This is a genomic window from Rhodoferax sp. GW822-FHT02D07, assembly GCF_058802405.1.
The window spans coordinates 110,238-166,763 of the sequence record NZ_JBXAOD010000001.1; the positions used below are offsets into that span (position 1 = coordinate 110,238).

Here is a 56,526-nt window from a genome sequence, read left to right on the forward strand (position 1 = left end):
AGGGCCAGCGCAATGGCGCCGCTGCCGGTGCCCAGGTCGATCACGTGGCCGCCGGGCTGCGGTGCCAGCACCTCCAGCGCCCAGTCCACCAGGGTTTCGGTGTCGGGGCGCGGTACCAGGACGCGGGCGTCCACCTGCAGGTCCAGCCCGTAAAACTCCTGGCGCCCCGTCAGGTAGGCCACGGGCTCACCGTTCAGGCGGCGGCTTGCCAGCAACTCCAGCGCGGCGTGCACCTTATCCGGCAGCGGGTCCGCATCGTGGGCCAGCAGCCAGGCCCGCGCGGTGCGCGGCTGGCCCAAGGCGTGCAGCAGCAGCAGCCTGGCGTCCGTCAGGTCCAGGCCCCGCTGCTGCAGGGCGTTCAGGGTGTGTGCGATGGTAGCCATGGGTTGCTATGAAATGAGGAGCTGCTTGCGCACGATGGATGCGGGTCAAGCCGGATTTTCTTGCGATTTCCTGATTTTTTGTGCGGCGCCGTCGGGTAAATGCAGTACAGTCATTTCGCATAACAGTACAGGTTGTCCAAAACCGGAATTGGCGTTGGCGGGGCGCCCTCTTTGCAAAGAGGTGGTTACATGGGTGTTGCATTGTCCTCTGGTTCCAAGGCGTCCGGCGGCTGGCTGGGCCGGCTCTCGCTCAATACCAAGATTTGCCTGGCTGCGACGGTGCTGGTGGTCCTCAGCCTGGGCATTACCGCCACGGTGATTGGTGTGGAAAGCAGTGCCACTGCGCAAAGCGCCACAATGGACCTGGCCCGCACCTCGGCCCGCGAGGCGGCCAGTGCAGTCCAGACGCGCATACGCACCAATCTGTCCTCCGTCATGGCGCTGGCTGCGGCCATGCGCAGCACCAAGGAGGCCCAACTGCCTTTGCAGCGCCCGCAGGTGGACGAGATGAGCAAGGCCACGCTGACCAGTTCGCCCGATTTCGTGGGCGCGGCGGTCACCTGGGAGCCCAATGCGCTCGATGGCAAGGACGCCGAATTCGCCGGCAAGGCCCCGCTCTACGACGATACCGGCCGGCATATGCCCTACTGGACGCGCCAGCCCAATGGGGGCTTCCATGTGGAACCCATCGTCTTCGACCCCAAGCCGGGCGCAAACGACTGGTACGACATTCCCAAGAAGTCGCTGAAGGTCTACTTCACCGAACCCTATATCTACCCCATTGAGGGCAAGGACGTGCTGATGGCCTCGCTGGTCGCTCCCATTCTGGTGGGTGGCAGCTTCCAGGGCGTGGGCAGCGCGGACTTCACGCTGACGCAGTTGGGCAAGATCCTGGCAGATGTGCGCGTTATGGACGGTGGCAGTCTGGTGTTGCTGTCCAACACCGGCCTGTACGCCACCCACCCGGACGCGGCCATGGTGAACAAGAAGGCCGAAGATATTCCGGCCGCCGGGCTGGAGGCGATCCAGAAAGGCCAGCCTTACGAGTACACCGACGCCAGCAAGGTGGTGCACCTGCTGCAGCCGGTGGTGATCCACCCGGACACGGCGCCCTGGGCGGTGCGCCTGAGTTTTCCGGAGCGCGTGGCCACGGCTTCCGCGCGCAAGCTCACGCTTTACACCCTGGGCGTGGCTCTGGCATGCGCGGTGGCCACGGCGCTGATTCTGGTGACGGTGGTCTCGCGCCTGATGAAGCCGCTGCGCGCCCTGAGCGCAGCCATGACCGAGGTGTCCAGCGGCGATGCGGACTTGCGCACCAAGTTGGAAGTGCACGGCCAGGACGAGCTGGCCACCATCGGTAACGGCTTCAACCGCTTCGTGGCGCAGATCCATGGCGTGCTGGGCCAGGTGCGCAGCAGCGCCGACAGCGTGGCCACCGCCAGCGCCGAGATTGCCCAAGGCAACCATGACCTGAGTGCGCGCACCGAGCACCAGGCCAGCGCGCTCGAAGAAACCGCCGCCAGCATGGAAGAACTCAATGCCACTGTGAAGCAGAACGCCGACAACGCCCGCCAGGCCAACCAGTTGGCCATGAGTGCATCCACGGTGGCGGTGCAGGGGGGCGAGGTGGTGGGGCAGGTGGTGCACACCATGAAGGGGATCAACGAGGCCTCGCGCAAGATCAGCGACATCATCAGTGTCATCGACGGCATTGCCTTCCAGACCAACATCCTCGCTCTCAATGCGGCGGTGGAGGCCGCCCGCGCGGGCGAGCAGGGGCGCGGCTTTGCGGTAGTGGCGTCGGAAGTGCGCAGCTTGGCCGGGCGCAGTGCCGAGGCGGCCAAAGAGATCAAGCAGCTCATCAGCACCAGTGTGGAACGCGTGGAGCAGGGCACCGCCTTGGTGGACAAGGCGGGCGAGACCATGACCGAGGTGGTCAGCAGCATCCGCCGTGTGACCGACATCATGGGCGAGATCAGCGCCGCCAGTAGCGAGCAGAGCGCCGGCGTCGCCCAGGTGGGCGAGGCTGTGACCTCCATGGACCAGGCGACGCAGCAGAACGCCGCGCTGGTAGAGCAGATGGCCGCGGCGGCAAGCAGCCTCAAGAGTCAGGCCAACGAGCTGGTCGAGGTGGTGGGCGTCTTCAAGCTCTGATCTGTCGCGCTTCCCCGTGCGACGCCCCGCAGGCACTTGTGGGGCGTTTTGATTGGAGCGCGTGGGAGTCTGCGTTGCCCGGACGCTTAACTCAGGCCTTTTTCCAGCGCAGCGAGCTGTTCGGCAGCCTCGTAGGCCTGCAGCGCCTCCATCACATCGCCCAGGTCGCCTTCCATGGCGCGGTCCAGCTTGTACAGCGTGAGGTTGATGCGGTGGTCGGTCAGGCGGCCCTGGGGGAAGTTGTAGGTCCGAATCCGGTCGCTTCTATCTCCACTTCCGACCAGACTCTTGCGTTCGGCGGCGTCCTTGGCGGCGCGCTCGCTGCGTTCCTTTTCGTGGATACGGGCGGTCAGCACCTTCAGCGCCTGGGCCTTGTTGCTGTGCTGGCTGCGGCCGTCCTGGCACTCGGCGACGATGCCGGTCGGGATGTGCGTGATGCGCACGGCCGAGTCGGTCTTGTTGATGTGCTGACCGCCGGCGCCGCTGGCGCGGTAGGTGTCGATGCGCAGGTCGGACGGGTTGATCTTGGCGGCTTCCACTTCGTCCTGCTCGGCCAGCACGGCAATCGTGCAGGCGCTGGTGTGGATGCGGCCCTGGGTTTCAGTGGCGGGCACGCGCTGCACGCGGTGGCCGCCGCTTTCGAATTTCAGCATGCCATAGGCGCCACAGGAGCCAGAGTGGGTGGTCGTGCTGCCCTCGATGCGCAGCACCACTTCCTTGTAGCCGCCCAGTTCGCTCTGCGATTCGCTCATGATCTCGGTCTTGAGGCCGATACTGTCGCAGTAACGCGTGTACATGCGCGCCAGGTCGGCGGCAAACAGGGCGGATTCATCGCCGCCCGTACCGGCGCGGATTTCGACAAACGCAGGGCGCGCGTCGTCGGGGTCCTTGGGCAGCAGCATGCGCTGCAACTCTGTCTCCAACTGGGCCATCTCTGCGGTGGCGCTGGCAATTTCCTCCTCGGCCATCTCCGCCATGTCGGGATCGGATTTCATCTCCTCCGCACCCGCCAGGTCGGCCTCACGCTGCTGGAACCGCACCCAGCGGCTCGCCACGGCAGCCACATCAGTGTGCTCGCGCGAGAGCTTGAGGAACTGGTCCATGTCTTTCATGATGTCTTCGCGCGAAAGCAAAAACTCCAGCTCCCCCTGGCGGTCGACATAACGGGCAAGTTGTTGGCGAAGAAACGGTTTCATAGGTAGAAGGTGAACATCGCAACGCCGGTAAGGCCCAGGCCGAAGCGAAAAAACAAAATGTGGCTGTTAAAGCTCCCCTCTCGCCCGCAGGGGGAGAGGGGCTGGGGGAGAGTGGGCCCAGCGCAGCTAACGGCTATTGCGCAAGAAGAAGTGCTGGATCGCCGAACTCGCACGGTCCCGTGCCGCAGCGTCCCCCGCATGCAACTCGGCCATCGCGCCGTGCAACATCTTCTGCGTGAGGCCACGCGAGAGGGCTTCGAGTACCGCATCCACGTTCTCACCCTTGGCCAGCAGTTTGCGCGCGCGCGCCAATTCGGCTGTGCGCCATTCATCGGCCTGGGCATTGAGCTGCTGGATCAAGGGCACCGCACTGCGCTGGTCCACCCAGTGCATAAAGCTCTGCACGCCGGCGTCCACAATCGCCTCCGCCTGGGCCACGGCGGCCTGGCGGCTGGCCTGGGCGGTCTGCACCACGCTGGCCAGATCGTCCACGGTGTAGAGGTAGACGTCACCCAAGGCCTTCACCTCGGGTTCAATGTCGCGCGGGACGGCAAGGTCCACCATGAACATGGGGCGGTGGCGGCGCTTCTTGAGCGCGCGTTCCACGGCGCCCAAGCCAATGATGGGCAGGGTACTGGCCGTGCAGCTGATGACGGCGTCGAACTCGTGCAGGCGCTCGGGCAGGTCGGCCAAGCGCATCACCTCGCCGCCAAAGCGGCTGGCCAGCTTCTCGCCACGTTCCAGTGTGCGGTTGGCAATGGCAATGCTCTTGGGATTCTTGGCCGCGAAGTGCGTGGCGCAGAGCTCGATCATTTCGCCTGCGCCCACAAACAGCACCTTCATCTGGGCCAGATCCTCAAACAGGTTGCCGGCCAAGCGCACGGCAGCGGCGGCCATGCTGATGCTGTGCGCGCCGATCTCGGTGGAGGTGCGCACTTCCTTGGCCACAGCAAAGGAGCGCTGGAACATCTGCGAGAGTGTGGTGCCCAGCGCACCGGCTTCGTCAGCCACGCGCACGGCGTCCTTCAACTGGCCCAGGATCTGCGGCTCGCCCAGCACCATGCTGTCCAGTCCACTGGCCACGCGGAAGGCGTGGCGCGCGGCCTGGCTGTCTTCCAGCCGGTAGGTGTGGGCGCGCAGCTCGTTGGCCGACACACCGCCGCTGCGGGCCAGCCAGGCCAGCGTGTGGTCCAGCGCGACTTCATCGCCCGCGCAGTAAATCTCGGTACGGTTGCAGGTGGAGACGATGGCGGCCTCGGGCGGGCGCACCATGCTTTGGCGCAGGCCGTGCAACTGGGGTGCGAGCTGGTCGATGGCGAACGCAAACCGGCCCCGCATGTCCAGCGGTGCGGTCGTGTGGTTGATGCCTAATGCCCAGACTGCCATATATGTAGACCCCGATTATAAAATCGAGACCCTTTCACCGCTGACAGGCCTGCTTTGGCCTTTGTGCCACCGCCATGGGCCCCTTGGACCTGCTCAACCACCTGCTGAACTTTGCTGCGCCGGCCTTGCTGGTGGCCGGCGTGCTGGCCTTTCTGGCTCCCGCCTTGATGCGAAACAAGGCTCCAGCCCGCACCCGATTTGCGCAAATAGCTATCAATTTTGTAGTGGGCCTGCTGGCGCTGCTGGTCGGCCTGGTGTTCTTTGGCCGCGACGGCAAGATGCTGAGCTACGCCGCGCTGGTGCTGGCCTGCGCCACCAGCCAGTGGTGGGCGCTGCGCCGTTGATGGGCCGTTTCATCAAATATTGACCTATGTCAACCCGCTTCCAGGCTGTACTTTTTGACCACGATGGCACTTTGGTCGAGTCCGAGGGTCAACATTTCGCCCTTTGGAACCAGGTGCTGGCGCCCTATGGCTTTGCGCTGACGCTGGCGCAGTACAAGGGTTTTTACGCCGGCGTCCCCACCGATGCCAACGCCGTTGATCTGGTGGAGCGCTTTGGCGTAAAAGAGCAGCCCCAGGTCTTGGCCCGGCTGAAGAACGAGAGCTCCCAAACCTACCTGCGGGACAACGCCTTCCCGCTGATGCCGGGTGTGCGGGAGTCCATCGCCCGGCTGCAGGCCGCCAGCTTGCGCCTGGGCGTGGTGACTGGCGCCCGCGCTTATGCCATCGACGCCACACTGCGCTCCCACGCCCTGACGCCGGTGTTTGAAACCGTGGTGTCGGCCGACGACGTGGTGCACAGCAAGCCGGCACCGGATTGCTACCTGCTGGCCCTGCAGCGCATGGGCCTGGCCGCACAGGACGTGGTGGCTTTTGAGGACACGGAGCACGGCGTGGCCGCCGCCATTGCCGCGGGCATGGCCTGCGTGGCCATTCCGACCGAGATGTCGGCTGGGCACGATTTCAGCGCGGCCACCGTGACTCTGCCCAGCATGCAGGATGCCGTGCGTTGGGTGCTCACGCAGAAATAGAGCGAAAGGACCGTTAGCCCTTGTGCTATCTGCGCAAGCAGCTATGGTTTGTGTAGCAGTCAGACAGGGCTGAAGAGGTCGACCCGGTCGGTGATGATGCCGTCCGTGCCCAGATCCATCAGGCGTTGCGCGGCCCAGTCGTCGTTGACGGTGTAGCTCAGGGTGCGTAAACCCGCGCTCTGCGCTTGGGTAACCGTGCTGCGGTCCCACAGCGCGTGGTTGCAGACGATGGCCTGGCAGCCCAGGCGTAGCGCGGTTTCCAGCCACCCGCTCCACAGCGTGTCCAGCAGCAGGCCACGTGGCAGGCCGGGCGCCGTGGCCTGGGCGCCTTCCAGCGCCTCGGGGTCGAAGGAGGTGAGCAGGGGCGGCACCGCCTGGCCTTGCCAGAGGCGGGCGGCGTGGGTGGCCACCACCTCGCCTGTGTGGCGCTCGGTGCCCGGGGTGGGCTTGATCTCGATATTGAGGAAGTGGCCGTTGCGCAGGCAGTAGGCCGCGATGGCGTCCAGCGTGGCCAGCGGTTCGCCCGCGTAGCTGCGGCTGTGCCAGCTGCCGGCGTCCAACTGCGCCAGCGAACCCCAGGCGTGGTCGCCCCCGGTGGGGCTGGCGCCGGTGGGCAGGGCGTTGCGGGCATTGGTGGTGCGCGCCAGCGTGGCGTCGTGCATGAGGAAGGGCACACCATCGGCACTGAGCTTCACATCGCATTCGAACATGCGGTAGCCGTATTGCGCGCCCAGGCGGAAGGCGGCCAAGGTGTTCTCTGGTGCCAGTTTGCCGGCGCCGCGGTGGGCCACCCAGCGCGGGTAGGGCCAGTGGGGTTGTGTCATAGGCGTTTGCCGCTGGCGGCATCGAAGTGGTGAATACGGTCAGCGCGGGGAATCACGTGCAGCACGCTGCCCAAGGCCGGCACGGGCTGAGATTCCTCGATGCGGACGATCATGCTCTCTTCCGAATCCATATGGTTCCAGCGGCCATAGACCAGGCGTTCGGCGCCCAGCATTTCCACGGCCTCCACGCGAATGGCCCAGCCGCTGTCGCTCACGTCCAGATGCTCGGGGCGCACGCCGGTGACGGTGCTGGGTTCGGTGCCGGGCGCGTTCTTGAGCAGGTTCATGGGCGGCGAGCCGATGAAGCTGGCCACAAAGGTGCTGGCCGGGCGGGTGTAGACCTCTTCGGGGGTGCCGAACTGTTCCATCACGCCGCCGTTCATGACGATCATGCGCTGGGCCAGGGTCATGGCTTCCACCTGGTCATGGGTGACAAACAGGCTGGTGATACCCAGCTCGCGGTGCAGTTTCTGGATTTCCAGGCGCGTCTGGGCGCGCAACTTGGCGTCCAGGTTGGAGAGCGGTTCGTCAAACAAAAAGACCTGAGGCTGGCGCACGATGGCGCGGCCCATGGCCACACGCTGGCGCTGCCCGCCAGACAGGGCCTTGGGTTTCCGCTCCAAATACTGGCCCAGTTCCAGGATCTTGGCCGCCTTGTCCACGCGCGCCTTGATCTCGTCCATGGGCACGTTGGCGATCTTGAGGCCGTAGGCCATGTTCTCGAACACGCTCATGTGCGGGTAGAGCGCGTAGTTCTGGAACACCATGGCGATGTCGCGGTCGGAGGGCTCCAGGTCGTTGACCACGCGCCCGCCAATGGAGATCTGGCCCTCGCTGATTTCTTCGAGGCCGGCCACCATGCGCAGGAGTGTGGACTTGCCGCAGCCGCTGGGGCCAACGATCACGATGAATTCGCCATCAGCGATCTGTGCGTTGACGCCGTGGATGACCTGGTTGGCGGTCTTGCCGCTACCGTAGCGCTTGATGACGTTGTTGAGTTCGATGGAAGCCATAAATCAGTCAGTTCTGGGTTGTAGGGGGTTGTCGTCGTGGGTGGGGCCGTGCTTATTTTTCGGTATCCACCAAGCCTTTGACAAACCACTTTTGCATCAAGATCACCACCAGCGCCGGCGGAAGCATGGCCAGCATGGCAGTGGCCATGACGATGTTCCATTCGGTCTGCGCATCGCCACCAGAAATCATCTGCTTGATGCCGATAACCACTGGGTACATGCTCTCTTCGGTGGTGACCAGCAGCGGCCACAGATACTGGTTCCAGCCATAGATGAACTGGATCACAAACAGGGCCGCAATGCTGGTACGCGACAGGGGAACCAGGATGTCCTTGAAGAAGCGCAGCGGCCCAGCGCCATCCACACGCGCAGCTTCCACCAGTTCATCGGGCACGGTCAAGAAGAACTGGCGGAACAGGAAGGTGGCTGTGGCCGATGCAATCAGCGGCACGGTCAGGCCCGCATAGCTGTTGAGCAGGCCCAGATCCGCTACCACTTGGTAGGTTGGCCCAATGCGCACTTCCACCGGCAGCATCAGCGTCACGAAGATGGCCCAAAAGAAGAACATGCGCAGGGGAAAGCGGAAGTACACGATGGCAAAGGCGGAGAGCAGCGAGATGGCGATCTTGCCAATCGCGATCACCATGGCGGTGATCAGGCTCACCAGCATCATGTGGCCGACCGATGCGTGCGAGCCGGTGCCGGTGCGCTCGCCGGAGAGGGCGGTGGCGTAGTTGTCCAGCAGGTGCGAGCCCGGCAGCATGGGCATGGGGACTTGCACCACAGCCTCGGTGGTGTGGGTGGAGGCTACAAAGGTCATGTAGATGGGAAATGCCACGATAAGCACGCCCAGCACCAGGATGACATGGGCCAGAATGCCCAGGGTGAGCCGTCGTTCGACCATATCAGTAGCTCACTTTCTTTTCGACAAAACGGAACTGCACGACGGTGAGTGCAACGACGATGAACATCAGCACCACGCTCTGTGCGGCCGAGCCGCCCAGGTCCATGGCCTTGAAGCCGTCAAAGTACACCTTGTAGACCAGGATGGCAGTGTCCTTGCCAGGGCCGCCCTTGGTGGCTGCATCGACGATGGCGAAGGTGTCGAAGAAGGCATAGATGATGTTGATCACCAGCAGGAAGAAGGTGGTCGGCGAGAGCAGGGGGAACTGGATGGTCCAGAAGCGCTTCCAGGGGCGCGCACCGTCCATGGCAGCCGCCTCGATGAGCGATTTGGGGATGCTTTGCAAACCGGCAAGGAAGAACAAGAAGTTGTAGGAGATCTGCTTCCACACGGCGGCCATGACGATCAGGGCCATGGCGTGGTTGCTGTTGAGCAGCGGGTCCCAGCCAATGCCAGCTTCGCGAAGCCAGTAGGACAGGATGCCGATGCTGGGCGAGAACATGAACAGCCACAGCACGCCCGCCACGGCGGGAGCCACTGCGTAGGGCCAGATCAGGAAGGTGCGGTAGACGCCCGAGCCGCGCACCACCCGGTCCGCAAAGATGGCCAGCGTGAGTGATAGCGCCAAGCCCAGCACCGCTACCAGGGCCGAGAACACGGCCGTGGTCTGGAAGGAGGCGAGGTAGGAGGCATCGTTCCAGAGGTTGCGGAAGTTCTCCATGCCCACAAAGCTGACCGAGGTCCCGAAGGCATCACTTTGCTGCACCGACTGCAGCAGGGCCTGCGCTGCCGGCCAGAAGAAGAACACGGCAATGATGAAGACCTGCGGTGCCAGAAGCACCCAGGGCAGCCACGCCGACTTGAAAACCACTCTTTTTTCGACCGCCATAGGCTTGATTCCGCTCCGTCCAGAAATGCAAAGTGGCGGCCCATGCCGCCACTTCGAAGATGCTAACTCAGCCGCTTATTTGTTTGCTTTTTCGAAGCGCTCCAGCAGCTCGTCGCCACGCTTGACGATGCTGTCCAGGGCTTCCTTGGCCGTCTTCTTGCTAGCCCAGACCTGTTCGAGCTCTTCGTCCTCGATTGTGCGGATCTGCACATAGTTGCCCAAGCGGATGCCTCGCGACTTGTCGGTCACCTTGCGGATCATCTGCGTCACAGCCACGTCGGTGCCGGGGTTTTCCTTGTAGAAGCCGGATTTGTCGGTGAGCTGGTAGGCTGCAGTGGTAACGGGCAGGTAGCCGGTGCGCTTGTGGCTGGCGGACTGCACTTCGGGCTGGGAGATGAAGTCAAAGAACTTGGCGATGCCCTTGTATTCCTCTGGCTTCTTGCCGGCCATGACCCAGAGGCTGGCGCCACCGATGACGGTGTTCTGCGGTGCACCGGGCACGTCCTGGTAGTAGGGCAGGGGCGCCAGGCCAAAGCCGAACTTGGCGTTCTTCTTGACGTTGCCGTAGAAGCCGCTGGAGGTCGTGATCATGGCGCACTCGCCCGAGACGAAGCTGGCTTCGGGCGCATTGCCACGGCCACGGTAAACGAACAGGCCCTGCTTGGCCATGTTGGCCAGGTTCTCGATGTGGCGCACGTGCAGGGGCGAGTTGATCTTCAGGCGAGCATCCATGCCGGCCAGGCCGTTTTGCTTGGTGGCGAACTCGACGTTGTGCCAGGCGGAGAAGCTCTCCAGCTGGGTCCAACCTTGCCAGGCCAGGGTGATGGGGCACTTGTGGCCGCTGGCCTTGAGCTTGGCGGCAGCAAGGGCGACTTCACCCCAGGTGGCGGGTGCTTTTTCAGCGTCCAGACCGGCGGCCTTGAAGGCGTCCTTGTTGTAATAGAAGACCGTGGTGGAGCTGTTGAAGGGGAAGCTCAGCATCTGGCCGTTGGGGGCGGTGTAGTAACCGGCTACGGCGGGGATGTAGGCCTTGGGGTCGAACTTCTGACCGGCGTCGGCCATGACTTTGCCCACGGGCACGATGGCGCCCTTGCTGGCCATCATGGTGGCGGTGCCCACTTCAAACACCTGGAGGATGTGCGGCGCGTTGCCGGCGCGAAAAGCGGCTACGGCAGCGGTCATGGACTCGTCGTAGGTGCCCTTGAAGGTGGGCACGATGCGGTATTCCTTCTGGCTGGCGTTGAATTCCTTGGCCAGATCGTTCACCCACTCACCGTTCACGGCGGTCATGGAGTGCCACCATTGAATGTCGGTTTGTGCCTGTGCAGGCAGGGCCACCGAGAAGGCGGCCGCAGAAACAGCGGCGATGGCCAGTGCCCGGCGGGTGAGGGTGCTGTGGGTCATGGGGAAGGCTCCTGAAAAAGAATGGCGCGATGCTAGGGGCGCGGCGTGTCAAATTTGTGTCAATTCGATTAAACGCCAGCTCTTCTGACCGTTTGGTCAGGGGTTTCCACTAGAAAAGCCCGTGAATGGACGGTGCGGTACCATCTAAGACCTACCAAAAAAGGCCTGTTGGGGGCCCTTGGCAGCAACTACAGATCCTGATGAACGCACCCACCTCGCTCAATCACCTTCTCAGCGCCGCCCACCCGGACGGGCACGCGCAGGAACGCATCCGCGAAATCCCCTACAACTACACCTCGTTTTCCGACCGCGAGATCGTGATCCGCCTGCTGGGTTCCCAATGCTGGGAGTTGCTGAACCAATTGCGTGGAGAGCGCCAGACCGGCCGTTCCGCCCGCATGCTCTATGAAGTGCTGGGCGATGTTTGGGTGGTGCAGCGTAACCCTTACCTGCAAGACGACCTGCTGGACAACCCCAAGCGTCGCGGACAGCTGGTGGACGCGCTGAACCACCGCCTGTCTGAAGTGGAAAAGCGCCGTACCCCGCAGACCGACCCTGAGCGCGATGCCATGGTCGGCCAGTTGCTGGTGGCGGCCCGCGCGGCAGTCAAAACTTTTGACGCAGCCTTTGTCGAAGTTGGCGCCCTGCGCAAGAAGACGCAGAAGCTGCTCTACAAGCTCACCGCCAAGGACAACGTCAAGTTCGACGGCCTGAGCCGCGTGAGCCATGTGACCGACGCGACCGATTGGCGCGTGGAATATCCCTTTGTGGTGCTGTGCCCGGACTCGGAAGAGGAAATGGCGGGTCTGGTGAAGGGCTGTATCGACCTGGGGCTGACCATCATCCCGCGTGGGGGCGGCACTGGGTACACGGGCGGCGCCATTCCGCTGACTTGGAAGAGCGCGGTCATCAACACCGAAAAGCTCGAAGCCATGACCGAGGTGGAGATGAAGCGCCTGCCCGGTATGGACCGGGATGTTGCGACGGTGTGGAGCGAGGCCGGCGTGGTGACGCAGCGTGTGGCCGATGCGGCCGAACGCGCTGGCTACGTGTTTGCCGTGGACCCGACCTCGGCCGAGGCCTCGTGCATTGGCGGCAACATCGCGATGAACGCGGGTGGCAAGAAGGCTGTGCTCTGGGGCACGGCGCTGGACAATCTGGCCAGCTGGCGCATGGTGACGCCGCAGGCCGAGTGGCTGGAGGTAACCCGTATCAACCACAACATGGGCAAGATCCATGATGTGGACGTGGCCAGCTTCGAGCTGCAGTACTACAAGGCCGACGGCAAGACGCCGATCCGCAAGGAGCGCCTGGACATCCCCGGCGCCACCTTCCGCAAGGAAGGCCTGGGCAAGGACGTGACGGACAAGTTCCTCAGTGGCCTGCCCGGTATCCAGAAAGAGGGGACCGACGGCCTCATCACCAGCGGGCGCTGGGTGGTGCACAAGATGCCGACCCATACGCGCACGGTGTGCCTGGAGTTCTTTGGCAATGCTAAGGACGCCGTGCCCAGCATCGTGGACATCAAGGACTTCATGTTTGCCGAGCAAAAGCGCAGTGGCGTGCTGCTGGCGGGCTTGGAGCATCTGGACGACCGCTACCTCAAGGCTGTGGGCTATGCCACCAAGAGCAAGCGCGGCGGCCTGCCCAAGATGGTGCTGGTGGGCGACATTGCCGGTGACAACGCCGACGACGTGGCCCGTGTGACCAGCGAAGTGGTGCGTCTGGCCAACAGCCGCAGTGGCGAAGGCTTTGTGGCCGTGAGCGCCGAGGCACGCAAGAAATTCTGGCTGGACCGCAAGCGCACCGCCGCCATCAGCAAGCACACCAACGCCTTCAAGATCAACGAAGACGTGGTGATCCCGCTGCCGCGCATGGCCGAGTACACCGATGGAATTGAGCGCATCAACATCGAGCTCAGCCTGCAGAACAAGCTGGCCCTGTGCGACGCGCTGACTGAGTTCTTCGAGCGCAGCGATCTACCCTTGGGCAAGACGGACGACGCCAACGACATCCCCAGTGCCGAGTTGCTCGAAGACCGCGTGGCCCAGGCTCTGGAGCTGGTGGCGCAGGTGCGCGGCCAGTGGCGGGGCTGGCTGGATGGCGTGGAGACGCTGTTCCCCCAACTGCAGGACCACAGCCTGCGCGCCAGTTGGAAGACCCAGTTGCGCACGCCGCTGCAAGCCATCTTCACCGGTGTTGCGTTCGACGCCATCCTGGCCGAGTGCACGGCCATCCACAAGCGCGTGCTCAAGGGCCGCGTCTGGGTCGCGTTGCACATGCATGCGGGTGACGGCAATGTGCACACCAATATTCCGGTCAACAGCGACGACTACGAGATGTTGCAGTCCGCCCATGGCGCTGTGAAACGCATCATGGCGCTGGCGCGCAGCCTGGATGGTGTGATCTCTGGCGAGCACGGCATTGGCATCACCAAGCTGGAGTTTTTGAGCGAAGCCGAGCTGGCTCCGTTCATTGCCTACAAGGCCAAGGTGGACCCCGAAGGGCGCTTCAACAAGGGAAAACTGCTACGTAATCAGGAGCAGTCAGCGCAGGACGGACAAGGGTTTGCGCCGCATTTGACTGCAGATGGCTCGACCATCTACGCCGACCTGACGAATGCCTACACGCCGTCTTTCGGCCTCATGGGCCACGAGTCGTTGATCATGCAGCAGAGCGACATTGGCGCGATTGCCGATTCGGTGAAGGACTGCCTGCGTTGCGGCAAGTGCAAGCCGGTATGCAGCACCCACGTGCCGCGTGCCAACCTGCTCTACAGCCCGCGCAACAAGATTTTGGCCACCTCGCTGTTGGTGGAGGCCTTCCTCTACGAAGAGCAGACGCGCCGCGGTATCAGCGTGAAGCACTGGGAGGAGTTTGAGGACGTGGCGGACCACTGCACGGTCTGCCACAAGTGTGAATCGCCCTGTCCGGTGAAGATCGACTTTGGCGACGTGACCATGAACATGCGCAACCTGTTGCGCAAGATGGGGCAAAAGAGCTTCCGGCCGGGCAACGCGGCCGCCATGTTCTTCCTGAACGCCACCAATCCTGAGACTATCAAGCTGATGCGCTCGGCCATGGTGGGCGTGGGCTTCAAGGCCCAGCGCCTGGCCAACCAGGTCTTGCGCCTGGCTGCGCGCAAGCAGACCAACAAGCCGCCAGCCACGGTAGGCACTGCGCCCATCAAGGAGCAGGTGATCCACTTCATCAACAAGAAGATGCCCGGTGGACTGCCCAAGAAGACGGCCCGCGCGTTGCTGGACATTGAAGATGCGGACTACGTGCCCATCATCCGCAACCCGCAGACCACCACCGCAGAGACTGAGGCGGTGTTCTACTTCCCCGGCTGCGGATCGGAGCGCCTGTTCAGCCAGGTGGGCCTGGCCACGCAGGCCATGCTGTGGCATGCCGGCGTGCAAACGGTGTTGCCGCCCGGTTACCTGTGCTGTGGCTACCCGCAGCGCGGCAGCGGCCAGTTCGACAAAGCCGAGAAAATGATCACCGATAACCGGGTGCTGTTCCACCGTGTGGCCAACACGCTGAACTACCTGGACATCAAGACGGTGGTGGTGTCGTGCGGCACCTGTTACGACCAGCTGCAGGGTTACGAGTTCGACAAGATCTTCCCCGGCTGCCGCATCATCGATATCCACGAGTACCTGCTCGAAAAGGGCATCACCCTGCCCGCAGGCCAGGGCGGCTTCCTCTACCACGAGCCCTGCCACAACCCCATGAAGCAGGGCGATGCGATGAAGACCGTGAAGGCGCTGGTGGGTGATCAGGTGCTCAAGAGTGACCGTTGCTGCGGCGAGTCGGGCACGCTGGGCGTGACGCGTCCTGATGTGTCCACCCAAGTGCGATTCCGCAAGGAAGAGGAAATCCGCAAGGGCGAGGCCGCACTGCGCGCCAGCGGCGCCGTGGCCGAAGAAGGCAATATCAAGATCCTGACGAGCTGCCCGAGCTGCCTGCAGGGCTTGAACCGCTACGGCAACGACCTGAACAACGGATTGCTGGAGGCCGACTACATTGTGGTCGAGATGGCCAACCAGATTCTGGGTAAGGACTGGCTTCCGAACTATGTGCAAATTGCCAACGCCGGAGGCATAGAACGCGTGCTGGTGTAGTCCCATTGGCCGGGGGGACGGGTATTTTGTAAGCAAGTGCGCGGCATTTCGGCCGATACTTAGCCTAGGCTTGTGTTGTCGGGGGCTCCCATATGTCGAATCGTGCGTCGCTGAACCATATTTACCGCACTGTGTGGAACAGTGCGCTGGGCGCCATGGTGGCCGTGGCCGAAATCGCCAGCAGTGGCGGGCGTGCGGCAGCCGGTGCCCCGGGCGGCCGGGCGCTGCCCGCGCCAGCGGCTTCACCGCCATTGCGGCTGGGGGCGTTGTCCTTGTCCATAGCGCTGGGCTGGCTGGCGACACCCGCCCTGGCCAACCCGGAGGGTGGCGTGGCCGTGGTGGGCTCTGCCACCATGACAACGAATGGCAACCAGTTGCTGGTCACCACGCAGAACGGTGCTGGCGGCAATTACTCGGCCATCAACTGGCAAAGCTTTTCCATCCCGGTCGGCAGCACCACGCATTTCCAGCAACCCAATGCCGCCAGCACCTCGATCAACCGGGTGGTGACCAACACCCCTTCGCTGCTGTTTGGCACCCTGTCGAGCAACGGCAATCTCGTGCTGGTCAACCAGGCCGGCATTGCCGTGGGTACGGGCGCCGTGGTGGATACGGCCGGTTTCACGGCCTCGGCGCTGCGCATGTCTGATGCTGATGCATTGGCCGGACGGCTGCGCCTTGGCGATGACGGCACTTCCACGGGTAGTGTGTCCGTGCAAGGGCGCATCCTCGCGCGCAGCGGTGATGTGGTGCTGATCGGTGTGAATGTGGACACGGGGCGCGATGCATTGATCGAGGCACCCAACGGCAGCACGATTCTGGCTGCGGGGCAGAAGGTGGAAATCACCGGCCGGGGCCTGGAGGGCATCGTCCTGCAGGTGCAGGCACCCACCGATTCGGTCGTGAACTTGGGCACGCTCAAGGCCGGCGCAGTTGGCATGTTTGCCAGCACCCTGCGCCACAGCGGCGCCATCCAGGCCACCACGGCCACGATGGAAGGCGGCAAGGTGGTGCTCAAGGCGGCGGGTGATGCCTATGTCGAAGGCAGCGCACGCATAGACGCGAGCAGCGCCACCGGCAAAGGCGGCAGCGTGGCGGTGCTGGGCAACCGGGTCGGCCTGACTGACCAAGCCACTGTCGATGCCTCGGGCGCCACGGGTGGCGGCGCGATCCTGGTGGGCGGCGATTACCAAGGCAAGAATGCACAGGTGCAGAACGCCTCCGCCACCTATGTGGGCAAGGACGTGCAACTGCTGGCTAATGCAACCCAGACGGGCGATGGCGGCAAGGTGGTCGTGTGGGCCAATGATGCGACGCGCTACCTGGGCAGCATCAGCGCCAATGGCGGCGCCCAGAGCGGCAATGGCGGCATGGTTGAAGTGTCTGGCAAGAACTTCCTGTCCTTCAACGGCACGGTGAGCACCACGGCTGCCAATGGCAACAAGGGCAGCTTGCTGCTGGATCCAACCAATATCTATATCGCCGTTGACCAGACCACAGCCACGGCCTTGGGCATGGTGGGGGTAGACAATTCGGTGGATCTGAGTGGTCCCCTTACGTTTGCAACAGCAGGTGTTCCGACGGACTCGCTGCTCACCACTGCCACGCTTAATTCCGCCTTGGTCTCCAACAACGTGACCGTCAGCACCAGCAGCAGCGGCGGTGGTAATGGCGATATCGTGGTGGGCTCCAACATTGCCAAGAGCGCGGGTACGGGCACCACGCTCACTTTGCAGGCGGACAGGGACATCGTTGTTAACGGTGGGGTCAGCATCAACTCTACCTCCACGGCCAGCCCGCTCAGTGTCGTGTTCAATGCCACCGGTGCGGTGGCCATGCATACGGGTTCCTCCATCGATACCAAAGGCGGTAGCGTCACAATGACGGGTACGGGCAATGCCACCAACAATACGGGGGTGAAGTTGACCGGGGCCACGGTGAACGCCGGGGTCGGGAATATCTCCATTACCGGAACCGGCGTGGCCGGTACCGCCAGCAGCAACAGTGGTGTCCATATTGGTACCGGAAGCTCCTTGCTGACCACCAGCGGCAACATCACCCTCAACGGCACGGGCGGAGCGGCCAGCGGGACCTACAACGCCAAATACGGCGTAATGGTTCAGGGCGGCACTATTCAGACGGCCACCGGGGCGATTTCGCTGACTGGCACGGGCGGCAGCAATGCCACGTCTTTTGGTACGGGCGTCTACCTGGACGGCGGCACCGTGAGCGCCACCTCCAGCGGCAGCGTGTCCCTCACTGGCAACGGAGGGGCTGGCAGTACGGGTGCGGGGGACTATGGCGTGTATCTCGCCAGCGCTAACTCGGGACTGACGGTATCTTCGGTCAACGGCTCGGTGACGATTAATGGCACGGCTACCGGTAACTCCGAAGGGGTACGGATGTTCGCCACCTTGGGTCATACGATCAATGTCACCTCGACGGGGTCGGCCTCCATCACGCTGACTGGTGCCGGTTCGGGCACCTCCTCACAACACAGCTTTCAGCTCGATGGGACCTCGGGGGCGGTCACCATCGGTGGCGCCTCCTCTTCCGGTGCAATCAGCTTTGTGGCTGGTGGGGCGCTGGAAGATATTTCCATCATCAGCGGTGTCACCATCCAGGGCACGGGCACGTTGTCGCTGAAGCCCTTGACCGGCAGCACCAGCATCGGCGTGGGTACGGGAACCGGATCCTTCACGTTGGATGGCACAGAGCTTGGCGCGCTGGCGAACGGGTTTTCCAGCATCACTATTGGTGGCGCTACGCAGAGCGGGTTGATCACGGCAGGGACATCGACCTTTCAAGACAACCTCACGCTGGAAACCTCAGGCGGCATCAGCTTTTCCGGTGCTTTGACATCGTCTGGCAACACCGTGACCTTGAAATTTGGGAATACCGGGGTGACTCAGTCGGCGGGTGCCACTCTCACTGCGGGTGGCCTGGTGTTGCAAGGAACCGGCATGGTCTCCATGACGGAGGCGAATGTGGTGTCGACTCTCAGCGCGACCCTTTCCGGCAACACAAATCAGTCCAGCTATTGGAATACAGGAGCCTTGACTTTGGGCGCCATCACGTCCACCGCCGGATTGAGTATCAAGACGGGTGGCGGGGCTTTGACCCAATCTGCTGCTGTTTCCTTTACCGGCAGCACCACGACAACCTTGGATTCCGGTGGAGGAGCTATTACCCTCACCAATGCTGGAAACCAGCTTCAATCGCTGAACATCTCCAATGCAGGTGCTGTCTCCATCGTGAACAACTCAACTGCTTTGACCTTGGGGAGTAGCTCCGCCACGTCACTCAATGTGTATTCGGCCGGAAACCTGAACCTTGCCGGCGCGATCAGTGCATCTGCAGCTGGCGACGCGGTGGTGCTGCGTACCGATGGCACGTTGGGCAATTTCACGGCTTCCATCAGTACTCCGAACGGACGTTGGTTGGCTTACCTGAAGAGCGTGGCAGGGCACAGCTTTGTATCTACCCCCAATTTCAAGCAATTCAACGCTGCCTACGGAACCACGGTGCTGGGTACCGGTAACGGGGTTTTGTACGACCCGACGGTCGTAGCGGTGCTCAGCGGTACGCTGGCAGGCTCCGTCACCAAGTCCTATGACGGCACCACCTCGGTCAGCCTCTCGGGCGCCGAGCTCAGTGGCGCCACCGGCTTTGCCGAGGCCTTCACGCCCGTGGGCACGGTCACCCTGTCCGGCACTGGCACGCTGGCTGATCCGAATATCGGCACCGGCATCAGCACCACAGCCAGCAACGCGACGGTCAATGTCATGGTGGATGCAGGCGGCCTCAAGGTCTATGGTTACAAGGCCAACGCCAGCGGTGCGATTGGCGAGGTGACCAAGGCCACGCTGCAACCTTTTGCAGGCATGACCCTGGCGGACTTTGCTGACAAGTTTGAGACCCTGCTGATCAAGCAGGACACCAAGGATGACCGGGCCAAGGGCACTGATGGCCTAGTGGTGGAAGGCGAAATATGCCGAATCTAAAGACATGGGGCGCTGCAGGCGCGCTGCTACTGGCCTGTGCATCCGCTGCATGGGCGCAACCCGCAGGGCAGGTGGAGTTTGCGCGGGGCGTGGGCTTTGCGCAAAGCGCAGGCCAGACGCCGCGCACCCTGGGCCAGGGTCTGCCCTTGCAGGCCGGTGACCGCCTGACCACGGCCGAAGGGGCTTACGCCATCGTCAAGATGCAGGATGGCACGCAGATGACGGTGCGGCCCAATTCCGACATCGTGATCCAGCAGTACGACTACAAGCAGAACGCCGAAAACAACAGCATGGTGTTGCAGTTGCTGCGCGGCGGTTTTCGTGCGCTCACGGGCCTCATCAACAAGAACCCCACGGGGTCGGCGCGTGTGATCACCTCTACCGCCACCATTGGCATCCGCGGTACCGATTTCGATGCACGCCTGTGCACCACCGACTGCAAGACCGAATCCGCCAAGGTGGCAGACCCGGCCCGCAGCAACGTGGTGCAGGCCAGTGCCAAACTGCTTACCTTGCTGGGTGAGGCTTCCGTGGTCGACGCGGCGGGTGTACGCCGGCGTGTAGTGGCCGGCGGTAGCGTGTACCCCGGCGATGTGGTTGAGACCACTGCGGGTACCACGGCCGTCTTGGTGTTCCGCGACGAAAGCCGCGTTACCGTGGGCGCCAACACGCGTTTCAAGGTTGACAGCTTTGTGTTTGACCAGGCCAACCCGCGCGAAGGGCGCTTCCTGGTTTCGCTGCTGCAGGGCTCCATGCGTGCGCTCAGCGGCTTGATCGGCAAGGCCAATCAGCGCAATGTGGGTTTTACCACCGCCACCGCCACCATTGGCATACGCGGCACGGGCCTGGACATGGACTGCTCCAGCGCGGGTAGCTGCAGCTTCTTCACTTGGCTGGGCGCTATTGAAGTCACGCCTCTGGGGCAGACCGCCCTGCAGGTACTGGAGGCCGGGCAGGGCTTGTTTGTCGGCCCCGAGGGCGTTCGCGTGCTGACCGAGCCCACACTGGTGAATTTGCCCCGTCCCGACGAGCTCAAGGTGGACATGCACCAGCTCTTCTCTGCCGGCGGGCTCCCTGAGGGGGCAGAGGGTCTGTATGTGTTTGTGCGTGACGGGCATATCGAGATCACCACGGCCAGCGAAGTGCTGCAACTGGGACGCGGTGAGGCCGGGTTTGCCGACCCCAATGGCAGCACCGTGCGCCCCCTGCGCATACCGCTGTTCCTGGACTTTGACATCGTGCCGCGCCCTGACAGCAAGAACCAGCAACTGCGCGGCGTACTCAACGACGCCGGTGTGCGTTCCATCAACCAGTGCCGGGGATGATGTTCATGCCTCACACCTCCCTGTTCCCGCTGCGCGCCTTGTCACTTGCTTGCGCTGCGTTGTTGTCTTTGCCATGGGTGGCCAATGCCCAACAAGCAGCCGCAGACAGCCCCAGTTTTGTGATCCGCGGTTTTGACATCGTGGGCGAGAATCCCCTGCCATCCTCCGACGTCTCGCGCATCCTCGCTCCGTATCTGCGCAATGACGCCACGATCGAGACCCTGCAGAAAGCCACCCAGGCGCTGGAGGCGGCGCTCAAGGAGCGCGGCTTCCTGTTGCACCGCGTGGCCCTACCGCCACAGGAGGTGGGCCAGTCCGTCAAGCTCAACATCGTCAAGTTCGTCATCGGCAAGGTGACGATAGAAGGGCGCGAGCGCTACAGCGAGTCCAACCTGCGTGCCAGCCTGCCCGAGCTGGCCGAGGGCACGGCACCCAACTTCCAGACGCTGGCGGTGCAGACTGCGATTGCCAACGAGAGCCAGGGCAAGCAGGTGCAGGTTTCGCTCAAGGAGTCGGACGAGCCGGACAAGATCGATGCGCGCATCCTCGTCAAGGAAGCCAAGCCCTGGTATGTGTCGGTGAACGCCGCCAATACCGGTTCTCGCGCCACCGGCAATGACCGCGTCACGCTGGCCGCGGGCCACGCCAATGTGGCTGACTTGGACCACGCGCTGACCTTGGCGGTCACCACGTCGCTGGAGCGCTCGGAAGACGTGCGCCAGTACGGGCTCAACTACCGCATCCCCGTGTACCGCTGGGGCGGGGTGCTGGGTGCCAACTTCACCCAGTCCGACGTGCTGGGGGACTTTGGCTCCTTCAAGAGCACTGGTGCGGGCCAGACCTCGGCCATCAGCTACAGCCACTATCTGGCACCGCAGGGCGGTTTTCGCAGCTACCTGACGGTGGGCCTGGAAGACAAGCAGTTCAACATCACCAAGATCAACGGCGTGCCCCTGGCTGGCCAGCGCACGCGGCGCAGCCTGCCGCTCACGCTGGGCTACAACGCCCGGCTGGAGTCGGACCTGGCGACCTGGGGCTACAACGCCGATCTGGCAGTCAACCTGCCGGGTGGCGATGGCAATGACCTGACGGCCTACCGGACCGAAGACACCCGCATCACCACCGCCAGCTGGACCGCCGTGCGTGCTGGCGTCAATTACCTGGCGGGCCTGGGTGGCGGTTGGTTGTGGGGTGTGCGTGGCCAGTTCCAGTACAGCCCGGACGCGCTGATTGCCGGCGAACAATTTGGCATCGGCGGCGCCACCTCCGTGCGCGGCACGGGGGAGCGCCCGATCTCGGCCGACAGCGGCTTGGCGTTCTCGAGCGAGATCACCACGCCCGAGCTGGCTCCGGGCTGGCGCGCCCTGGGCTTTGTGGATGCCGGCTGGCTCAGCAACAACAACGCCAACATCAACAAGCTGGCATCGGACAACATCGCCAGCGTGGGCCTGGGCGTGCGCTATGTGCGCTCCGGACTCTCGCTCTCGGCCGATTACGGCCGCGTGGTCACTGGCAGCGCACTGCCCGCCTCCAGTGGCACCAGCTACCCGCGCGAAGGCGACGACAAGCTGCACATCAACCTCACTGCACGTTTCTGAGATTTTTCATGGCCGGACTCACTCCCCAGACCCCCACCCCCCAGGCGCTGACGGTGCATAGCCAGTCCCGGGTGCTGGAGGTCAGCTTTTCGGACGGTGCCCGGTTCCGCATCCCTTTCGAACTCATGCGCATCTACTCGCCGTCGGCCGAGGTGCAGGGCCATGGCCCGGGCCAGGAAACCCTGCAGACCGGCAAGCGCGATGTGCAATTGGAGGCGCTGGAGCCTGTGGGCAATTACGCGGTGCAGCCGCACTTCTCGGATGGCCACAACACCGGCATCTACTCCTGGGACTACCTGTACTTTCTGGGTTCCCAGGAGGCGCGTCTTTGGCAGGAATACGACGAAAAACTCAGGGCCGCGCAGACCGAGCGCGATGCACCCATGCCCGTCAAGGGCGGGCACAGCTGCGCCAGCCATTAAAATTGCTATTGTTTCAGGAGCTGCTCGCGCATATTTTGCGGGGGCTAGAGCCATATTTCATTCAAAACCATGACCAACACCCATTTCGGCTTCAAGACCGTCAATGAATCGGACAAGGCCCGCCATGTGCGCGGCGTGTTCGATTCCGTCGCCCCCAAGTACGACCTGATGAACGACCTGATGTCGGCCGGCCTGCACCGCGCCTGGAAGGCCTACACCGTGCTGGTAGCCAACCTCAAGGAGGGTGACCGTGCGCTCGATATTGCGGGTGGTACCGGTGACCTGGCGCTGGCCTTCTCTAAAAAGGTCGGCAAGAGCGGCGAAGTGGTGCACACCGACATCAACGAAGCCATGCTGTCCACGGGCCGCAACCGCCTGCTCGATGCCGGCATCATCCTGCCCACGCTGGTCTGCGATGCCGAGAAGCTGCCTTTCCCCGACAACTATTTCAAGGTGGTGAGCGTGGCCTTCGGCCTGCGCAACATGACGCACAAGGATGTGGCATTGGCAGAAATGCAACGCGTATTGCAACCGGGCGGCAAGCTGCTGGTCTTGGAGTTTTCCAAAGTGGCCCCACCTCTGGAGAAGGTATACGACTGGTACTCTTTCAAGGTCTTGCCGCGTCTGGGCAAGCTGATCGCCGGAGATGACGCGAGTTACCGTTATCTGGCCGAGTCCATTCGCATGCATCCGGGCCAGGAAGAGTTAAAGACCCTGATGCACAAAGTGGGCTTTGGACATGTGGACTATCACAACCTGACTGGCGGTATTGCCGCATTGCATGTTGGAATCAAGTGCTGAGACAACTAATTTTGGAGCAAACATGAAATTCTGGGCTTTGGGTTTGGCACTGGTTCTGTCCCTCTCGGGCATAAACGCAGAAGCCGCCAAGCGTCTGGGGGGCGGCAAGTCGTTTGGCAAGCAGTCCAGCAACGTGACCCAGCGCGACGCTAGTCCTGCAGCACCCGCGGCGCCAGCCGCGCCCGCGCAGAACGTCAACAACGCCGCCGCCAAGCCCGCGCCTGCGGCGCCTGCTGCGGCTGCCCCCAAGCGCCCCTGGGGCGCCATGCTTGGTGGCCTGGCCGCTGGCTTGGGTCTGGCCTGGCTGGCCAACTCCCTGGGCATGGGTGAGGCCTTTGGCAACATCATCATGATTGCGCTGATCGCCATGCTGGCGATGGCGGCCATCGGCTGGTTCATGCGCAAGCGCCAACCTGCGGTGCAATCGAGCCCCTTTGCCTTCCAGGGCGCGGGCCAGACGCCGGCCACGGTGGCCAAGCCCTACCGCGCCGAGAACGTCGGTAATGACGCATCGGCCCGCCCTTGGGAGCGTAGCAGCATGGCTTTTGAGGCCCCTCAGCAGCCCCAGGGCGGTTCGATGATCGGCTCGGCCCTACTGGGTTCGCAGACTTGGGGTGTGCCCGCCGGTTTTGACACCGAGGGCTTCCTCAAGTCCGCCAAGGCGAACTTCGTGACTTTGCAAGCGGCATGGGACCGTTCCGACATCCGGGCCCTGCGCGCCATGATGACGGACGACATGCTCAAGGAAATCCGCGCCCAGTTGGCTGAACGCGAGACCCACACGGGTGCGGGTCCCAACCACACCGACGTGGTCATGATCGAAGCCCGTCTGTTGGGCATCGAAGAGCTGCCCGATGAATACATGGCCAGCGTCGAGTTCTCCGGCATGATTCGCGAAGAAGCCTCCGCTGGCCCCAGCCCGTTCCGCGAAGTCTGGAACATGACCAAGGCCAAATCCGGCCCCAGCGGCTGGCTGGTGGCGGGTGTGCAAGCGCTGCAGTAATCCCGTCGCAGCGCGAAAGCGTGCCTGATAATCAGGGGACTATGGCAACACAGTCCCCTTTTTCTATGCTGGAAGGCCTGTTCAAGGCGCTTCCCACTCCCCCCGCTCCCCCTGCGTGGCTTGTCGAAGAAAGCCAGCGCCGCGTGGTGCTGTTGCTCAACCATGTGCTGCAGCAGGAGCCCCAGGCCATGGAGCGGCTGGTGCGCCAGAAGGGGCGTGTGGTGCTGTGCCAGTGGCAGCAGTTCACCTTCAAGCTACGGGCCACGCCGGCCGGTCTGCTGGACCTGGCTTCCGCGGATGCCACGCCTGACCTGACGCTGGTCATCCTCGACGACTCCCCACTGGCGATTGCCCAGACCCTGATGCAGGGCGGCAAACCCAAGGTACGCATCGAGGGCGATGTGCAGCTTGCGGCGGAGGTGAACTGGTTGGCCGACCATGTGCGCTGGGATGTGGAAGAAGACCTTTCGCGCATCCTGGGCGATGCCCCGGCCCATCTCTTCATGCAGACCGTGCGCACGCTGGCACAGGCGCTGCAGCAGTTTGTCGGCCCCCGGGCCTCTGCTGCGGGCCCTGCCGCATGACCCGGCTGGGCCGCGGCATCTTCATCGTCTGGGTGGCCCTGCGCTATGGGCTGGACGAGCTGGTTCTCACCAGCTTCCAGAAACCCTGGCTGCGCTGGCTGGCGCGCGTCGTCTCGTTCGGGCGCAAGCTGAATGCGCCCCGCGGCCAGCGCCTGCGTGAGGCGTTGGAGCGCCTGGGCCCAATCTTTGTGAAGTTCGGTCAGGTGCTGTCGACCCGGCGCGACCTGCTGCCTACCGACATCGCCAACGAGCTTGCCAAGCTGCAGGACCGGGTGCCGCCGTTTCCCTCGGCTGTTGCTGTTGCCACCATCGAGCGCGCGCTGGGCAAGCCGCTGGACCAGCTGTTCGAGTCCTTTGAGCAGACCCCGGTGGCCAGCGCCTCCATCGCCCAGGTGCACTTTGCGGTGCTGCGGGACCGCCAGGGCCAGCGCCGCGAGGTCGCGGTCAAGGTATTGCGCCCTGACATGCTGGGCGTGATCGACAAGGACCTGGGCCTGATGCGCATGATGGCGGGTTGGGTGGAAGGCCTGTCGGCTGACGGCAAGCGCCTCAAGCCGCGCGAGGTGGTGGCCGAATTTGACAAGTACCTGCACGACGAGCTCGATCTGGTGCGCGAAGCCGCCAGTGCGGCCCAACTGCGCCGCAATATGGAGGGACTGGGCCTGGTGCTCATCCCCGAGATGTGGTGGGATCTGTGCTCCACCGAGGTGTTGGTCATGGAGCGCATGCATGGCGTGCCCATCAGCCAGGTGCAGCAGCTGCGCGAGGCCGGGGTGGACATTCCCAAGCTGGCGCGCGACGGCGTCACGCTGTTCTTCACCCAGGTGTTTCGCGACGGCTTTTTCCACGCCGACATGCACCCCGGCAACATCCAGGTCAGCCTGGCGCCCGAGACCTTTGGCCGCTACATCTCGCTGGACTTCGGCATCGTGGGCACGCTCACCGAGGTCGACAAGGAATACCTGGCGCAGAACTTCGTGGCGTTCTTCCGGCGCGACTACAAGCGCGTGGCCGAATTGCACATCGAATCGGGTTGGGTGCCCGCCAGCACCCGGGTGGACGAGCTGGAGGCGGCGGTGCGTGCCGTCTGCGAACCGTATTTCGACCGTCCCTTGAAGGAAATTTCGCTGGGCATGGTGCTGATGCGCCTGTTCCAGACCTCGCGTCGCTTCCAGGTGGAGATCCAGCCCCAGCTGGTACTGCTGCAGAAAACCCTGCTCAATATTGAGGGCCTGGGCCGCGAACTGGACCCTGAACTGGACCTCTGGGCCACGGCTAAGCCCTTTCTGGAGCAGTGGATGCTGGAGCAGGTGGGGCCGCAGAAGCTGGCTCGCGAACTCAAGGCGCAGGCACCGCGCTACGCCAAACTGCTGCCCGAGCTGCCGGGTCTGCTGCACCAGTTCCTGCAGCAACGCGGCACCGACAACAGCCAACTGATGCAGGAGCTGCTGCAGGAGCAAAAGCGCACCAACCGCCTGTTGCAGACCCTGGTGGCGGCCGTGATCGGCTTTGCGCTGGGCATGGTGGTGATGCAATGGGTGGTGCGCATAAGGCTTTTCTAAGCCCATTTGCCGGCCCGCTCTTATAATCGAGAGCTTTGCAACTTGTTTCCAGAGCCAGCTTTCCATGCCCATATACGCCTATAAATGCGAGTCCTGCGGGTTTGCCAAGGACGTGTTGCAGAAAATCTCCGACGCTCCGCTGCAGGATTGCCCCCAGTGCAACCAGCCCAGCTTCAAGAAGCAGGTGACTGCCGCCGGCTTTCAGCTGAAGGGCTCGGGCTGGTATGTGACCGATTTCCGAGGTGGCAATGCTACCCCTACAGGTGTTGCTCCGGCCAGCGGTGGTGAAGCGGCGACCGGCACTCCTGCCGCTCCGGCTGCCGCCCCCGCCAAGACCGAATCTGCACCTGCAGCTGCCCCGGCTGCCAGTACCCCGCCCACCTCGTCTAACCCGACGTCCTCTACCTGACCCTCCCGAACTGGAGCACCTGTGCCAATCAAGAAATACCTGCTCACCGGTTTGATGGTCTGGCTGCCTCTGGCCATCACCATCTGGGTGCTGCTGTGGCTGGTGGGCCTGCTGGACGCCGTGTTTGCCGGTTTTCTGGCGGGCGTGGCGGCCGTCACGCCCGAGTCCATGGCGCCGGCCATAGAGCGCCTGCACAATATTCCGGGCCTGGGTGTGTTGCTGGTGTTCTCGGCCATGCTGGTCACCGGTGCCCTGGTCTCCAATGTGGCGGGCCGCTGGTGGGTCAAGCAATGGGACCGCCTGTTCACCAATATCCCCATCGTCAAGTCCATCTACAACAGCGTCAAGAAGGTCTCTGATACGCTGTTTTCCAGCAATGGCAATGCGTTTCGCACGGCCCTGCTGATCCAGTACCCGCGCGCGGGCAGCTGGACGATTGCGTTCCAGACCGGAACGCCCAGCGGTGAGGTGCAAAACCACCTGAATGGCGAGTTCGTCAGTGTCTACGTGCCCACCACTCCCAACCCCACCAGCGGCTTCTTCCTCATGCTGCCCAAGGCCGATGTGATCGAACTGGCCATGAGCGTGGATGAGGCTCTGACCTATGTGATCTCCATGGGTTCCGTGGCCCCCACCCAACCGATTAACCCTGCCGCTGTCACCGACGCGGCGAACTGAAAGCAAGCTATGGCCATGCGCTCCCACTATTGCGGTCTTGTGACCGAAGCCCTGTTGGGCCAAACCGTTACCCTGTGCGGCTGGGTGAACCGTCGCCGTGACCACGGCGGCGTGATCTTCGTGGACGTGCGCGACCGCGAAGGTTATGTTCAGGTGGTCTGCGACCCCGACCGCCCTGAAATGTTCAAGGTGGCTGAAGATCTGCGCAACGAGTTCTGCGTGCAGGTCAAGGGCGTCGTGCGTGCGCGCCCCGCCGGCACCACCAATGACAAACTCAAGAGCGGCCAGATCGAAGTGCTGTGCCACGAACTGACCGTGCTCAACGCTTCCGTCACCCCGCCTTTCCAACTGGACGAGGACAACCTCTCCGAGACCACGCGCCTCACCCACCGTGTGCTGGACCTGCGCCGCCCCTACATGCAAAACAACCTGATGCTGCGCTACCGCGTGGCCATGGAAGTGCGCAAGTTCCTCGACGCCAACGGTTTCGTCGACATCGAAACCCCCATGCTCACCAAGAGCACGCCCGAAGGCGCGCGTGACTACCTGGTGCCCAGCCGCGTGCACGACGGCATGTTCTTCGCGCTGCCACAAAGTCCTCAGCTGTTCAAGCAGTTGCTGATGGTGGCCGGCTTCGACCGTTATTACCAGATCACCAAGTGCTTCCGTGACGAAGACTTGCGCGCCGATCGCCAGCCTGAGTTCACCCAGATCGATATCGAAACCTCCTTCCTGACCGAAGAAGACATCCGCGACATGTTCCAGGGCATGATCACCACGGTGTTCAAGAACACCATTGGTGTGGACTTGGGCGAGTTCCCGGTCATGACCTACCAGGACGCGATGCATCTGTACGGCTCCGACAAGCCCGATCTGCGCGTGAACCTGCAGTTCGCCGAGCTGACCGACGTGATGAAGGACGTGGACTTCAAGGTCTTCTCCGGCGCCGCGACCATGAAGGGTGGCCGCGTGGTGGCCCTGCGCGTGCCTGGCGGATCGGTCGAAGGCGGCGGCATCAGCCGTGGCGAAATCGACGCCTACACCGAGTTCGTCAAGATCTACGGCGCCAAGGGCCTGGCCTACATCCGCGTCAACGAGCTGGCCAAGGGCCGTGATGGTCTGCAAAGCCCCATCGTGAAGAACATCCACGACGCCGCGCTGGCGGCCGTGCTGGAGCGCACCGGAGCCAAGGACGGCGACCTGATCTTCTTTGGTGCTGACAAGGAAAAAATCGTCAACGACGCGATCGGTGCATTGCGCATCAAGATCGGCCACAGCGAGTTCGGCAAGAAGAACGGTCTGTTCACGGCCGGCTGGCGCCCGATGTGGGTGGTGGATTTCCCCATGTTCGAGTTCGACGAGGAAAACCAGCGCTACACCGCCGTGCACCACCCCTTCACCGCACCCAAGGCCGGCCACGAAGACTGGATGGTCAGCGCGCCTGAGAAGTGCATTTCCCAGGGCTATGACATGGTGCTTAACGGTTGGGAAATGGGTGGCGGCTCGGTCCGTATCCACCGTGCCGACGTGCAGCAAAAGGTGTTCGATGCGCTCAAGATCACGCCCGAAGAAGCCCAACTGAAGTTCGGCTTCCTGTTGGACGCGCTGCAGTACGGCGCGCCCCCGCACGGTGGCCTGGCCTTCGGTCTGGACCGTATCGTCACGCTGATGACCGGTGCAGAGTCCATCCGCGACGTGATCGCCTTCCCCAAAACCCAGCGTGCCCAGTGTCTGCTCACGCAGGCACCCAGCCCGGTGGACGAGAAGCAGCTGCGCGAGCTTCACATCCGCCTGCGCAACCCGGACGCGGTCAAGGCGGCTTGATCGGGTTCCGGTCTCATGCACAATGAAAGGGCGCTCTGGTAGCGCCCTTTTTTATGCCCAAACCTTTCAAGATTCCGCGCTCTGTCCTGGTGGTGATCTACACCCCGGCTTGGGATGTCTTGCTGGTACGCCGCACCGAGACCGACCCGCAGGCGCCGGCCTTCTGGCAATCGGTGACTGGCAGCCTGGACCGCGAGGACGAGCCCTGGCTGCAGACCGCCGCACGCGAGGTCTGGGAAGAGACCGGCATCGACTGCCGCCACAGCGGTCATCTGCAGGACTGGGGGCTGGAAAACATCTACCCCATCTATCCGCGCTGGCTGCACCGCTACGCGCCCGGTGTCACCCACAACACCGAGCGCGTATTTGGCCTCGAAGTGCCTGAAGGCACACCGGTGCAGCTCCACCCGCGTGAGCACACCGACTTCTGCTGGCTTCCCTATACCGAGGCGGCGGACCTGTGTTTCTCGCCCTCCAACGCCGAGGCCGTGCTGCAGCTGCCGCAGCAAAGCCGGCTGGCCCTGCCATGACGGCCTCTACGCTGCGCATCGCCACCTACAACATTCACAAGGGCGTGCAGGGCCTGGGGCCAGCGCGCCGCCTGGAAATCCACAACTTGGGCCATGCGGTGGAGCAGCTCGACGCTGATGTGGTCTGCTTGCAGGAGGTGCGCAAGCTGCACCGGCGCGAAGCGCGCTACTTTGCCCACTGGCCCGAGCTGCCTCAGGCCGAGTTTCTGGCGCCAGAGGGCTACGAGGCGGTCTACCGCACCAATGCCGTGACGCGCCATGGTGAGCACGGCAATGCGCTGCTATCGCGCTGGCCGGTGCTGACGCATCAGCACGAAGACATGTCGGACCATCGCTTCGAGCAGCGTGGGCTGCTGCATGTGGAGCTGTTGTTTGAGGAGCGGCCCGTGCATGTGCTCGTGGTGCACCTGGGCCTGGTGCGCGCCAGCCGCCTGCGCCAACTGCAGCAACTGCTGCGCTTTATCGAACGTGAAATCCCGCCTCAGGCCCCTCTGGTGGTGGCGGGTGATTTCAATGAATGGGGGCCCTCGGTGGCGCGCCTGCTCGGGCCGTCTGGTCTGCGCCCGGCTGCCGCCGAGCGCCATCCCACCTTTCCCTCTCGCCTGCCGCTGCTGCAGCTCGATCACATCTATGCGCGCGGCCTGCAGCCTGCGGGACTCACCGTACCACGCGGACGCAACTGGGCGCGCATGTCCGATCACCTGCCGCTGATTGCCGAGTTCACCTGGCCTGAGGCGCGATGACCGAGCTGCCCTATCTGCCAGGCCATACGCTGCAGTTGCTCCAGGGCGGGCAGGACTATTTCCCGGCATTGGTGGCCGCTATCGATGCCAGCCAGAGCGAGGTGCGGCTGGAGACGTATATCTACGCCTTTGACGAACAAGGCGAGCGTGTGGGGGCTGCGCTGGAGCGCGCAGCGCAGCGCGGTGTGCGTGTGGCTGTACTCATGGACGGCATCGGCACGCCGAAGGTCCCCGAGGCTTGGCAGCAGCGCTGGGCGCAAGCGGGTGTGCACTGGCTGCGTTTTGCCCCGCTGGGGCGCTGGGGCCTTCTCGCCCCACGTTACTGGCGTCGATTACACCGCAAGCTGGTGGTGGTGGACGGTGCGCTGGCGTTCTGCGGCGGCATCAATATCTTGGACGACTACAACGACCCTCAGCATGGCCCCCAGCAGGTGGCGCGGTTTGACTTTGCTGTGCAGGTGCAGGGCCCGCTGGTGGGTGAGGTGCATGGGGCCATGGCCCAGCTCTGGAATCGCTTGCTCGCCACACGCCAGCTGGAGCAGTTGCAGTGGGCGGCGGCCCGGTCGGCCTGGCGTAGCCTCGTTTGGCAGCCGGTCAGCACCCCGCATCCCTCTCCGGCGGGGCAGGGTGGGGCGTTGGCGGCGCTGGTGCTGCGCGACAACGTACGCCATCGGGGCCATATCGAGCGCGCCTACCGCAAAGCCTTGGGCAAAGCCCAGCGCGAGGTGCTGATTGCCAACGCCTACTTTCTGCCGGGCGCCAAGCTGCAGCGCGCCCTAGTGCATGCGGCACGGCGCGGAGTGCGCGTGCGCCTGCTGCTGCAGGGGCGCTATGAATACTTCATGCAGTTTCACGCGGCCCGCCCGGTGTTTGGCCGCTTGCTGGCTGCGGGCGTGGAGATTCATGAATACGCCAGCGGCTTTCTGCATGCCAAGGTGGCGGTGGTCGATGGGCACTGGGCGACCGTGGGCTCCTCCAATCTGGATCCCTTGAGCCTGCTGCTGGCACGGGAGGCCAATGTGGCGGTGGAGGACGCAGCCTTTGCCGCCGCCTTGCAGCAGCGTCTGGAGCAGGCCATGGCGCTGCACGCCAGGGCGCTGGCGGTGGAGGATTTTGGCCGGCGCCCCTGGGGCCAGCGGGCGTTGGACTGGCTGGCTTACGGGCTCATGCGCTTGACTTTGTTGTTGGCCGGGCGACGGTATTGAGTTTTTGCTATCAATATGGGAGCTGCTTGCGCAGTATCCACGGGGGATGAGGGCGAAAGACCTTACTTTCCAAAGACTGGTAACATGCATGCATTCCTGTTTCCCTCACGCCCCATGACTCCTCACGACGCTGACGAAGGAACCCCGGTTTCCGTCAAGATCCGCGAGCGCCTGCTGGCCGCCCGCAAGCGTTTCAACGCGAACGACAACATCGCCCCCTTCATCGAACCCGGCGAGCTGGAAAAGCTGCTCGACGAGGTAGAGGAGAAGATGAAGGGCGTGCTGCACAGTTTGGTCATCGACATCGAGCACGACCACAACACCGACAACACGGCCCGCCGCGTCGCCAAGATGTACGTCAACGAGGTGTTCAAGGGCCGCTATGTGCCGGCGCCCAGCATCACCGAATTCCCCAACGTAGGCCACCTCAACGAACTCATGATCGTGGGCCCTATCACCGTGCGCAGCGCCTGCAGCCACCATTTCTGCCCGGTCATCGGGAAGATCTGGATTGGTGTGATGCCCAATGAGCACACCAACGTGATTGGACTGTCCAAGTATGCGCGCCTGGCCGAATGGATCATGGGCCGCCCGCAGATCCAGGAAGAAGCGGTGGTGCAGCTGGCCGACCTGATCCAGGACAAGACCCAGCCCGATGGCCTGGCCATCGTGATGGAGGCCAGCCACTACTGCATGGCCTGGCGCGGCGTGAAGGACATGGACAGCAAGATGATCAACTCGGTCATGCGCGGCGTGTTCCTCAAGGATCCCACGCTGCGCCGCGAATTCCTCTCTCTCATCCCCCGGAAAGGCTAATCCCATGTTGGTCCGTCTGCTCTATGCCAGCCGTGCGATCGATTCGCGTCCCGAGGCCATTGAGGCCATCCTGACACAGTCGCGCCACTACAACCCTACCTGCGGGATCACCGGCATCCTCTGCTACGGCGGCGGCATTTTCCTGCAAGCCATCGAGGGTGGACGCATGGCGGTGAGCGAACTGTACGGCCATATCCAGAAGGACGTGCGCCACAAGGATGTGGCGTTGCTGCACTACGAGGAAATCACCGAACGCCGCTTTGGCGGCTGGACCATGGGCCAGGTGAACATGTCCAAAATCAATACCAACATCCTGTTGAAGTACGCCGAGAAGGCCGAACTCGATCCTTATTCGGTGTCGGGCAAAGTCTCCTTGGCGCTGCTTGAAGAATTGATGGCCACCGCTTCCATCATCGGCCGGGCCTGATCAGGCCCTCACGCTCCGCCGCTGCGCGGGTCGCTGCCCTCAAGGGGGCTAATTTGCCTCGGGACGGTCCGGCGGCAAATTGCCCTTCCAACTGACTATGCCTCTTTCTGCGCTAGCCCTCGTCATCTTTGCCGGCCTGATTCACGCAAGCTGGAACATTGCGGCCAAGAAGGCTGGTGGGGACGCGCGCTTTGCCTGCTTCACCGCGCTGGTGCTGGCCGTGTTCTGGGCGCCTGTGGGGCTGTGGCTGGGCTGGCAGCAGGTCCCGCTGTGGGGCCTGGTGGAATGGGGTTTTGTGGCACTCAGCGGTGTGCTGCATGTGGTCTATTACGTGGTGCTGCTGCGCGGCTACCGCAAGGCCGATCTCACCGTGGTCTACCCGCTGGCGCGCGGTTCGGGGCCGCTGCTGTCCTCGCTGGTAGCGATTGTTTTTCTGGGCGAGCAGATTTCCGCGCTGGGTGGCTTGGGCATTCTGGGCGTGGTGGGCGGCGTGTTCCTGGTGGCCGGCGGGCCCGGCCTATTCCGCCAGGCGCAGGATCCGGACAAGCGCCTGCGCATCCGCAAGGGGCTGGTCTACGGCCTGCTGACGGGCGTCTTCATCGCGAGCTACACCGTTGTCGATGGCTATGCGGTCAAGGTGCTGCTGCTCTCGCCCATCCTGATCGACTACTTTGGCAACTTTGTGCGCATCGCCTTTCTGTTGCCCGCCATGCTGCGTGACCGGGCCACCATGGCTGCCCACTGGACCCGGCAATGGAAGTACGCGCTGCTCGTGGGCATCATCAGCCCCATTTCCTATGTGCTGGTGCTCTATGCCATGCAGGTCGCGCCCATGAGCCATGTGGCGCCTGCGCGCGAGGTTTCCATGCTGTTTGCCGCCTTGCTGGGCGGCCACTTGCTGGGAGAGGGCGATCGCCTGGCGCGCCTGTTGGGCGCCGTCTGCATTGCTGCCGGTGTGATGGCGCTGGCACTGGGCTAGGTCTATGACGCTGCTCGTCGGTTGCGACTTCTCCAGCAGCCCTTCCAAGCGCAAGCAGATCGTGCTGGCCACGGGGCAGCTGGAGCGAGGCCGATTCACGCTACAGGGGCTGGAGCGCCTGGCGACGCTGGATGCTTTCAGTGCTTGGCTGGCCCGGCCCGCAGCCTGGGTGGGCGGCTTTGACATGCCCTTTGGCCTGCCGCGCGAGCTGGTACAGACGCTGGGCTGGCCGCTGCAGTGGGAGGCGTGCATCCGCCACTACGCCAGCCTCTCGCGCGAGCAGATACGCACGCAGTTTGCGGCCTTTTGTGATGCACGTCCGGTGGGCGCCAAGTTTGCGCACCGCGCTACCGACTTGCCGGCGGCATCCAGTCCGTCCATGAAATGGGTGAACCCGCCCGTGGCCTATATGCTGCACGCGGGTGTGCCGCGCCTGCTGGACGCTGGCGTGCACTTGCCCGGCCTGCAGGCGGCCCGGCCGGAGGCACAGCGCGTGGCGCTGGAAGCCTACCCGGCTCTGTTGGCGCGCGAGATGGTGGGCAGCTGCAGCTACAAGAGCGACGATGCGGCCAAACAGACGCCCGAGCGCCTCATCGCGCGCAAGGATGTGGTCCATGGTTTGGAAACAGGGCAAACCCGTTTGGGCCTGCGCCTCAAGCTCAGCCATGCGCAGCGCGAGGCACTGGTCGATGATGCGAGCGGGGATGCGCTGGATGCCGTGCTGTGCATGGTGCAGGCCGCTTGGGCCTGGCAGCAACACCAAGCTGGCCATGCTTGCTACGGCCTGCCAGCCGGGCTGGACCCGCTGGAGGGCTGGATTCTGAGCGCCTGAGCGTGAAGGGCGTCAGCTGGGGCGCGAAGCTACCGTCTCTTCAACCTTGACGGCCAGCTGCGATATGGCCAGTGCTGCAGGGCAGCCGGGCATGGTTTGCAACAGTAGCTGGCGGCGCATGACGGCCTGGCGCACCGAAGGGTCGGCCGGAATATCACCCATGTGGACGAGCTTGAGCGGCTTGCCGCTGCCATTGCTGACAAAGCGGTCCAGCACCTGCTGTAGCTGCACAGTGATGGCTCTGCCATCACCGAGGCGCGCGGTCTGGTTGATCACCACACGCACGATGCTGCGTTTTTGCTGGTTAGCCAACACCTTGATGGTGGCGTACGCGTCGGTGAGCGAGGTGGGTTCTGGTGTGGCCACCACCAGCACTTCGGATGCCAAGGACACGGCGAACAGCACCACGTCGGAGATGCCTGCGCCGGTATCTAGCAGCACCACGTCGTAGTGCGGAACCAGGCCGGACATGATGCGCAGGAAGTCGTCACGCACCTCAGGCGTGAGGCGGGAGTACTCCACCATGCCCGAGCCAGCCAGCAATACCGAGAAGCCTCCGGGTGCGCGGATGATGGCTTCTTCGAGCTTGGCCTTGCCGGTGAAGACGTCGTGCAGGGTGATCTTGGGGTAGAGGTTGAGCACCACGTCGAGGTTGGCCAGGCCTAGGTCGGCGTCCAGCACCAGCACGCGCTGGCCGCGCTTGGCCAGCGCGGCGGCCAGGTTTGCGGACACAAAAGTTTTGCCAACGCCCCCCTTGCCACTGGTGATGGCCACCACTTTGCCCAGCGGCTTGAGCGGAACACCCATGCCGCCTTCGGTGGTTTCGGGAGGATTCAGCACGTCAGACATCAAAACACCCTCTGCATGGCGCCATTGCTATTCCCGCCCGAAGCATCGGTGGGGGCGCTTTCTATCCAGGCGGGTTCGCCCAGCGACAAGTGACCGAAGAGCAGATTCTTCTCTTCAGCACTGACAAATACTTCCTGCTGTTGGTCCAGAAAGACGCGGTTGCGGCCCTCAGCTTTGGCGCGATAGAGCTGCAGGTCAGCGCGCTCGCTCCACAGCGTGGCCGTGGAGCGCACCCACTCGGGCGCAAAGGCGCCGCCCACGCTGATGGTCACTCGAATGGTCTGTCCCGGTGCGATCTGAATATCCATGCCCTCAATGGTCTTGCGAATGCGCTCGGCCACGATGGAGCCATAGGCCGTGTGGCAGCTCGGCAGCATCACGGCAAATTCTTCACCGCCCAGGCGGGCCACCGTGTCCATGGGCCGCACGCAGCCCAGCAAGGCCTTGGCGATTGCCTGCAACACCACGTCGCCGGCCTGGTGGCCGTGGTTGTCATTGACCTGCTTGAAGTGGTCGATATCGAGCATCAGCAGGAGTGCGGGCTCACCCGAGCGCGCTACCACGTCAATGGCCCGGTCCACCACCGCCTTGAAATGGCGGCGGTTGGCCAAGCCGGTCAGTGGGTCCTTGAGGGAGAGTTCGCACAGGCCGTCGATGATGGCTTGCAAATGGGCCGTACCAGCCGTCTCGGCGGGGGGCAGCTGCAACGCTGGTCCATGCTCCAGCAGAGCACGCGCATCGTCCAGCCGCAGGTCCTGCAGGTTGACGTTGGGGGCGGGTGCGCGGGTAGACACGTAGGCGTCAATCAGTTTACGAAGCGTGGGCAAAGTCTAACAGGAAGCATTGCCAGCAAAGCCAGAGTTTGCTTGGTCTTGCGTGGGGTTCCTTGGGGCTTCAGGAGGGCGCGCAGACGGGGCACGCGGCCTGGCGCGACATGCGCACCGTGCTCCATTCCATGGCGCGCCCATCCAGCATGAGCAGGCGCCCGGCCAAGCCCGGCCCCAGACCCAGCAGCAGCTTGAGCGCTTCAGCCGCCTGGGTGGCACCGATGATGCCCACCAGCGGCGCAAATACACCCATGGTGGCGCATTGGGTCTCGGGTGGTGTTTCGTCGGGCGGGAAGGTGCAGGCATAGCAGGGGGAGGCGGCGCTGCGCGGGTCAAACACGCTGACCTGCCCGTCAAAGCGGATGGCTGCGCCCGATACCAGCGGCTTGTGCAGTGCGACGCAGGCTGCGTTGACGGCTTGGCGCGTACCGAAGTTGTCGCTGCAATCCAGCACCACGTCGGCCGCTTGCACCCAGCCGGGCAGGGTGGTGGCGTCGGCGCGCTCGGCAACGGCGTGGACTTTGACCAAGGGGTTGAGCACATCCAGCGTCTGGGCCAAGGACTTCACCTTGGGTTGGCCCACACGCGCCGTGTTGTGGGCGATCTGGCGTTGCAGATTGGTCAGGTCCACCGTGTCGGGGTCCAGCACCGTGATCATGCCCACGCCGGCGGCGGCAAGGTACATGGCGGCGGGGCAGCCCAAGCCACCCGCGCCCACGATCAAGGCATGTGCCGCACTGATGCGTTCCTGCCCTTCGATGCCGATCTCATCCAGAAGAATGTGCCGCGAATAGCGCAGCAGCGCATCATCTTCCATCCGGGATCAGTTCTCCTTGCTTTCTTCCTTGCGTTCGGTCAGGATCTTGCTGACCATCACGGACTTGCCCTTGAACTGGTTGAGCGCCTGCTGGAGTTGGAAGTCCTTGTCGGAGCCGAACTCGGGCACCTTGCGCTCAGCCACGGGCTTGCGCGACTCTTCTTCGAGGCGCTTGAGCGCTTCCTCGCGTGCCTTCTCGCGCGCCGGGTCCTTCTTTTCCTCGCCCTGGCCGCTGGTCAAGTGCTTCTCCAAATCGGCTTCCCGCATGCGCAGGGCGGCGTAGGGGCTGCCCTCCTCGGTTTCGTCGACCCAAACGTCGGGGACGATGCCCTTGGCCTGGATGGATTTTCCGCTGGGCGTGTAGTAGCGCGAGGTGGTGATCTTCAGGCCGGTGTCCGGACCCAAGGGGCGGAAGGTCTGCACCGAGCCCTTGCCGAAGGTCTGGCTGCCCATGATGGTGGCGCGCTTGTGGTCCTGCAGTGCGCCTGCCACGATCTCGCTGGCCGACGCCGAGCCTTCGTTGACGAGCACGATCAACGGAATTTTCTTGAGGCTGGCGGGCAGGGCCTTGAGCGCGTCCGAACCGTCACGGCCCATGTAGTCGCGGGGCGTGGCCTTGAGCACCTGCTTGCTCTCGGGCGTCTGGCCGTTGGTGGAAACCACAGTCACGTTTTCTGGCAGGAAGGCTGCGGAAATCGCCACAGCTGCATTGAGCAGACCGCCGGGGTCATTGCGCAGGTCCAGCACCAGGCCCTTGAGTTTGGGCTCCTGCTTGCTGATTTCCTCGAACTTCTTGGCGAAGTCGTCCACCGTGCGTTCCTGGAACTGGCTGATGCGAACCCAGGCGTAACCGGGTTCAATCACCTTGCCGCGCACCGATTGCTGCTTGATTTCTTCGCGTGTGATGGTCACGGGGAAGGTGCGGTTCTCGTCCTTGCGGTAGATGGTCAACAGCACCTTGGTATTGGGCTCGCCACGCATGCGCTTGATGGCATCGTTGAGCGTGAGGCCCTTGACGGCGGTGTCGTCAATCTTGGTGATCAGGTCATTGGTCTTGAGGCCTGCGCGGAAGGCGGGCGAACCCTCGATAGGCGAGACGATCTTGACTAGGCCGTCTTCCTGCGTGATCTCGATGCCCACGCCGACGAACTTGCCCGAAGTGCCTTCACGGAATTCCTTGAAGGATTTCTTGTCGAAATACTGGGAATGCGGGTCCAAGCTGGAGACCATGCCGGAGATGGCATCAGTGATGAGCTTCTTCTCGTCCACCGGTTCCACATAGTCACTCTTGACCATGCCGAAGACAGCGGCGAGCTGCTGTAGTTCCTCAAGTGGCAGGGCCCCTGCCGAGCTTCGCGCCACGGTCTGCAGCGAGACGGTGGTCAATGCCCCGGCCAGGGCGCCCAATGCAACCCAGCCCGTAATTTTCAGTTTGTGACCCATAAGTATTCCTGTGCCGCACCAATATACACCTTGGAGGGCACTCTTTCGTGTGGGTTCCCGCACCATCCGACTATTTCAGTCAGCTGGTGCGTAAAGAACTTCGGGGTCTCAGGCCTTGCCTTGGGAGGCCACGGCGGCGGCGGCCTTGGCGGCGGCTTCAGCGTCGCCTAGGTAGTAGTGGCGAATGGGCTTGAGCTCAGCGTCGAGTTCATAGACCAGCGGGATGCCGTTGGGGATATTCACGCCCACGATGTCATCGTCGGAGATGTTGTCCAGGTACTTGATCAGGGCGCGGATGGAGTTGCCGTGGGCGGCGACCACGATGCGCTTGCCGGCCTTGATGGCGGGCGCAATGGATTCGTTCCAGAAGGGCAGCACGCGCGCCACCGTATCCTTCAGGCACTCGGTCAGCGGTACCTGCTCGGCCTGCAGCTTGGCGTAGCGGATGTCGGAGCGTTCGCTGCGCGGGTCGGTGGCTTCCAGCGCGGGCGGCGGGGTGTCGTAGCTGCGGCGCCAGACCAGCACCTGGGCGTCGCCGTACTGCTTGGCCATGTCGGCCTTGTTCAGGCCTTGCAGGGCGCCGTAATGGCGCTCGTTGAGGCGCCAACTGTGCACCACGGGCAGCCAGGTGCGGTCCATCTCGTCCAGACAGTGCCACAGGGTGCGCGTGGCGCGCTTGAGCACGCTGGTGTAGGCCACGTCGAACTCGTAGCCGTCGGCCTTGAGCAGGCGGCCGGCGGTCTTGGCCTGTTCCACGCCGGTGGGGGTTAGGTCCACATCGGTCCAGCCAGTGAAGCGGTTTTCAAGGTTCCAGGTGGATTCGCCGTGGCGTACGAGAACGAGTTTGTACATGGTGTGGGGCTCAACAGTGGGGAACGAGAAGGGGAAACGCCCGCCATTCTAAAATGCCGGCTCCGTGCCAAGTAACCAATAAGGAACAACGTGAAATTTATTATCGACAACTGGTACCTGATTGCGATTGCCGCCGCTTCCGGTGGCTTGCTCTTGTGGCCAGTGCTGCAGGGTGCGACGGCCGTGGGTATCGACCCCAATGCTCTGGTGCAGCTTATCAACCGCGAGAAGGCGGTGGTGGTGGATGTGTCCGACGCGGCCGAGTTTGCCCAGGGCCATATCGTGGGCGCCAAGAACGTGGCGTTGGCGGAGTTGGAGGCCAAGCTGGCTGGCGTGGTCAAGAACAAGGCGTTGCCGCTGGTGCTGGTTTGCGAGAGCGGTTCGCGCTCCAACCGCGCCGTGGCGACCGCCAAGAAACTGGGTTACGAGCAGGCCCAATCGCTGGCGGGCGGGCTCAAAGCCTGGAAAGCCGCTAACCTCCCGGTTGAAAAGGCCTGAAACAGGCCGCCAACCTGCCAGGAAGCACCATGCAAGCCGTCAAGATGTACACCACCGCCGTCTGCCCCTATTGCGTGCAGGCCAAGCGCATCCTCAAGTCCAAAGGCGTGGAGACCATCGAGGAGATCCGTGTCGATGCCCACCCCGAGGAGCGCATGAAGATGATGGAGATCACCGGCCGGCGCACCGTGCCGCAGATCTTCATCGGCGACACCCATGTGGGCGGGTGCGACGACCTCATGGCGCTGGACAGCCGCGGTGGGCTGCTGCCCTTGCTGGGCGCTGCGGCCTGACATAATCCTCCGCGAGCGAAATTCCTTCGTCAGCCCGCCGGCCTATGCCGGCGGGCTTTGTATTTGTTTAGAAAGACTGTTGCCATGGCAGACCAAGATCCCGTATTCCAGATCCAGCGCGTGTACCTGAAGGAAGCTTCGCTGGAGCAACCCAACTCGCCTGGCATCCTGCTGCAGCAAGAGCAGCCCTCCGTGGACATCCAGCTCGGCGTGGAAGCCGCGCCCGTGGCCGATGGCGTGTTCGAAGTGAGCGTGACCGCCACCGTGACCACCAAGATCGAAGACAAGACCGTGTTCCTGGTCGAAGCCAAGCAATCCGGTATTTTCGAAATCCGCAACCTGCCCGATGAACAGCTCGGCCAGATCATGGGCATTGCCTGCCCGCAAATCGTCTACCCCTACCTGCGCGGCAACGTGGCCGACCTGATCCAGCGCGCTGGCTTCCCGCCCGTGCACCTGTCGGAAATCAATTTCCAGGCCATGTACGAGCAGCAGCGCGCAGAAGCGGCTGGAAGCGGTCTGCCTCAGTAAGCGGGTTTGGAGGTAAATATGCCTCCAGCCCCCATGGATAGTGCGCAAGCAGCTATGAAAATCATAGTATTGGGGGCTGGGGCCTGGGGTACAGCTCTGGCTATCAGCGCCGCACGCAAGCCGCAGGCGGGCCGCAGCGTCACGCTGTGGGCGCGTGATGCGGCCCAGCTCGCAGACATGGCGACGCGGCGTGAAAACCCGCGCTACCTGCCCGGGCAGCCCCTGCCTGCCTCCCTGCAACTGAGCGACCAGCCTTTGGCGGCGCTGCTGGCTGGCGTGGGCACGAACGACTTGCTCATTATTGCCACCCCCATGGCAGCGCTACGTGGCATGCTGACCCAGCTTCAGGGCGTGGCCGCGCCTGTGGCCTGGCTCTGCAAGGGCTTCGAGTCGTCGCTGGACGGTGCACATGGCCTGTTGGGCCATGAGGTGCAGGCGCAGGCCGCGCCCGCATTGCGCGCTGGCGTGCTCAGTGGACCCAGCTTTGCACAGGAGGTTGCTACAGGCCAGCCGACCGCCCTGGTGGCGGCCAGCGTCCATGCCAGCGTGCGCGAGGCTCTAGTGGCCGCCTTCCACGGCAGCGCGCTGCGGGTCTATGCCAACGAGGACGTGGTGGGCGTGGAGGTGGGTGGCGCTGTCAAGAACGTGTTGGCGATTGCCACCGGACTTTGCGATGGTCTGCAACTGGGCCTCAATGCGCGTGCGGCCCTGGTCACGCGCGGCCTGGCCGAAATTACACGCCTGGGGTTGGCGCTGGGCGCGCGGCCTGAAACCTTTATGGGTCTCAGCGGTTTGGGCGATCTGGTGCTTACCGCCACGGGCGATCTCTCACGCAACCGCAAGGTTGGTCTGGCTCTCGCCCAGGGGCAGACGCCGGAGCAGGCTGTACAGGCGCTGGGCCATGTGGCCGAGGGCGTCTACAGCGCACGCACCGTGCTGGCGCGCGCACGCCATCTGGGCGTGCCCATGCCGATTACAGAAGGGGTTGTCGATCTGCTCGACGGCCGCCTCGCCCCGGCCCAAGCCGTGATGGCCTTGATGGGCCGGGAGCCCACCGCAGAAGGTAGTTAGGCGGCTTTGGCTACCTTGGCCGCGATGTGGGCCATGGCTTCTTCAACCTGGTCCACCAGCACCAGGCACAACTCACCGGCTTGCAGCTTGTCCATGGCGGTGTCGATGGCCAGGAATTCGCCGAACACCTCGTGCCGCGTGGTAGCGCGGGTGGCATTGGCCAGGCCTTCGCGTAGCAGGGCGATCACCTCGCCGTCGCTGCGGCCGCGCTGGCACTGGTCTTCAAACATCACGATTTCGTCGAAGGCATTGCCTAGGATCTCGGTCTGCTGGCGGATGTCCTGATCGCGCCGGTCGCCGGCGCCACTGATGACCACCGAGCGTCGTGTGGCCGGCATGGCTTCGACGGCCTGCACCAAGGCCAACATGGCGTCGGGGTTGTGGCCGTAGTCCGCGATCACGGTGGCTCCGCGGTAATTGAACAGATTGAAGCGACCTGCCGCGTTGTGGTTGTCATTGGAGAAAGTGGCCAGGCCCTTGCGGATGACCGCCCAGTCCATGTCCAGTGCCCATGCGGCGGCCACGCTGGCCATCACGTTCTCGACCTGGAAGCCAATGGCGCCACCCATCGTGATAGGCACGTCGGCCAGCGGGATGCTTTGGAGCAGTTCTCCCTTGGCGGCGATCACATGACCGCCTTCGACAAACACCACTGCATGACCCTGCGCGCGGTGCGTGGCCATGATGGGGTGGTTCTTGTCGGCCGCGAAGAAGATCACTGCGCCCTTGCTCTTGGCTGCCATGGCGGCCACGATGGGGTCAGCCGCGTTGAGCACGGCAGTGCCCGTGGGCGAGACGTTCTGCACGATAACGCGCTTGAGCACGGCGAGTTCGTTGACGGTGGTGATGTAGTTCAGGCCCAGGTGGTCGCCGCTGCCCACATTGGTGACAACGGCCACATCGCAGCGGTCAAACGCCAAGCCTTCGCGCAACACACCGCCGCGCGCGGTTTCCAGCACGGCGGCGTCGGCATCGGGGTGCAGCAGCACGCTGCGTGCACTCTTGGGGCCGCTGCAGTCGCCGGTGTCTATGGTTTCGCCGTTGACGTAGACGCCATCGGTATTGGTCATGCCGACGCGCAACCCGTTCTGCGTGAGCAGGTGCGCGATCAGGCGCACGGTGGTGGTCTTGCCATTGGTACCGGTGACGGCCACGATGGGAATGCGCCCGTCTTGGCCCTTCTTGAACATGGTGTTGATGATGGCCTCGCCGACGGCGCGGCCCTTGCCGAAGGAGGGCGAGAGGTGCATGCGCAGGCCAGGGGCAGCGTTGACTTCCACAATGCCGCCGCCCTGGTCTTCCAGCGGCTGCAGGATGCTGTCGCTGACCACGTCCACGCCGCAAATGTCAAGGCCTACCATATGGGCGGCGGCAATGGCACGGGCCGCCACTTCGGGGTGCACATCGTCGGTCACATCGGTGGCCGAGCCGCCGGTGGAGAGGTTGGCGTTGTTGCGCAGGTTCACGCGTTGGCCCTTGTCGGGCACCGAGTCGGCCGTCAGGCCCTGGGTCGCCAGGCAGGCGTGGGCGATGTCGTCAAAGCGGATCTTGGTCAGCGAGGTGGCATGGCCCGAGCCGCGGCGCGGGTCCTGGTTGACCTGCTCGACGAGCTGCGCAATCGTGTGCACGCCGTCGCCCACCACCTTGGGCGGGTCGCGCCGGGCGGCGGCGACCAGCTTGTCGCCCACCACCAGGAGGCGGAAGTCGTTGCCCGGCATGTAGCGCTCGACCAGGATGTCATCGCGGAACTCGCGCGCCGTGGCATAGGCCTTGCGCAACTGGGCTTCGTGGGTGATATTGACGGTCACGCCCTTGCCCTGGTTGCCGTCCAGCGGCTTGACCACCACGGGCAGGCCGATTTCCTGCGCGGCTTTCCAGGCGTCGTCAGCGTCACTCACCGAGCGGCCTTCGGGCACGGGCACGCCGGCGGCGGCTAGCAGCTTCTTGGTGAGTTCCTTGTCCTGCGCAATCGCTTCGGCGATCGCGCTGGTGGCGTCCATCTCGGCGGCCTGGATGCGGCGCTGCTTGCTGCCCCAGCCAAAGCGCACCATGCTGCCTTCAGTCATGCGGCTGTAGGGAATGCCGCGCGCCACGGCCGCGTCCACGATAGAGCCGGTGCTGGGCCCCAGGCGTACGTCTTCGTCGAGGTCGCGCAGCTGTTCCAACGCGGCGGGCAGGTCAAACGGGGTGTCGTCCAGTGCCGACTGGCAGAGCTGCTGGGCCAGTTCCAGTGCCAGCTTGCCGACTTCTTCTTCGCTGTACTCCACCACCACCTGGAACACATGGGACTCCACAGTGGGCGTGGTGCAGCTGAAGGTGACGGGGCAGCCGGCCTGGGCCTGCAGGCCCAGCGTGGCGAGTTCGAGCACGCGCGCCATGGAGACCTGGTCGTCATGGCCGGTCACCTGGAAGGGGCTGACCTCGGGGAAGCGCGCACGCAGGCGCGCCTCGAAACCCGGGATGCGGTCTATGCTGCATTCGTCAGCGCTGCACTCCACCACGGTCTGGATGGCCGTGTGGTGGGTCCACAGGTTGGGGCCGCGCAGGGCCCGTATGCGATTGACTTGCATGGGTGGCTCAGTAAGGGGTTTTCTTGGGGTTGGAGTCAAAGGTGCGCATGCCGGCGGCAATCAGCTCGACCGGGATGTTGAGCGCCCAGGCGGTGGCCACGGCGGCCATCACCAGCTCGGGTTGCGCGGCCTTGACCGGCTTGAGGCTGTTCAGCGGCAGCAGCGCGATTTCCTCGGCCTGGGCGGCCAGCACGATCTCGCCGTTGCGCACAAACACCACGCGCTCGCCGGCGGCGCGGTGCGCCTGCAGCGTGGGGTGCTCGCTATCGGGTGCGTAGAAGATGACCTTGCCGTCGCACAGCTCGGCCAATTCGACCACCTGCGGGTCGGTAGCGTTGAGCACGGCAGTGCCACTGGGCAGCACCACGTCGACCTGGGTGCGCGTGACCTTGAAGGTCTGCTCGGCGTCCAAAATGTCGAAGTCCTTGAGGTCTTCCGTCCAGCCCACATTGGTGACTACGCCCACGGCGCAGCGGTCATAAGCCAGGCCTTCGCCCAAGATGGTGCGGCTGCCGTTCTCGAAGACAGCGGCTTGCACCGAGCGGTTGATGAGCAGGCGCTGGCTGGGCTCCCAATGGGCGCAGTCGCTGGCGACCACGCGGCGGCCGTCCAGGTACAGGCCTTCGCTGCAGGCCAGGCCCACATGCTTGCCACTGATGTGCACCAGCCAGGCAATCAGGCGCGCCAGGCGGCCGGTGTTCTGGGTGCCGGTGATACCGATGACGGGGATGCGGCCGCTCGCTTCGGGCTCGAAGAGGTGTTCCACGATGGCCTTGCCGACGTTGCGTGGCGTGCCCACGGCGGGTTTGATGTGGAACAGCAGGCCGGGGCTGGCGTTGACCTCGATGACGGCGCCGCGCTGGGACTTGAGCGGCTTGCGGCAGTCTTCCAGCACCATGTCGATGCCGGCAATGTCCAGACCCACTACACGGGCAGCCAGGGCGGCGGCGGCGGCCACGCTGGGGTGCACCTCGTCGGTTACGTCCCAGGCCACATTGCCGTTGCGCTGGATCAGCACCTTGCGGCCTGCGGCCGGCACGCTCTGCGGCGTAAGGCCGGCGCGGCGCAGCTCCAGCTGCACTTCGGGGCTTTTCTCGGGTTCGATGGGTGAGAGTGGCAGCTCTTCGGCCTCGCCACGGCGCGGGTCGGTATTGATCTGGGCGTTGACCAAGGCAGTGATGGTGGATTCGCCGTCGCCTACCACCCAGGCCGACTCGCCACGGGCCGCTGCCACGACGCGCTTGCCCACCACCAGCAGGCGGTGCTCGTTGCCGGGGATGAACTGCTCCACGATGACGCTGCCACCGCTTTGCTCCTTGGCCACATGGAAGGCGGTTTCCACGCTGGCCTGGTCGGAAAGGTCGAGCGTTACGCCACGGCCGTGGTTGCCGTCATAGGGCTTGACGGCTACGGGCAGGCCGATGTCCTGCGCGGCTTCCCAGGCGGCTTCGGGCGAGTTGACCAGGGTGCCCTCGGGCACCGGTACGCCGCAGGACTTGAGCAGGCTCTTGGTCAGGTCCTTGTCACTGGCGATTTCTTCGGCAATCGCGCTGGTCTGGTCGGTTTCGGCCGTCCAGATGCGGCGCTGGGCGATGCCATAGCCCAGTTGCACCAGGTTGCCCTCGGTCAGGCGGATGGAGGGGATGCCGCGGTCGGTGGCGGCGTCCACGATATTCGAGGTGCTGGGACCCAAGCACAGCGAGTCCACCATGTCGCGCAGCACCGTCAGCTGGGCTTCCAGGTCATAGGGCGTGTCATTGATGGCAGCCACCACCAGATCGCGTGCCACCACCAGGGCGGCACGGCCGACCTGCTCCTGGCGCGTGCGGAAGGCCACCTTGTAGACGCCGCGCTGTGAGGTCTGGCGGGCCTTGCCAAAGCTGCCCTGCATGCCGGCCAGGTTCTGGATCTCCAGGGTCACGTGTTCCACGATGTGGGCAGCCCAGGTGCCCTCCTGTAGGCGCTGCAGAAAGCCGCCCCGCACGCCGGGGCTGCATTTGTGCTCAATCAGGCCGGGCAGCCAGGTGGTCAACCGCTCGTAAAAGCCGGGCAGGGTGTTGGAGGGGTAATCCTCCAGGGTGCCGATGTCGAGCCAGGCCTCGATGACGGGGCGGTAAGTCCAGATATTGGGTCCGCGCAGGTAGGTGACCCGCAAAATGTCTATGGTTTTCGTGGCTGTCATGGCTTTGTGAGGAGGGGCAGTGCACCATTGTGACGCGGCGCGCGTTATGTATTTTCGCTCAGCCCCGAGCTGCTTGTCCGAATTGTCGTTGGCGTCCTGCTGTGCAGATAACGCAAAATCCTGAGTTAAATATCTTCCCGTGATGGTTATGACCCCTGACGCCCTTGCTGTTTCCGTGCTGCCTGGAGAGCTTGCTCCGCAATGGCGGGACCTTGTTCAGCAGCAGCTGCATCCCCAAGAGAACGTACTGGCCTCGCTGGAGGTTGACCTCGACACGCGTTTACGCTTTGTCAAAGGCCTGGTGCTGGTCACCAACCGGCGCCTGCTGAGCCTGGACGGCCAGACCTGGCGCGCCTGGGACCTGCAGGCCGGCCAGCGCCTGCTGCACCACGACCACGCCGGCGTGGGTCACCTGGATTTGCAGGACGCCAGCGGCCAGCTCGCCACCTGGCGCTTCACCCTGGGCCAGAACCTGCATGCCATCCGCCTGCTCGACCAGTTCCAGGCCCAGTTGGAGAGTACGGTCTCGGGTCGGCCGCTGGCTCAGGCCCTGACCCAGGTCTGCCCCAGTTGCAAGGCGCCACTGGAGGCTGACCAGGAGGAGTGCCCGGTCTGCACCAAGGTGGTCCACACCCCGCCCAGCACCTGGACCCTGTTCCGCCTCTGGCGCTTTGCCAAACCTTACAAAAGCCAGCTGCTACTGGGTTTCGTACTGACGCTGCTTGGCACGGCGGCCAATCTGGTGCCGCCCTACCTGACCATGCCGCTCATGGACAACGTGCTGATTCCCTTCCAGAACGGGCAGAAGATCGATCCCATGCTGGTGAGCATGTACATGGGCGGGCTGTTGGGCTCGGCCCTGCTGGCCTGGGTGCTGAGCTGGGCCAAGACCTATATCTTGGCCCTGGTGTCCGAGCGCATAGGCGCGGATCTGCGCACCACCACCTATGAGCACCTGCTGCGGCTTTCGCTGGAGTACTTTGGCGGCAAGCGTACCGGGGACCTGATGTCTCGCATTGGCAGCGAGAGCGACCGCATCTGCGTCTTTCTCTCTCTGCACCTGCTGGACTTCGCCACCGACGTGATCATGCTGACCATGACCGCCGTCATCCTGTTCTCCATCAACCCCTGGCTGGCCGTCGTCACGCTGGTGCCGCTGCCCTTCATAGCCTGGATGATTCACTTTGTGCGCGACCGTCTGCGCACCGGTTTCGAGAAGATTGACCGGGTCTGGGGCGAGGTCACTAATGTGTTGGCTGACACCATTCCGGGCGTCCGCGTGGTTAAGGCCTTTGCCCAAGAGAAGCGCGAAGCCACGCGCTTCCGCGAAGCCAACAAGCACAACCTGGCCGTCAACGACCGCATCAACAAGATCTGGTCGCTGTTTTCGCCCAGCGTCTCCTTCCTCACCGAGTTGGGCCTGCTGGTGGTCTGGGCCTTTGGCATCTGGCAGGTCTCGCGTGGCGAAATCACTGTCGGTGTGCTGACCGCCTTCATCGCCTACATCAGCCGCTTTTACGGCCGGTTGGATTCCATGAGCCGCATCGTTTCGGTGACGCAGAAATCGGCTTCTGCAGCCAAGCGCATCTTTGACATCCTGGACCACGTTTCCAGCGTACCGGAACCCGCCAAGCCCGTGCCCATGGGCAAGGTACAGGGCAGCATCGAGGTGCGCGATGTAGGCTTCCGCTACGGCAACCGCGAGGTGAACCGTGGCATCAACCTCAAGATCGCCCCTGGCGAGATGGTGGGTCTGGTGGGCCATAGCGGTTCGGGCAAGAGCACGCTGGTGAACCTGATCTGCCGTTTCTACGACGTATCCGAGGGCGCCATCCTGGTCGACGGCGTGGACATCCGCTCCTACGCGATCTCTGACTACCGCCAGAACATCGGGCTGGTGCTGCAAGAGCCCTTCCTCTTCTTCGGCACCATTGCCGACAACATCGCCTACGGCAAGCCCGACGCCACGCGCGCCGAGATCATCGCCGCCGCACGCGCCGCCCATGCGCATGAGTTCATCCTGCGCTTGCCCCAGGGCTATGACTCCATGGTCGGCGAGCGCGGCCAGGGCCTCTCGGGCGGGGAACGCCAGCGCATCTCGATCGCGCGTGCCCTGCTGATCGACCCGCGCATCCTCATCCTCGACGAGGCCACTTCCTCGGTGGACTCCGAGACCGAGAAGGAAATCCAGAAGGCGCTGGAAAACCTGGTGCAAGGCCGCACCACCATCGCCATCGCCCACCGCCTCTCCACGCTGCACCGGGCCGACCGCCTGGTGGTGCTGGACCGCGGCAAGGTGGTGGAGGAGGGCACGCACGATGCCCTCATGGCAACCGAGGGCGCCTACTACAACCTCTACCAGGCGCAAGCCCGCAACAATCTCGTCGAGGAGGCCGCATGAGCGCGCTCACCACCGTGACGGCCAGCCGTTTTGCGCTGGAACGCACGCCCTTTGGCAAACTGGTGCTGACCAACGAGGCTGGCGAACGCTTTGAGGGTGTGGTGCCGGTACGCGCTTTCCCCATCCAGTCGCCCGAGGACGGCATTTCTCTGGTCAACACCGACGGCAAGGAAGTGGCCTGGATCGATCTGCTCGCCGATGTGCCTCAGCCTGCGCAGGCCTTGATACGCGCCGAACTCACCACGCGCGAATTCATGCCCGCGATCGAGCGCATCGTATCGGTCACCAGCTATTCCACGCCCTGTACCTGGACCGTGCAGACCGACCGTGGGCAGACCGAGTTTGTGCTGCGTGGCGACGAAGACATACGGCGCATCGGCAAGAACAATGGCCTGTTGATTGCAGACGCGCACGGTATCCAGTACCTGGTGCGGGACCAGTTTGCGCTGGATGGCCACAGCAAGAAGGTGCTGGACCGCTTCCTCTAGCTGTTGTTTCCGGGTCAGTGGGTGCTCGCACCGGCCCGGGCTTGCGGTACATTTTGGGCTCCACGCTCTAAAGTACCGCCTCATGACCTCTGACCTGCGTTCCTTTTCGTTCGCCCGCCTCGCGGGTCTGGCCCTGCTGAGCACTGCTTTGCTGTCGGGCTGCGCTATCTGGCCCAAGTCGTGGACTTTCTGGGGCGATTCCGAACCCGCTCCCGCCGAGGCCACCACGCCTGCGGCACCTGCCCAGCCCGAAGCCGCGCAGACCCCGATGGCTGAACCCGTCATCGTCAGCAGCACGCCCGTGGCCGAGCCCGTGAAGCCGGAGACCACGCCCATGGCCAGCCTGCCACCCGAAGCGCCCAAGCCCGCTGCCGCCCCGGCTTCTCCGGCCAAACCTGCCGGCCCGGTGAAGATGGAGAAGGGCTTCTATATCAATGTGGGTCTGTTCGCTGTACCCAGCAACGCCAGCAATGCCTTCCAGAAGCTGGAAAAGGCTGGTTTGCCGGCCTACACCGAGATGCTGGAGACCAATGTGGGCAAGCTCACCCGGGTGCGCGTCGGTGGCTTCCCGACCAAGGCCAAGGCCGACGCCGCGGCCAAGAAGATAAAAAGTTTGCAGCTGGAAGCCATCGTCTTCCGCCACAAATGAAACAAGGGCCCGTCAGGGCCCTTGTTTCATTCAGACTTCGATGTTGTCGATGAGCCGCGTGGTGCCCAGTCGGGCCGCGGCCAGTACCACCAGCGCGTCGTTGCTGGCGCGCTTGGCCTGCAGATCGGCCTGGCGGCGCACGGCCACATAGTCAGGCACCCAGCCCGCGCTGCGCAGGGCCTGCATGCCCTCTGCTTCCAGGCGCGCAATGTCCGATTCACCGGCACGCAAGGCCGCCACGATCTTGCGCAGCGTGGCAGAGAGCAGCAGCGCCTCTTCGCGCTGGGTCGGGCTCAGGTAGCCATTGCGGCTGGACAGGGCCAGACCGGCATCGCTGCGCTGGGTCTCACCGCCCACCACCTCCACGGGCAATGCAAACTGCTTGACCATGTTGCGGATCACCATGAGCTGCTGGTAGTCCTTCTTGCCGAACAGCGCGGTGCGTGCCTGGGTGCAGGCCAGCAGCTTCATGACCACAGTGCACACGCCGATGAAGAAACCGGGGCGGAAATGGCCTTCCAGAATATCGGCCAGCTCGGTGGGCGGGTGTACTTTGAAGGTTTGGGGCTGGGGATACAGCTCCTGCTCACTGGGTGCGAACACGATGTCGCAGCCGGCGGCCTCCAGCTGGGCGCAGTCGGCCTCTAGCGTGCGCGGGTAGGTGTCAAAGTCTTCGTGCGGCGCAAACTGCAGGCGGTTCACAAAGATGGTGCTCACGGTTACGTCGCCCAGTGGCTTGGCTTGGCGCACCAGGGCCAGGTGGCCGGCGTGCAGATTGCCCATGGTGGGCACCACGGCGGGGTGGCGGTAGTCGGCCAGAGCGGTACGCAGCTCGGCCAGGGTATGGATCAGTTGCATGGGCAGGGCCTTACCAGGCGTGGAGGGAGTCGTCGGGGAAGCTGCCGTTCTTCACGGCAGCCACATAGGCCTCCATGGCGCCGCGGATGCTGGTCGAGTCCTGCATGAAGTTGCGCACGAACTTGGGGTTCTTACCCAGGTTCACGCCCAGCATGTCGTGCAGCACCAGCACCTGGCCGGCCGTGCCCTTGCCGGCGCCGATGCCGATGGTGGCGCAGTGGGGCAGTTCTTTGGTCAGTTCTGCGGAAAGGGGGGCGGGCACCATTTCCAGCACCACCATGGTGGCTCCTGCGTCTTGCAGTTCGTGGGCGTGTTTCTTCATGGTTTCAGCGGCTGCATCGCCCCGGCCCTGTACGCGGTAGCCGCCCAGCGCATGCACGGTTTGCGGTGTCAGGCCCAGGTGGGCGCAGACGGGGATGCCGCGTTCCACGAGGAAGTGCACCACCTCGGTGGTCCAGCCACCGCCTTCGAGCTTGACCATGTGGGCGCCGGCCTGCATCAGCACGCTGGCGCTGCGCACGGCCTGTTCCTTGGATTCCTGGTAGCTGCCAAAGGGCAGGTCGCCGATGAGCCAGGCCGTGCCCTGGGCGCGGCGCAGGCCGCGCGCCACGCTTTCGGTGTGGTAGGCCATGTCGTCCAGTGTCACGCCCACGGTGCTGTGCAGGCCGCGGCAGACCATGCCCAGCGAGTCACCCACCAGAATGCACTCCACGCCGGCGGCGTCGGCCACGGCGGCAAAGGTCGCGTCGTAGGCGGTGAGCATGGTGATCTTCTCGCCGCGGCTGTGCAGCTCCTGGATGCGCGGCAGGCTGATGGGCTTGCGGCTGGCCGGGGGCGAGGCGGGGGGCAGCGTGCCATAGGGCGACGCGGCAGACGCAGTACCAGCGGGTTCTTGGGCCATGGATCGGGACTCCATCAACAGGGGTTGGGCGGGATGCGGGGCCGATACTAACCGCAAGCGGGCGTATCGGTTAGTGACACCAGTCAGGCTGGGGAATAAGCCAGGCGCACGTAGATGGGAGCAAAGGCTTCGGCTTGCGTGATCTCGATCAGCGTTTCTTTGGCCAGTTCGAGCAGCGCGATAAAGGTCACAACCAGCACGGGCGCGCCCTGGCTGGGGTCGAACAGGTCTTCAAAGCCCACAAAGCGCTGGCCCTGCAGGCGCTTGAGCACGATGCTCATGTGCTCGCGCACCGAGAGTTCTTCGCGGCTGATCTTGTGGTGCTGGACCAGCTTGGCGCGCTTCATGATGTCGCGCCAGGCGCTTTGCAGCTCGTCGATGGAGACATCCGGGAAGCGGGGCTGCAGGCTTTGCTCGATATAGGCGTTGGCCTTGAGGAAGTCACGTCCGTACTGCGGCACGGCGTTGAGGCGGGCGGCGGCCAGCTTCATTTGCTCGTATTCCAGCAGGCGGCGTACCAGCTCGGCGCGGGGGTCTTCGGCTTCCTCGCCCTCGGCCGTCTTCTTGGGAGGCAGCAACATGCGCGACTTGATCTCGATCAGCATGGCCGCCATCAGCAGGTACTCGGCGGCCAGCTCCAGGTTGCGCTTGCGGATCTGCTCCACGTAGACCAGGTACTGTTTGGTCACGCTGAGCATGGGAATGTCGAGGATGTTGAAGTTCTGCTTGCGGATCAGGTAGAGCAGCAGGTCCAGCGGGCCCTCGAAGGCCTCCAGAAACACCTCCAGCGCGTCCGGCGGGATGTAGAGGTCCTGCGGCATCGCAAACAGCGGTTCGCCATACAGGCGCGCGAGTGCCACCTGGTCCACCACTTCCGGCATGGGGGCCATCTCCGCAGTCCCGGTGGCGTCACCGGCAGAGAGCGTGCTCATGATGTGCTATTGAATTGGGAGCTGCTCGCGCACTATCCACGCGGGCTGGATGCCAATTTGGTGCTTACTTGGCGTTGGTCTGGTAGACGTAAGGCTTTTGCGCCACGCGGGCTTCGCCGTAGGCCTGGACGGCAGCACGGTCCACGTTCTTGTCCCACAGCAGGGCGCGGCCCTGGCGCTGCTCGGCTTCCAGCGTGGGCTTGGCCGTCTTGAGCTGGTCAATGAACTGGGTAGCGTCGGATTGGTAGTCGGGGCGGCGGAAAATGTTCATGGCGAATCCTTGTTGTGGGCATTTTAGCTGTCGTACCCACCGTCTGGCACCAAGGCAGCCCAGCGGCAAACCCGGTATCCTTGCGGCCCTATGCGCAATTCTGACTATTCCGCCGCCCAGATCGCTGCCTTGGCCCAGGCCGATGTGGCCCGGGCCTTGGCCGAGGACGTGGGGGCGGGCGACCTGACCGCCTCCCTGATTGATCCGACCCGGCGTGCCCGTGCCCGCGTGCTGGCGCGCGAAACGGCCGTGCTGTGCGGCGAACCCTGGGCTACGGCCGCTGTGCTTGCGCTGGACCCGTCGGCGGCCGTCATCTGGCATGTGCGTGAAGGCCATCGCTGCTATGCGGACCAGGTGGTGGTAGAGATCGAGGGCAATGCCCAGGCCCTGCTGACGGCCGAGCGCACGGCGCTGAACTTCTTGCAACTGCTCAGCGCCGTGGCCACCAAGACGGCCAGCTTCGTGAGCGCGGTCGAATCCGTACCCGGCAACCGCGCCGCCATTGTGGACACCCGCAAGACCCTGCCCGGCCTGCGCATGGCGCAGAAGTACGCGGTGCACCAGGGTGGCGGTACCAACCACCGCATTGGCCTGTTCGATGCCGTGTTGATCAAGGAAAACCATATCGCGGCGGCAGGTGGCGTCACTGCCGCGCTCCAGCGCGCCAGCCAACTGGCGGCCAGCGCCAAGTTCATCGAAGTGGAAGTGGAAACGTTGGACCAGCTGCGCGAAGCGCTGGACTGCGGTGCCAAGATGGTGCTGCTGGACAACATGAGCATGGCCCAGCTGGTGCAGGCTGTGGCCATCAACGCCGGCCGTGCGATTCTGGAAGTATCCGGTGGCGTCAACATCGACACGGTGCGCGCCATTGCCGCCGCCGGGGTAGACCGCATCTCCATCGGGGCCCTCACCAAGGACGTGAAGGCGACCGACTTCTCCATGCGTTTTGAGGACCTGTAATGTCTGCGGCTGATGTGATTGACGTTGAATACGAACAGCCCGCCTGCTCGACCAAACATGCCTGGGCGCGCGTGCCCGTGGAGCCCACGCCCTCGCAGCGCGTGGCACTCAAGGACAAGATCAAGCGCCTGCTCAAGGAAAAGAACGCGGTCATGGTGTCGCACTACTACGTGCACCCGGACCTGCAGGACCTGGCCGAGGAAACCGGCGGCTTGGTGAGTGATTCGCTGGAAATGGCCCGCTTCGGCCGCGACCACAGCGCCCAGACGCTGGTGGTGTCGGGGGTGAAGTTCATGGGCGAGACCAGCAAGATCCTCTCGCCGCACAAGACCGTGCTGATGCCCGATCTGGACGCCACCTGCTCGCTGGACCTGGGCTGCCCGATTGACGAATTCAGCGCCTTCTGCGACCAGCACCCGGACCGTACCGTGGTGGTTTACGCCAACACCAGCGCGGCCGTGAAGGCGCGCGCCGATTGGCTGGTGACCAGCAGCTGCGCACTCGACATCGTGAAGGCGCTCAAGGACAAGGGCCAGAAGATTCTCTGGGCGCCGGACAAGCACCTGGGCGGCTACATCCAGCGCGAAACCGGCGCCGACATGGTCTTTTGGGAAGGCGCCTGCATCGTGCACGACGAGTTCAAGGCCTTTGAGCTGGAAGCACTGATCAAGGAACACCCCAAGGCCAAGGTGCTGGTGCACCCCGAGTCGCCCAAGGACGTGGTGGCCCTGGCCCACGCCGTGGGCTCCACCAGCGCCATCATCAAGGCCGCGCAGACGCTGGAGGCCGACACCTTCATCGTCGCCACCGACAACGGCATGCTGCACAAGCTGCGCACGCTGAACCCGACCAAGACCTTCATCGAAGCGCCCACGGCCGGCAACAGCGCCACCTGCAAAAGCTGCGCCCACTGCCCCTGGATGGCCATGAACGGCCTGGCTGGCGTGGCCCATGTGCTGGAGCACGGCATCAACGCCATCGACGTGGACGCCCGCTACATCGACCGCGCGCGCCTGCCGATCGACCGCATGCTGGCCTTCACCGCGGCGCTCAAGAACGGGCAGCCCGTGGGCGGGCTGATCCCGAATATCGGGGCGGCCTGATTATTTGGCATTTTTGGGCTTTGGCCCGCGTGGAATGTGCGCAAGCAGCTATTGAATAGATAGCGACTTGGGGTGGGCTAGGTGATGCGTTTGCGGACAGCAGATTCGGTGATATGCATATAACCCATGCAGTCATCAAATTCTGGCAAACTGCCCGATCGCTTATCAACCCGGAGGAAACACCATGGCATTGCGCATCAACGACATCGTTCCCAATTTCACGGCTGACACGGACCAGGGCACCATCAGCTTTCACGACTGGATTGGTTCCGGCTGGGCCATCCTGTTCTCCCACCCCAAGGACTTCACCCCCGTTTGCACTACCGAGTTCGGCGCCGTAGCCCAGCTCTCGGCCGAATGGGCCAAGCGCAACACCAAGGTGATCGGCGTGTCCGTCGATGGTGTGGAAGCGCACCAGAAGTGGAAGGGCGACATCGAGAAGTTCGCCGGTTCCAAGGCAGGCTTCCCCATCATTGCGGACGAAGGCTTGGCCGTGTCCAAGCTCTTCGACATGTTGCCCGCCGAGGCCTACCTGCCCGATGGCCGCACCGCCAACGACACGGCTACCGTGCGCTCGGTGTTCATCATCGGTCCGGACAAGAAGCTCAAGCTGTCCATGACCTACCCCATGTCGGTCGGCCGCAACTTTGCCGAAGTGCTGCGCGCGCTGGATGCGTTGCAACTGACCTTCAACGTGCCCCTGGCCACACCCGCCAACTGGGCGGTCGGCCAGGACGTGATCGTGGCCCTGTCGCTCAACGACGACCAGGCGCGCGAGAAGTTTGGCAGCATCGATATCAAGCTGCCTTATCTGCGCACGACTGCAGCGCCCAAGTAAGCGTTCCAGATCCCGGTCCCCAAGAAAAAGGGGCATGGCTTGTGGCCATGCCCCTTTTCTATTGCCGGCCGGGCTTTAACCGACCGTGCGCCACTGCGTCAGGCTGAACTCTTGGCGGATCAGGTTTTCGGCGGTGA

The 56,526-nt window shown here is 63.8% G+C and carries 52 protein-coding genes (2 of these 52 running past the window's edge); 32 read left to right on the plus strand and 20 right to left on the minus strand.

Annotated elements, in window-relative coordinates:
* Positions 1-383, minus strand: the 5' end (the start) of a protein-coding gene (gene prmC / locus AC1RNN_RS00590; protein WP_493086862.1) for a peptide chain release factor N(5)-glutamine methyltransferase. 445 nt of this gene lie to the left of the window's left edge; 383 of the gene's 828 nt are visible here — the first part of the coding sequence; the start codon lies at positions 381-383; its stop codon lies off the left edge, out of view.
* A gap of 189 nt (positions 384-572) precedes the next feature.
* On the opposite strand from prmC, the gene AC1RNN_RS00595 reads away from it, so the two are divergent.
* On the plus strand, positions 573-2,537 hold the full coding sequence (locus AC1RNN_RS00595) for a methyl-accepting chemotaxis protein (RefSeq protein ID WP_493086860.1): 1,965 nt from the start codon (positions 573-575) through the stop codon (positions 2,535-2,537).
* A gap of 86 nt (positions 2,538-2,623) precedes the next feature.
* Here AC1RNN_RS00595 and prfA read toward each other — a convergent pair whose 3' ends face one another.
* Complete coding sequence (gene prfA, locus AC1RNN_RS00600; protein WP_493086858.1) at positions 2,624-3,733, minus strand: peptide chain release factor 1; 1,110 nt, start codon at positions 3,731-3,733, stop codon at positions 2,624-2,626.
* A gap of 126 nt (positions 3,734-3,859) precedes the next feature.
* A complete protein-coding gene (gene hemA / locus AC1RNN_RS00605) occupies positions 3,860-5,119 on the minus strand; it encodes a glutamyl-tRNA reductase (protein WP_493086856.1) in 1,260 nt (419 codons plus the stop codon).
* A 74-nt stretch (positions 5,120-5,193) separates the two neighbouring features.
* Between hemA and AC1RNN_RS00610 the strand changes: the two genes are divergently transcribed.
* Complete coding sequence (locus AC1RNN_RS00610; RefSeq protein ID WP_493086854.1) at positions 5,194-5,463, plus strand: hypothetical protein; 270 nt, start codon at positions 5,194-5,196, stop codon at positions 5,461-5,463.
* A gap of 26 nt (positions 5,464-5,489) precedes the next feature.
* Positions 5,490-6,152, plus strand: a complete 663-nt coding sequence (locus AC1RNN_RS00615; protein ID WP_493086853.1) for an HAD family hydrolase — start codon at positions 5,490-5,492, stop codon at positions 6,150-6,152.
* A 59-nt stretch (positions 6,153-6,211) separates the two neighbouring features.
* Here the strand turns inward: AC1RNN_RS00615 and ugpQ are convergent, their stop codons facing one another.
* From ugpQ to ugpB, 5 genes are all read right to left on the minus strand, one after another.
* The gene (gene ugpQ / locus AC1RNN_RS00620; protein ID WP_493086852.1) at positions 6,212-6,976 is read right to left on the minus strand and encodes a glycerophosphodiester phosphodiesterase; all 765 of its coding nucleotides are present in this window, start codon (positions 6,974-6,976) and stop codon (positions 6,212-6,214) included.
* Positions 6,973-7,989 (minus strand): sn-glycerol-3-phosphate ABC transporter ATP-binding protein UgpC, encoded by a 1,017-nt coding sequence (gene ugpC / locus AC1RNN_RS00625; protein WP_493086851.1) that lies wholly within the window; start codon positions 7,987-7,989, stop codon positions 6,973-6,975. The genes ugpQ and ugpC overlap by 4 nt, the downstream gene beginning before the upstream one ends.
* Positions 7,990-8,041: 52 nt before the next feature.
* Positions 8,042-8,893 (minus strand): sn-glycerol-3-phosphate ABC transporter permease UgpE, encoded by an 852-nt coding sequence (gene ugpE / locus AC1RNN_RS00630; RefSeq protein ID WP_493086850.1) that lies wholly within the window; start codon positions 8,891-8,893, stop codon positions 8,042-8,044.
* 1 nt (position 8,894) lies between these two features.
* Positions 8,895-9,782, minus strand: a complete 888-nt coding sequence (gene ugpA / locus AC1RNN_RS00635) for a sn-glycerol-3-phosphate ABC transporter permease UgpA (protein WP_493086849.1) — start codon at positions 9,780-9,782, stop codon at positions 8,895-8,897.
* Positions 9,783-9,857: 75 nt separating this feature from the next.
* The gene (gene ugpB, locus AC1RNN_RS00640; protein ID WP_493086848.1) at positions 9,858-11,186 is read right to left on the minus strand and encodes a sn-glycerol-3-phosphate ABC transporter substrate-binding protein UgpB; all 1,329 of its coding nucleotides are present in this window, start codon (positions 11,184-11,186) and stop codon (positions 9,858-9,860) included.
* Positions 11,187-11,386: 200 nt separating this feature from the next.
* On the opposite strand from ugpB, the gene AC1RNN_RS00645 reads away from it, so the two are divergent.
* The 19 genes from AC1RNN_RS00645 to AC1RNN_RS00735 all read left to right on the plus strand — a co-directional run bounded on the left by AC1RNN_RS00645 (position 11,387) and on the right by AC1RNN_RS00735 (position 35,055).
* Positions 11,387-15,313, plus strand: a complete 3,927-nt coding sequence (locus AC1RNN_RS00645; RefSeq protein WP_493086847.1) for a DUF3683 domain-containing protein — start codon at positions 11,387-11,389, stop codon at positions 15,311-15,313.
* 92 nt (positions 15,314-15,405) lie between these two features.
* Positions 15,406-19,317, plus strand: a complete 3,912-nt coding sequence (locus AC1RNN_RS00650; protein ID WP_493086846.1) for a two-partner secretion domain-containing protein — start codon at positions 15,406-15,408, stop codon at positions 19,315-19,317.
* Positions 19,305-20,642 carry a FecR family protein gene (locus AC1RNN_RS00655; protein WP_493086844.1) on the plus strand — a complete coding sequence of 446 codons (1,338 nt, stop codon included), beginning with the start codon at positions 19,305-19,307 and terminating at the stop codon, positions 20,640-20,642. Before AC1RNN_RS00650 ends, AC1RNN_RS00655 begins: the two co-directional genes overlap by 13 nt.
* A 5-nt stretch (positions 20,643-20,647) precedes the next feature.
* On the plus strand, positions 20,648-22,240 hold the full coding sequence (locus tag AC1RNN_RS00660) for a ShlB/FhaC/HecB family hemolysin secretion/activation protein (protein ID WP_493086842.1): 1,593 nt from the start codon (positions 20,648-20,650) through the stop codon (positions 22,238-22,240).
* 8 nt (positions 22,241-22,248) lie between these two features.
* The gene (locus AC1RNN_RS00665; protein WP_493086840.1) at positions 22,249-22,662 is read left to right on the plus strand and encodes a gamma-butyrobetaine hydroxylase family protein; all 414 of its coding nucleotides are present in this window, start codon (positions 22,249-22,251) and stop codon (positions 22,660-22,662) included.
* Between the two features lie 69 nt (positions 22,663-22,731).
* A complete protein-coding gene (ubiE, locus tag AC1RNN_RS00670) occupies positions 22,732-23,463 on the plus strand; it encodes a bifunctional demethylmenaquinone methyltransferase/2-methoxy-6-polyprenyl-1,4-benzoquinol methylase UbiE (protein WP_493086839.1) in 732 nt (243 codons plus the stop codon).
* Positions 23,464-23,485: 22 nt separating this feature from the next.
* Positions 23,486-24,466: a Tim44 domain-containing protein gene (locus tag AC1RNN_RS00675; RefSeq protein WP_493086837.1), complete on the plus strand. Its 981-nt coding sequence runs from the start codon at positions 23,486-23,488 to the stop codon at positions 24,464-24,466.
* Between the two features lie 41 nt (positions 24,467-24,507).
* Positions 24,508-25,050 carry a hypothetical protein gene (locus tag AC1RNN_RS00680; RefSeq protein WP_493086836.1) on the plus strand — a complete coding sequence of 181 codons (543 nt, stop codon included), beginning with the start codon at positions 24,508-24,510 and terminating at the stop codon, positions 25,048-25,050.
* Positions 25,047-26,612 (plus strand): ubiquinone biosynthesis regulatory protein kinase UbiB, encoded by a 1,566-nt coding sequence (gene ubiB / locus AC1RNN_RS00685; protein WP_493086835.1) that lies wholly within the window; start codon positions 25,047-25,049, stop codon positions 26,610-26,612. Before AC1RNN_RS00680 ends, ubiB begins: the two co-directional genes overlap by 4 nt.
* Positions 26,613-26,676: 64 nt before the next feature.
* Entirely contained in the window at positions 26,677-27,021 is a 345-nt protein-coding gene (locus tag AC1RNN_RS00690) for an FmdB family zinc ribbon protein (protein ID WP_493086834.1), read from the plus strand.
* A gap of 27 nt (positions 27,022-27,048) precedes the next feature.
* Positions 27,049-27,699, plus strand: a complete 651-nt coding sequence (locus AC1RNN_RS00695) for a DUF502 domain-containing protein (RefSeq protein WP_493087090.1) — start codon at positions 27,049-27,051, stop codon at positions 27,697-27,699.
* 9 nt (positions 27,700-27,708) lie between these two features.
* Positions 27,709-29,523, plus strand: coding sequence for an aspartate--tRNA ligase (gene aspS / locus AC1RNN_RS00700; RefSeq protein ID WP_493086832.1), 1,815 nt, complete (start codon positions 27,709-27,711; stop codon positions 29,521-29,523).
* A 53-nt stretch (positions 29,524-29,576) separates the two neighbouring features.
* Positions 29,577-30,053 (plus strand): dihydroneopterin triphosphate diphosphatase, encoded by a 477-nt coding sequence (nudB, locus tag AC1RNN_RS00705; protein WP_493086831.1) that lies wholly within the window; start codon positions 29,577-29,579, stop codon positions 30,051-30,053.
* The gene (locus AC1RNN_RS00710) at positions 30,050-30,796 is read left to right on the plus strand and encodes an endonuclease/exonuclease/phosphatase family protein (protein ID WP_493086829.1); all 747 of its coding nucleotides are present in this window, start codon (positions 30,050-30,052) and stop codon (positions 30,794-30,796) included. The genes nudB and AC1RNN_RS00710 overlap by 4 nt, the downstream gene beginning before the upstream one ends.
* On the plus strand, positions 30,793-32,001 hold the full coding sequence (gene clsB, locus AC1RNN_RS00715; protein ID WP_493086828.1) for a cardiolipin synthase ClsB: 1,209 nt from the start codon (positions 30,793-30,795) through the stop codon (positions 31,999-32,001). The genes AC1RNN_RS00710 and clsB overlap by 4 nt, the downstream gene beginning before the upstream one ends.
* 114 nt (positions 32,002-32,115) lie before the next feature.
* Positions 32,116-32,817 (plus strand): GTP cyclohydrolase I, encoded by a 702-nt coding sequence (folE, locus tag AC1RNN_RS00720; RefSeq protein WP_493086827.1) that lies wholly within the window; start codon positions 32,116-32,118, stop codon positions 32,815-32,817.
* A gap of 4 nt (positions 32,818-32,821) precedes the next feature.
* Entirely contained in the window at positions 32,822-33,244 is a 423-nt protein-coding gene (locus AC1RNN_RS00725; RefSeq protein WP_493086825.1) for a BLUF domain-containing protein, read from the plus strand.
* Between the two features lie 97 nt (positions 33,245-33,341).
* Positions 33,342-34,223 carry an EamA family transporter gene (locus tag AC1RNN_RS00730; RefSeq protein WP_493086824.1) on the plus strand — a complete coding sequence of 294 codons (882 nt, stop codon included), beginning with the start codon at positions 33,342-33,344 and terminating at the stop codon, positions 34,221-34,223.
* A gap of 4 nt (positions 34,224-34,227) precedes the next feature.
* Positions 34,228-35,055: a DUF429 domain-containing protein gene (locus AC1RNN_RS00735; protein ID WP_493086822.1), complete on the plus strand. Its 828-nt coding sequence runs from the start codon at positions 34,228-34,230 to the stop codon at positions 35,053-35,055.
* A 12-nt stretch (positions 35,056-35,067) separates the two neighbouring features.
* Here the strand turns inward: AC1RNN_RS00735 and AC1RNN_RS00740 are convergent, their stop codons facing one another.
* The 5 genes from AC1RNN_RS00740 to gpmA form a co-directional block, all read right to left on the minus strand.
* Entirely contained in the window at positions 35,068-35,904 is an 837-nt protein-coding gene (locus AC1RNN_RS00740) for a MinD/ParA family protein (protein WP_493086821.1), read from the minus strand.
* Positions 35,904-36,698, minus strand: coding sequence for a GGDEF domain-containing protein (locus AC1RNN_RS00745; RefSeq protein ID WP_493086819.1), 795 nt, complete (start codon positions 36,696-36,698; stop codon positions 35,904-35,906). Before AC1RNN_RS00745 ends, AC1RNN_RS00740 begins: the two co-directional genes overlap by 1 nt.
* A gap of 100 nt (positions 36,699-36,798) precedes the next feature.
* Positions 36,799-37,548, minus strand: a complete 750-nt coding sequence (locus AC1RNN_RS00750) for a HesA/MoeB/ThiF family protein (RefSeq protein WP_493086817.1) — start codon at positions 37,546-37,548, stop codon at positions 36,799-36,801.
* 6 nt (positions 37,549-37,554) lie between these two features.
* Positions 37,555-38,991, minus strand: coding sequence for a S41 family peptidase (locus tag AC1RNN_RS00755; protein WP_493086815.1), 1,437 nt, complete (start codon positions 38,989-38,991; stop codon positions 37,555-37,557).
* Positions 38,992-39,099: 108 nt separating this feature from the next.
* Positions 39,100-39,843 (minus strand): 2,3-diphosphoglycerate-dependent phosphoglycerate mutase, encoded by a 744-nt coding sequence (gpmA, locus tag AC1RNN_RS00760; protein WP_493086814.1) that lies wholly within the window; start codon positions 39,841-39,843, stop codon positions 39,100-39,102.
* Positions 39,844-39,933: 90 nt separating this feature from the next.
* On the opposite strand from gpmA, the gene AC1RNN_RS00765 reads away from it, so the two are divergent.
* From AC1RNN_RS00765 to AC1RNN_RS00780, 4 genes are all read left to right on the plus strand, one after another.
* The gene (locus AC1RNN_RS00765; protein ID WP_493086812.1) at positions 39,934-40,341 is read left to right on the plus strand and encodes a rhodanese-like domain-containing protein; all 408 of its coding nucleotides are present in this window, start codon (positions 39,934-39,936) and stop codon (positions 40,339-40,341) included.
* 29 nt (positions 40,342-40,370) lie between these two features.
* A complete protein-coding gene (grxC, locus tag AC1RNN_RS00770) occupies positions 40,371-40,634 on the plus strand; it encodes a glutaredoxin 3 (protein ID WP_493086810.1) in 264 nt (87 codons plus the stop codon).
* An 84-nt stretch (positions 40,635-40,718) separates the two neighbouring features.
* A complete protein-coding gene (secB, locus tag AC1RNN_RS00775) occupies positions 40,719-41,165 on the plus strand; it encodes a protein-export chaperone SecB (protein WP_493086808.1) in 447 nt (148 codons plus the stop codon).
* Between the two features lie 54 nt (positions 41,166-41,219).
* A complete protein-coding gene (locus tag AC1RNN_RS00780) occupies positions 41,220-42,236 on the plus strand; it encodes an NAD(P)H-dependent glycerol-3-phosphate dehydrogenase (RefSeq protein ID WP_493086807.1) in 1,017 nt (338 codons plus the stop codon).
* On the opposite strand, the gene cphA is transcribed toward AC1RNN_RS00780, so the two are convergent.
* Together cphA and AC1RNN_RS00790 are read right to left on the minus strand one after the other, a co-directional pair.
* Positions 42,233-44,806, minus strand: a complete 2,574-nt coding sequence (gene cphA, locus AC1RNN_RS00785; protein WP_493086805.1) for a cyanophycin synthetase — start codon at positions 44,804-44,806, stop codon at positions 42,233-42,235. The two genes, AC1RNN_RS00780 and cphA, sit on opposite strands and share 4 nt — an antisense overlap.
* A gap of 7 nt (positions 44,807-44,813) precedes the next feature.
* Positions 44,814-46,988, minus strand: a complete 2,175-nt coding sequence (locus AC1RNN_RS00790; RefSeq protein ID WP_493086804.1) for a cyanophycin synthetase — start codon at positions 46,986-46,988, stop codon at positions 44,814-44,816.
* 148 nt (positions 46,989-47,136) lie between these two features.
* Between AC1RNN_RS00790 and AC1RNN_RS00795 the strand changes: the two genes are divergently transcribed.
* The 3 genes from AC1RNN_RS00795 (at position 47,137) to AC1RNN_RS00805 (ending at position 50,526) form a co-directional block, all read left to right on the plus strand.
* Complete coding sequence (locus AC1RNN_RS00795) at positions 47,137-49,389, plus strand: cyanophycin metabolism-associated ABC transporter (protein ID WP_493086802.1); 2,253 nt, start codon at positions 47,137-47,139, stop codon at positions 49,387-49,389.
* The gene (locus AC1RNN_RS00800; RefSeq protein ID WP_493086801.1) at positions 49,386-49,877 is read left to right on the plus strand and encodes a cyanophycin metabolism-associated DUF1854 family protein; all 492 of its coding nucleotides are present in this window, start codon (positions 49,386-49,388) and stop codon (positions 49,875-49,877) included. The genes AC1RNN_RS00795 and AC1RNN_RS00800 overlap by 4 nt, the downstream gene beginning before the upstream one ends.
* Positions 49,878-49,959: 82 nt before the next feature.
* Complete coding sequence (locus AC1RNN_RS00805; RefSeq protein WP_493086799.1) at positions 49,960-50,526, plus strand: SPOR domain-containing protein; 567 nt, start codon at positions 49,960-49,962, stop codon at positions 50,524-50,526.
* A gap of 30 nt (positions 50,527-50,556) precedes the next feature.
* On the opposite strand, the gene panC is transcribed toward AC1RNN_RS00805, so the two are convergent.
* The 4 genes from panC to AC1RNN_RS00825 all read right to left on the minus strand — a co-directional run bounded on the left by panC (position 50,557) and on the right by AC1RNN_RS00825 (position 53,488).
* Positions 50,557-51,384 (minus strand): pantoate--beta-alanine ligase, encoded by an 828-nt coding sequence (panC, locus tag AC1RNN_RS00810; protein ID WP_493086797.1) that lies wholly within the window; start codon positions 51,382-51,384, stop codon positions 50,557-50,559.
* Positions 51,385-51,394: 10 nt separating this feature from the next.
* Positions 51,395-52,285 (minus strand): 3-methyl-2-oxobutanoate hydroxymethyltransferase, encoded by an 891-nt coding sequence (gene panB, locus AC1RNN_RS00815; protein WP_493086796.1) that lies wholly within the window; start codon positions 52,283-52,285, stop codon positions 51,395-51,397.
* An 83-nt stretch (positions 52,286-52,368) separates the two neighbouring features.
* A complete protein-coding gene (locus AC1RNN_RS00820; RefSeq protein WP_493086794.1) occupies positions 52,369-53,217 on the minus strand; it encodes a segregation and condensation protein A in 849 nt (282 codons plus the stop codon).
* A gap of 64 nt (positions 53,218-53,281) precedes the next feature.
* Positions 53,282-53,488, minus strand: coding sequence for a DUF3460 family protein (locus AC1RNN_RS00825; protein WP_493086793.1), 207 nt, complete (start codon positions 53,486-53,488; stop codon positions 53,282-53,284).
* Positions 53,489-53,578: 90 nt separating this feature from the next.
* On the opposite strand from AC1RNN_RS00825, the gene nadC reads away from it, so the two are divergent.
* The 3 genes from nadC to AC1RNN_RS00840 all read left to right on the plus strand — a co-directional run bounded on the left by nadC (position 53,579) and on the right by AC1RNN_RS00840 (position 56,389).
* A complete protein-coding gene (gene nadC / locus AC1RNN_RS00830; protein WP_493086791.1) occupies positions 53,579-54,448 on the plus strand; it encodes a carboxylating nicotinate-nucleotide diphosphorylase in 870 nt (289 codons plus the stop codon).
* Positions 54,448-55,551: a quinolinate synthase NadA gene (gene nadA / locus AC1RNN_RS00835; protein ID WP_493086790.1), complete on the plus strand. Its 1,104-nt coding sequence runs from the start codon at positions 54,448-54,450 to the stop codon at positions 55,549-55,551. Before nadC ends, nadA begins: the two co-directional genes overlap by 1 nt.
* A 184-nt stretch (positions 55,552-55,735) precedes the next feature.
* Positions 55,736-56,389 carry a peroxiredoxin gene (locus tag AC1RNN_RS00840; protein ID WP_493086788.1) on the plus strand — a complete coding sequence of 218 codons (654 nt, stop codon included), beginning with the start codon at positions 55,736-55,738 and terminating at the stop codon, positions 56,387-56,389.
* A gap of 75 nt (positions 56,390-56,464) precedes the next feature.
* On the opposite strand, the gene AC1RNN_RS00845 is transcribed toward AC1RNN_RS00840, so the two are convergent.
* A protein-coding gene (locus AC1RNN_RS00845) for an ABC transporter substrate-binding protein (RefSeq protein WP_493086786.1) crosses the window boundary here: on the minus strand, positions 56,465-56,526 show its 3' portion. The gene runs 901 nt beyond the window's last position; the window shows 62 of its 963 coding nt (coding positions 902-963); its start codon lies off the right edge, out of view — the gene reads right to left on this strand; it ends in the stop codon at positions 56,465-56,467.

Coding starts and splice junctions, on each gene's coding strand:
- AC1RNN_RS00595 (WP_493086860.1), top strand. CDS start 573: ATGGGTGTTGCATTGTCCTCTGGTTCCAAGGCGTCCGGCGGCTGGCTG.
- prfA (WP_493086858.1), bottom strand. CDS start 3,733: ATGAAACCGTTTCTTCGCCAACAACTTGCCCGTTATGTCGACCGCCAG.
- hemA (WP_493086856.1), bottom strand. CDS start 5,119: ATGGCAGTCTGGGCATTAGGCATCAACCACACGACCGCACCGCTGGAC.
- AC1RNN_RS00610 (WP_493086854.1), top strand. CDS start 5,194: ATGGGCCCCTTGGACCTGCTCAACCACCTGCTGAACTTTGCTGCGCCG.
- AC1RNN_RS00615 (WP_493086853.1), top strand. CDS start 5,490: ATGTCAACCCGCTTCCAGGCTGTACTTTTTGACCACGATGGCACTTTG.
- ugpQ (WP_493086852.1), bottom strand. CDS start 6,976: ATGACACAACCCCACTGGCCCTACCCGCGCTGGGTGGCCCACCGCGGC.
- ugpC (WP_493086851.1), bottom strand. CDS start 7,989: ATGGCTTCCATCGAACTCAACAACGTCATCAAGCGCTACGGTAGCGGC.
- ugpE (WP_493086850.1), bottom strand. CDS start 8,893: ATGGTCGAACGACGGCTCACCCTGGGCATTCTGGCCCATGTCATCCTG.
- ugpA (WP_493086849.1), bottom strand. CDS start 9,782: ATGGCGGTCGAAAAAAGAGTGGTTTTCAAGTCGGCGTGGCTGCCCTGG.
- ugpB (WP_493086848.1), bottom strand. CDS start 11,186: ATGACCCACAGCACCCTCACCCGCCGGGCACTGGCCATCGCCGCTGTT.
- AC1RNN_RS00645 (WP_493086847.1), top strand. CDS start 11,387: ATGAACGCACCCACCTCGCTCAATCACCTTCTCAGCGCCGCCCACCCG.
- AC1RNN_RS00650 (WP_493086846.1), top strand. CDS start 15,406: ATGTCGAATCGTGCGTCGCTGAACCATATTTACCGCACTGTGTGGAAC.
- AC1RNN_RS00655 (WP_493086844.1), top strand. CDS start 19,305: ATGCCGAATCTAAAGACATGGGGCGCTGCAGGCGCGCTGCTACTGGCC.
- AC1RNN_RS00660 (WP_493086842.1), top strand. CDS start 20,648: ATGCCTCACACCTCCCTGTTCCCGCTGCGCGCCTTGTCACTTGCTTGC.
- AC1RNN_RS00665 (WP_493086840.1), top strand. CDS start 22,249: ATGGCCGGACTCACTCCCCAGACCCCCACCCCCCAGGCGCTGACGGTG.
- ubiE (WP_493086839.1), top strand. CDS start 22,732: ATGACCAACACCCATTTCGGCTTCAAGACCGTCAATGAATCGGACAAG.
- AC1RNN_RS00675 (WP_493086837.1), top strand. CDS start 23,486: ATGAAATTCTGGGCTTTGGGTTTGGCACTGGTTCTGTCCCTCTCGGGC.
- AC1RNN_RS00680 (WP_493086836.1), top strand. CDS start 24,508: ATGGCAACACAGTCCCCTTTTTCTATGCTGGAAGGCCTGTTCAAGGCG.
- ubiB (WP_493086835.1), top strand. CDS start 25,047: ATGACCCGGCTGGGCCGCGGCATCTTCATCGTCTGGGTGGCCCTGCGC.
- AC1RNN_RS00690 (WP_493086834.1), top strand. CDS start 26,677: ATGCCCATATACGCCTATAAATGCGAGTCCTGCGGGTTTGCCAAGGAC.
- aspS (WP_493086832.1), top strand. CDS start 27,709: ATGGCCATGCGCTCCCACTATTGCGGTCTTGTGACCGAAGCCCTGTTG.
- nudB (WP_493086831.1), top strand. CDS start 29,577: ATGCCCAAACCTTTCAAGATTCCGCGCTCTGTCCTGGTGGTGATCTAC.
- AC1RNN_RS00710 (WP_493086829.1), top strand. CDS start 30,050: ATGACGGCCTCTACGCTGCGCATCGCCACCTACAACATTCACAAGGGC.
- clsB (WP_493086828.1), top strand. CDS start 30,793: ATGACCGAGCTGCCCTATCTGCCAGGCCATACGCTGCAGTTGCTCCAG.
- folE (WP_493086827.1), top strand. CDS start 32,116: ATGACTCCTCACGACGCTGACGAAGGAACCCCGGTTTCCGTCAAGATC.
- AC1RNN_RS00725 (WP_493086825.1), top strand. CDS start 32,822: ATGTTGGTCCGTCTGCTCTATGCCAGCCGTGCGATCGATTCGCGTCCC.
- AC1RNN_RS00730 (WP_493086824.1), top strand. CDS start 33,342: ATGCCTCTTTCTGCGCTAGCCCTCGTCATCTTTGCCGGCCTGATTCAC.
- AC1RNN_RS00735 (WP_493086822.1), top strand. CDS start 34,228: ATGACGCTGCTCGTCGGTTGCGACTTCTCCAGCAGCCCTTCCAAGCGC.
- AC1RNN_RS00740 (WP_493086821.1), bottom strand. CDS start 35,904: ATGTCTGACGTGCTGAATCCTCCCGAAACCACCGAAGGCGGCATGGGT.
- AC1RNN_RS00750 (WP_493086817.1), bottom strand. CDS start 37,548: ATGGAAGATGATGCGCTGCTGCGCTATTCGCGGCACATTCTTCTGGAT.
- AC1RNN_RS00755 (WP_493086815.1), bottom strand. CDS start 38,991: ATGGGTCACAAACTGAAAATTACGGGCTGGGTTGCATTGGGCGCCCTG.
- gpmA (WP_493086814.1), bottom strand. CDS start 39,843: ATGTACAAACTCGTTCTCGTACGCCACGGCGAATCCACCTGGAACCTT.
- grxC (WP_493086810.1), top strand. CDS start 40,371: ATGCAAGCCGTCAAGATGTACACCACCGCCGTCTGCCCCTATTGCGTG.
- secB (WP_493086808.1), top strand. CDS start 40,719: ATGGCAGACCAAGATCCCGTATTCCAGATCCAGCGCGTGTACCTGAAG.
- AC1RNN_RS00780 (WP_493086807.1), top strand. CDS start 41,220: ATGAAAATCATAGTATTGGGGGCTGGGGCCTGGGGTACAGCTCTGGCT.
- cphA (WP_493086805.1), bottom strand. CDS start 44,806: ATGCAAGTCAATCGCATACGGGCCCTGCGCGGCCCCAACCTGTGGACC.
- AC1RNN_RS00790 (WP_493086804.1), bottom strand. CDS start 46,988: ATGACAGCCACGAAAACCATAGACATTTTGCGGGTCACCTACCTGCGC.
- AC1RNN_RS00795 (WP_493086802.1), top strand. CDS start 47,137: ATGACCCCTGACGCCCTTGCTGTTTCCGTGCTGCCTGGAGAGCTTGCT.
- AC1RNN_RS00800 (WP_493086801.1), top strand. CDS start 49,386: ATGAGCGCGCTCACCACCGTGACGGCCAGCCGTTTTGCGCTGGAACGC.
- AC1RNN_RS00805 (WP_493086799.1), top strand. CDS start 49,960: ATGACCTCTGACCTGCGTTCCTTTTCGTTCGCCCGCCTCGCGGGTCTG.
- panC (WP_493086797.1), bottom strand. CDS start 51,384: ATGCAACTGATCCATACCCTGGCCGAGCTGCGTACCGCTCTGGCCGAC.
- panB (WP_493086796.1), bottom strand. CDS start 52,285: ATGGCCCAAGAACCCGCTGGTACTGCGTCTGCCGCGTCGCCCTATGGC.
- AC1RNN_RS00820 (WP_493086794.1), bottom strand. CDS start 53,217: ATGAGCACGCTCTCTGCCGGTGACGCCACCGGGACTGCGGAGATGGCC.
- AC1RNN_RS00825 (WP_493086793.1), bottom strand. CDS start 53,488: ATGAACATTTTCCGCCGCCCCGACTACCAATCCGACGCTACCCAGTTC.
- nadC (WP_493086791.1), top strand. CDS start 53,579: ATGCGCAATTCTGACTATTCCGCCGCCCAGATCGCTGCCTTGGCCCAG.
- nadA (WP_493086790.1), top strand. CDS start 54,448: ATGTCTGCGGCTGATGTGATTGACGTTGAATACGAACAGCCCGCCTGC.
- AC1RNN_RS00840 (WP_493086788.1), top strand. CDS start 55,736: ATGGCATTGCGCATCAACGACATCGTTCCCAATTTCACGGCTGACACG.